General features: G+C 73.1%; 44 protein-coding genes and 1 pseudogene (2 of these 45 running past the window's edge). 32 read left to right on the top strand and 13 right to left on the bottom strand.

Translation table 11 applies throughout. The features are described 5' to 3' along the window. The 12 genes from ACMXN5_RS02885 to ACMXN5_RS02830 all read left to right on the top strand — a co-directional run. A protein-coding gene (locus ACMXN5_RS02885; protein WP_439673852.1) for a CPBP family intramembrane glutamic endopeptidase crosses the window boundary here: on the top strand, positions 1–678 show its 3' portion. Its footprint begins 126 nt before the window's first position; only the last 678 of its 804 coding nucleotides appear in the window; its start codon lies beyond the left edge, outside the window; the stop codon is at positions 676–678. A gap of 185 nt (positions 679–863) precedes the next feature. After that, positions 864–1,442, top strand: coding sequence for a hypothetical protein (locus tag ACMXN5_RS02880; protein ID WP_395786813.1), 579 nt, complete (start codon positions 864–866; stop codon positions 1,440–1,442). Positions 1,443–1,541: 99 nt separating this feature from the next. Next, the gene (locus ACMXN5_RS02875; protein ID WP_439673851.1) at positions 1,542–2,762 is read left to right on the top strand and encodes a hypothetical protein; all 1,221 of its coding nucleotides are present in this window, start codon (positions 1,542–1,544) and stop codon (positions 2,760–2,762) included. Then, entirely contained in the window at positions 2,759–4,771 is a 2,013-nt protein-coding gene (locus tag ACMXN5_RS02870) for a hypothetical protein (protein ID WP_439673850.1), read from the top strand. The genes ACMXN5_RS02875 and ACMXN5_RS02870 overlap by 4 nt, the downstream gene beginning before the upstream one ends. Next, positions 4,768–5,868, top strand: coding sequence for an AAA family ATPase (locus tag ACMXN5_RS02865; protein WP_439673849.1), 1,101 nt, complete (start codon positions 4,768–4,770; stop codon positions 5,866–5,868). The genes ACMXN5_RS02870 and ACMXN5_RS02865 overlap by 4 nt, the downstream gene beginning before the upstream one ends. A gap of 3 nt (positions 5,869–5,871) precedes the next feature. After that, the gene (locus tag ACMXN5_RS02860; RefSeq protein ID WP_439673848.1) at positions 5,872–8,565 is read left to right on the top strand and encodes an SAV_2336 N-terminal domain-related protein; all 2,694 of its coding nucleotides are present in this window, start codon (positions 5,872–5,874) and stop codon (positions 8,563–8,565) included. 245 nt (positions 8,566–8,810) lie between these two features. Next, positions 8,811–10,769: a hypothetical protein gene (locus ACMXN5_RS02855; RefSeq protein ID WP_439673847.1), complete on the top strand. Its 1,959-nt coding sequence runs from the start codon at positions 8,811–8,813 to the stop codon at positions 10,767–10,769. After that, a complete protein-coding gene (locus ACMXN5_RS02850; RefSeq protein WP_439673846.1) occupies positions 10,766–11,737 on the top strand; it encodes a hypothetical protein in 972 nt (323 codons plus the stop codon). The genes ACMXN5_RS02855 and ACMXN5_RS02850 overlap by 4 nt, the downstream gene beginning before the upstream one ends. A 3-nt stretch (positions 11,738–11,740) precedes the next feature. After that, the gene (locus tag ACMXN5_RS02845; RefSeq protein ID WP_439673845.1) at positions 11,741–13,567 is read left to right on the top strand and encodes a vWA domain-containing protein; all 1,827 of its coding nucleotides are present in this window, start codon (positions 11,741–11,743) and stop codon (positions 13,565–13,567) included. Between the two features lie 59 nt (positions 13,568–13,626). After that, a complete protein-coding gene (locus tag ACMXN5_RS02840) occupies positions 13,627–17,454 on the top strand; it encodes a VWA domain-containing protein (protein WP_439673844.1) in 3,828 nt (1,275 codons plus the stop codon). A 5-nt stretch (positions 17,455–17,459) separates the two neighbouring features. Further along, positions 17,460–18,257 (top strand): PhzF family phenazine biosynthesis protein, encoded by a 798-nt coding sequence (locus tag ACMXN5_RS02835; protein WP_439673843.1) that lies wholly within the window; start codon positions 17,460–17,462, stop codon positions 18,255–18,257. A 120-nt stretch (positions 18,258–18,377) separates the two neighbouring features. Next, positions 18,378–18,830, top strand: a complete 453-nt coding sequence (locus ACMXN5_RS02830) for a VOC family protein (RefSeq protein WP_439673842.1) — start codon at positions 18,378–18,380, stop codon at positions 18,828–18,830. Positions 18,831–18,855: 25 nt separating this feature from the next. Here the strand turns inward: ACMXN5_RS02830 and ACMXN5_RS02825 are convergent, their stop codons facing one another. Next, positions 18,856–19,767: a LysR family transcriptional regulator gene (locus tag ACMXN5_RS02825; RefSeq protein ID WP_439673841.1), complete on the bottom strand. Its 912-nt coding sequence runs from the start codon at positions 19,765–19,767 to the stop codon at positions 18,856–18,858. Between the two features lie 128 nt (positions 19,768–19,895). On the opposite strand from ACMXN5_RS02825, the gene ACMXN5_RS02820 reads away from it, so the two are divergent. Beyond that, entirely contained in the window at positions 19,896–21,398 is a 1,503-nt protein-coding gene (locus tag ACMXN5_RS02820; protein ID WP_439673840.1) for an MFS transporter, read from the top strand. Beyond that, on the top strand, positions 21,395–22,165 hold the full coding sequence (locus ACMXN5_RS02815; RefSeq protein WP_439673839.1) for a siderophore-interacting protein: 771 nt from the start codon (positions 21,395–21,397) through the stop codon (positions 22,163–22,165). Before ACMXN5_RS02820 ends, ACMXN5_RS02815 begins: the two co-directional genes overlap by 4 nt. Before the next feature lie 76 nt (positions 22,166–22,241). Here ACMXN5_RS02815 and ACMXN5_RS02810 read toward each other — a convergent pair whose 3' ends face one another. Continuing rightward, positions 22,242–22,649 carry an RNHCP domain-containing protein gene (locus ACMXN5_RS02810; protein WP_395786821.1) on the bottom strand — a complete coding sequence of 136 codons (408 nt, stop codon included), beginning with the start codon at positions 22,647–22,649 and terminating at the stop codon, positions 22,242–22,244. A 2-nt stretch (positions 22,650–22,651) separates the two neighbouring features. Then, a complete protein-coding gene (locus tag ACMXN5_RS02805; protein ID WP_439673838.1) occupies positions 22,652–23,035 on the bottom strand; it encodes an RNHCP domain-containing protein in 384 nt (127 codons plus the stop codon). 385 nt (positions 23,036–23,420) lie between these two features. Here ACMXN5_RS02805 and ACMXN5_RS02800 point away from each other — a divergent pair, with 385 nt between their 5' ends. Beyond that, positions 23,421–23,912 carry a GNAT family N-acetyltransferase gene (locus tag ACMXN5_RS02800; protein ID WP_439673837.1) on the top strand — a complete coding sequence of 164 codons (492 nt, stop codon included), beginning with the start codon at positions 23,421–23,423 and terminating at the stop codon, positions 23,910–23,912. Positions 23,913–23,953: 41 nt separating this feature from the next. On the opposite strand, the gene gdhA is transcribed toward ACMXN5_RS02800, so the two are convergent. Then, a complete protein-coding gene (gdhA, locus tag ACMXN5_RS02795; protein ID WP_439673836.1) occupies positions 23,954–25,315 on the bottom strand; it encodes an NADP-specific glutamate dehydrogenase in 1,362 nt (453 codons plus the stop codon). A gap of 192 nt (positions 25,316–25,507) precedes the next feature. On the opposite strand from gdhA, the gene ACMXN5_RS02790 reads away from it, so the two are divergent. Together ACMXN5_RS02790 and ACMXN5_RS02785 are read left to right on the top strand one after the other, a co-directional pair. Further along, a complete protein-coding gene (locus tag ACMXN5_RS02790; protein ID WP_439673835.1) occupies positions 25,508–26,458 on the top strand; it encodes a glutamate ABC transporter substrate-binding protein in 951 nt (316 codons plus the stop codon). Positions 26,459–26,560: 102 nt separating this feature from the next. Continuing rightward, positions 26,561–27,478, top strand: a complete 918-nt coding sequence (locus ACMXN5_RS02785) for an LLM class F420-dependent oxidoreductase (protein ID WP_439673834.1) — start codon at positions 26,561–26,563, stop codon at positions 27,476–27,478. Positions 27,479–27,601: 123 nt separating this feature from the next. Here ACMXN5_RS02785 and ACMXN5_RS02780 read toward each other — a convergent pair whose 3' ends face one another. After that, complete coding sequence (locus tag ACMXN5_RS02780) at positions 27,602–28,816, bottom strand: pyridoxal phosphate-dependent aminotransferase (protein ID WP_380000878.1); 1,215 nt, start codon at positions 28,814–28,816, stop codon at positions 27,602–27,604. Between the two features lie 341 nt (positions 28,817–29,157). Between ACMXN5_RS02780 and ACMXN5_RS02775 the strand changes: the two genes are divergently transcribed. From ACMXN5_RS02775 to ACMXN5_RS02765, 3 genes are all read left to right on the top strand, one after another. Beyond that, positions 29,158–29,682, top strand: coding sequence for a GNAT family N-acetyltransferase (locus ACMXN5_RS02775; RefSeq protein WP_380000876.1), 525 nt, complete (start codon positions 29,158–29,160; stop codon positions 29,680–29,682). A 103-nt stretch (positions 29,683–29,785) separates the two neighbouring features. Further along, positions 29,786–30,787 (top strand): ketopantoate reductase family protein, encoded by a 1,002-nt coding sequence (locus tag ACMXN5_RS02770; protein WP_439673833.1) that lies wholly within the window; start codon positions 29,786–29,788, stop codon positions 30,785–30,787. Positions 30,788–31,065: 278 nt separating this feature from the next. After that, entirely contained in the window at positions 31,066–32,415 is a 1,350-nt protein-coding gene (locus ACMXN5_RS02765) for an SDR family NAD(P)-dependent oxidoreductase (RefSeq protein WP_439673832.1), read from the top strand. 171 nt (positions 32,416–32,586) lie between these two features. On the opposite strand, the gene ACMXN5_RS02760 is transcribed toward ACMXN5_RS02765, so the two are convergent. Continuing rightward, positions 32,587–33,015, bottom strand: a complete 429-nt coding sequence (locus tag ACMXN5_RS02760) for a PadR family transcriptional regulator (RefSeq protein ID WP_439673831.1) — start codon at positions 33,013–33,015, stop codon at positions 32,587–32,589. Between the two features lie 335 nt (positions 33,016–33,350). On the opposite strand from ACMXN5_RS02760, the gene ACMXN5_RS02755 reads away from it, so the two are divergent. The 4 genes from ACMXN5_RS02755 to ACMXN5_RS02740 all read left to right on the top strand — a co-directional run bounded on the left by ACMXN5_RS02755 (position 33,351) and on the right by ACMXN5_RS02740 (position 36,040). Next, positions 33,351–34,019, top strand: a complete 669-nt coding sequence (locus ACMXN5_RS02755; RefSeq protein ID WP_439673830.1) for a class I SAM-dependent methyltransferase — start codon at positions 33,351–33,353, stop codon at positions 34,017–34,019. A 262-nt stretch (positions 34,020–34,281) separates the two neighbouring features. Further along, complete coding sequence (locus ACMXN5_RS02750) at positions 34,282–34,623, top strand: hypothetical protein (protein WP_439673829.1); 342 nt, start codon at positions 34,282–34,284, stop codon at positions 34,621–34,623. Positions 34,624–34,666: 43 nt separating this feature from the next. After that, the gene (locus tag ACMXN5_RS02745; RefSeq protein ID WP_439673828.1) at positions 34,667–35,098 is read left to right on the top strand and encodes a proteasome activator; all 432 of its coding nucleotides are present in this window, start codon (positions 34,667–34,669) and stop codon (positions 35,096–35,098) included. Between the two features lie 81 nt (positions 35,099–35,179). Beyond that, a complete protein-coding gene (locus tag ACMXN5_RS02740; RefSeq protein ID WP_439673827.1) occupies positions 35,180–36,040 on the top strand; it encodes a thioesterase family protein in 861 nt (286 codons plus the stop codon). 22 nt (positions 36,041–36,062) lie between these two features. Here the strand turns inward: ACMXN5_RS02740 and ACMXN5_RS02735 are convergent, their stop codons facing one another. Beyond that, positions 36,063–36,941 carry an AIM24 family protein gene (locus ACMXN5_RS02735; protein WP_439673826.1) on the bottom strand — a complete coding sequence of 293 codons (879 nt, stop codon included), beginning with the start codon at positions 36,939–36,941 and terminating at the stop codon, positions 36,063–36,065. Positions 36,942–37,267: 326 nt separating this feature from the next. Between ACMXN5_RS02735 and ACMXN5_RS02730 the strand changes: the two genes are divergently transcribed. Then, a complete protein-coding gene (locus ACMXN5_RS02730; RefSeq protein WP_439673825.1) occupies positions 37,268–38,200 on the top strand; it encodes a TIGR03620 family F420-dependent LLM class oxidoreductase in 933 nt (310 codons plus the stop codon). Positions 38,201–38,251: 51 nt separating this feature from the next. On the opposite strand, the gene ACMXN5_RS02725 is transcribed toward ACMXN5_RS02730, so the two are convergent. Beyond that, on the bottom strand, positions 38,252–39,307 hold the full coding sequence (locus tag ACMXN5_RS02725) for an aminotransferase class V-fold PLP-dependent enzyme (protein WP_439673824.1): 1,056 nt from the start codon (positions 39,305–39,307) through the stop codon (positions 38,252–38,254). A 168-nt stretch (positions 39,308–39,475) separates the two neighbouring features. Continuing rightward, positions 39,476–39,970, bottom strand: coding sequence for a hypothetical protein (locus tag ACMXN5_RS02720; protein WP_439673823.1), 495 nt, complete (start codon positions 39,968–39,970; stop codon positions 39,476–39,478). Positions 39,971–40,227: 257 nt separating this feature from the next. Between ACMXN5_RS02720 and ACMXN5_RS02715 the strand changes: the two genes are divergently transcribed. The 3 genes from ACMXN5_RS02715 to ACMXN5_RS02705 all read left to right on the top strand — a co-directional run bounded on the left by ACMXN5_RS02715 (position 40,228) and on the right by ACMXN5_RS02705 (position 45,300). Beyond that, positions 40,228–41,709, top strand: coding sequence for an MFS transporter (locus ACMXN5_RS02715; protein ID WP_439673822.1), 1,482 nt, complete (start codon positions 40,228–40,230; stop codon positions 41,707–41,709). Positions 41,710–41,863: 154 nt separating this feature from the next. Beyond that, entirely contained in the window at positions 41,864–42,751 is an 888-nt protein-coding gene (locus ACMXN5_RS02710; RefSeq protein ID WP_439673821.1) for an ABC transporter ATP-binding protein, read from the top strand. A 2-nt stretch (positions 42,752–42,753) separates the two neighbouring features. Then, entirely contained in the window at positions 42,754–45,300 is a 2,547-nt protein-coding gene (locus ACMXN5_RS02705) for an ABC transporter permease (protein ID WP_439673820.1), read from the top strand. A 561-nt stretch (positions 45,301–45,861) separates the two neighbouring features. Here the strand turns inward: ACMXN5_RS02705 and ACMXN5_RS02700 are convergent. Beyond that, complete coding sequence (locus ACMXN5_RS02700) at positions 45,862–46,536, bottom strand: response regulator (RefSeq protein ID WP_439673819.1); 675 nt, start codon at positions 46,534–46,536, stop codon at positions 45,862–45,864. Beyond that, positions 46,533–47,918, bottom strand: coding sequence for a sensor histidine kinase (locus ACMXN5_RS02695; protein ID WP_439673818.1), 1,386 nt, complete (start codon positions 47,916–47,918; stop codon positions 46,533–46,535). The genes ACMXN5_RS02700 and ACMXN5_RS02695 overlap by 4 nt, the downstream gene beginning before the upstream one ends. A 316-nt stretch (positions 47,919–48,234) precedes the next feature. On the opposite strand from ACMXN5_RS02695, the gene ACMXN5_RS02690 reads away from it, so the two are divergent. From ACMXN5_RS02690 to ACMXN5_RS02680, 3 genes are read left to right on the top strand one after another with little or no spacing between them, the layout of a single operon-like run. Further along, a complete protein-coding gene (locus ACMXN5_RS02690; protein WP_439673817.1) occupies positions 48,235–48,861 on the top strand; it encodes a hypothetical protein in 627 nt (208 codons plus the stop codon). A gap of 59 nt (positions 48,862–48,920) precedes the next feature. After that, positions 48,921–49,700 carry an ABC transporter ATP-binding protein gene (locus ACMXN5_RS02685; protein WP_439673816.1) on the top strand — a complete coding sequence of 260 codons (780 nt, stop codon included), beginning with the start codon at positions 48,921–48,923 and terminating at the stop codon, positions 49,698–49,700. Positions 49,701–49,706: 6 nt separating this feature from the next. Further along, entirely contained in the window at positions 49,707–52,247 is a 2,541-nt protein-coding gene (locus ACMXN5_RS02680; protein WP_439673815.1) for an FtsX-like permease family protein, read from the top strand. 351 nt (positions 52,248–52,598) lie between these two features. Here the strand turns inward: ACMXN5_RS02680 and ACMXN5_RS02675 are convergent, their stop codons facing one another. Together ACMXN5_RS02675 and ACMXN5_RS02670 are read right to left on the bottom strand one after the other, a co-directional pair. Then, positions 52,599–53,015, bottom strand: coding sequence for a winged helix-turn-helix domain-containing protein (locus ACMXN5_RS02675; protein WP_439673814.1), 417 nt, complete (start codon positions 53,013–53,015; stop codon positions 52,599–52,601). Further along, a complete protein-coding gene (locus ACMXN5_RS02670; protein ID WP_439673813.1) occupies positions 52,976–56,776 on the bottom strand; it encodes an ABC transporter ATP-binding protein in 3,801 nt (1,266 codons plus the stop codon). Before ACMXN5_RS02670 ends, ACMXN5_RS02675 begins: the two co-directional genes overlap by 40 nt. An 83-nt stretch (positions 56,777–56,859) precedes the next feature. On the opposite strand from ACMXN5_RS02670, the pseudogene ACMXN5_RS02665 reads away from it, so the two are divergent. Beyond that, positions 56,860–57,671, top strand: a pseudogene (locus ACMXN5_RS02665) (family 1 glycosylhydrolase); it runs 169 nt beyond the window's last position.

Raw genomic sequence — 57,671 nt, 5'->3', positions numbered from 1 at the left:
CTGATCTCCTTCCTGGGTTCGCTGACCGCGCCGGGCGGGCTCGGTCACAAGGCCGCGGTGCTCAACGGTTCGCGCGCGGTGGATCGGCCCTGGTTGGACCTGGCCTGGCAGCTGTTCGGGATCGCCACCGCCCTGGTGCCGGTCTTCCTGGTCGCGCACCTGCTGATGCGCGAGGGCTCCTCGATGCGCGTCCTGGGCGTGGACCGGACCCGTCCGTGGTGGGACCTGGGGCGCGGGACGGCGGTCGCGGCGGCGATCGGCGGGTCCGGCCTGGCGCTGTACCTGGGCGCGCACGCGGCCGGGGCGAACCTGACCGTGGTGCCCACCACGCTGCCCGACGTGTGGTGGCGGATCCCGGTCCTGGTCCTGTCCGCGATCCAGAACGCGGCCCTGGAGGAGGTGATCGTCCTCGGCTATCTGCTGCGCCGGCTCGACCAGTTGCGGGTGCCGTGGGTCAAGGCGGTGGCGATCAGCTCGGTCGTGCGCGGCTCCTACCACCTGTACCAGGGCATCGGCGGGTTCTTCGGCAATGTGGTGATGGGCGTGCTGTTCTGCCTGCTCTACCGGCGCTGGGGACGGGTGATGCCGCTGCTCGTGGCGCACGCGCTGATCGACATCGTGGCGTTCGTGGGATATGTGCTGCTGGCCGGCCGGGTGGACTGGCTGCCGACGGCGTAGCGGCGGGCCCGACTTCGGGGCCGCGCGGCGTTGTCGTGGTCGGTCGCGGCGATCGATTTGTGGACTCGTGGGTACGTCTTGTGGGCGTCGTTGGTGTCTGATGGGCATTGTGGGCAGACCTCCATCGAGCGGGGTTCGCCGGCGGACAGGCGCATATCGGGCGACGCGGGGACGCAGGGGGTCGTATGGACAACCGGAGGCGGGCGGAGTTCTTCTCCACACCGAACCCCATCGGCGGGCCGCCGCGCGGGCGGTTCGGGTTGAACGCGCTGAGTCGACACCCGGTGCGGATCCTGATGGTGGCCGGCGGATTGATCCTGCTGGTGATCGTCTTCTTCGTGGCGCTGCTCACGGTGGACGGCGGCGGGTCCGGCGACAAGAAGAAGTCGGCGGACGCGACCGGCGGCAAGAGTTCGTCGGCCTCGCCGAGCGCGAGCAAGTCCGGTACGGGCAAGGCCACCACCGGGCCCGGGCAGAGCGCGGCGGGGCCCAAGCCGGGCTCGGTCGCGGCCACCGTGCACACCGGCGGCCAGTTGGTGCTGTACAAGGGCACGTCGTACCAGTCGGACAAGGTCGTGCAGATCAAGACCGGCACCGAGGTGCGCGCGAACTGCCACACGGAGGGCTCGATCGCCTACTACGCGGGCTCCTCCAGCAAGACCTGGGCGCAGATCGACGTGGAGGGCCGGACCGGCTTCGTGCCCGCGATATTCCTGGACACCGGCGGCGACCTGAGCAAACAGATCCCCGCCTGCACACATTGAGCGATCGCGGGGGCGCCTCGGAACACACTCCATCGGGTCGGTTGGATCACTAGCGTACGGCGGGCGGGGCGGACCGAGATCGACTCCGGGGGAGAGCCCATGACCACGCTCGTCTTCGTGCACGGAACCGGGGTGCGCGATGTGACCGACTCGGCCGCGGTCCGCACCATCACCGCCAGGGTCGCCGCACGGCTGCCGGAGGTGCGGGTGGAACCGGTGGACTGGGGCGCGGCGTTCGGCGTCGAGGTCTCGCCGGCACTGCGCGCGCTGATCGGGATCGCCGACCCCGCCGAGGGCGGATCGGCCGCCGAGGTCGACCCCGAGGAGGCCGAACTGCGGTTGTGGGCGGTGTTGGAACGACACCCCCGCCACGAACTGCGCGAGGTGGCCGCGGGCGCGGCGCCCGGCGGGCGGCGGACCGAGGCGGCGGAGGACCTGCGCTGGGCGGTGGAGCACGACGTGGTCGGGATCGACCTCGCCGCGGTGTTGCCCGGCGCGCCGCCCGAGTGGCCGGACGTCTTCGCCGCGGCGGCGCGGGACGTCGCCGACTCGGCCGAATTCACCGGCGCGGTCGAGGTGTTGGCCGCGAGCGCCGACTACGACGTGATCGGCCGGGCCGTGGTGGCCGGCTTCGAGCAGGCGCTCGCCGCCCGGTCCGAGGCGCCGACCGCGTGGTCGCCGGAGTGGCGCGACATCCTCGTCGCCGCCGTGCGCGACGCGTGCGGCGGCACCACCGCCGGCGGCACCTGGGTCGGCCGGACCTTCAAGAGCGGCCTGATGTACGCGAGTTGGCCGCTGCAGAACACGCTGCGCGGCGGCACCCTGGGCGGCAGCGTGCCCGCGATCGGCGACATCCTCCACTACCAGGCGCACGGCGCGACGCTGCGTGCCTACCTCGCGGCGCGGATCGCCCGGATCGAGGGGCCGGTGGTGCTGCTCGCGCACTCCCTGGGCGGGATCGCCTCGTTCGAGACGCTGGCCGAGGCGGCCGGGCCGGACACGCCCGAGCGGCGGCGCCATCCGCTCCCGGGTGTGCGGGCGCTGATCACCGTCGGGTCGCAGATCGGCTACCTCGGCGCGGTCGGCGCGCTCGCGACCCACCCGGCGCAGGCGGACCCGCCGAACCGGTTGGACATTCCGTGGACCAACGTGTGGAACGCCCGCGACTGGCTGTCGTTCCGCGCCGCGCCGGTCTTCGGGACGGCGGTGCGCGACGTCGAGGTCCGGGTGCGCCGACCCTTCCCCCGGTCCCACGGCGCCTACTGGCGCTGCCCGCGGCTCTACGACGAGATCGTGCGCGCGGTGGAGGGCGCCCGGTGACGGTGCACGCCTTGTTCGTCTGCGTCGAGCACTATCCGGCGCACGAGGGCGGGCCGGGCGATCTGCCGGGAGCGCTCGCGCAGACCCTGGAGCTGGTCGAGTGGCTGCACACGAGCGGTGCCGCCGGTGCCGAGTGGATCACCGTGCTCGCGTCCGTGCGGGCCGCGTCGAGGCCGACCGCCGAGCGGCTGCGCGAGTTGATCGCGGCGGATTCGATCCTGGTCGGACCCGGCGCCGGGCCCGGTGAGCTGCAACACGTCGACTTCGAGCGGGTGATCGGCGGGCTCGGGGAGAACTGGCGCGACGGCGACCGGTTCCTGTTGCACTGGACCGGCCACGGCCGGCTGGACGCGCACGGGCGGTGGCTGGAGCTGCCCGCGTTTCACCTGGCGGGTGACTCCCGGCTCTCGGTGCGGGCGATCGGCGTCGACGAACTCCTGGCCCGATGCGGCGAGGTGCCGCGCCGAGTCGACCAGTTCCTGGTCTTCGAGACCTGCGCCGACCGCCGCGGCGAACCCGGGGCCATCCCGCTGAACCTGACCGCGGCCGGCCCGAGCGACAAGTCGGCCAAGGCCCGCATCTCCGCCGTCTTCGCCGCCGAAGACGGCCAGTTCGCCTACCGCCCGGCGGACCGGCCCGCGTTCACCACGGCCCTGATCGAACACCTGACCCTGCGGGGACCGGACGCGCTGACCGTGCCGGCCTTTCGTGAGATGTTCGACGAGATCGACACCCGGCTCGCCGCGAGCGGCCCCGGCGGCCGACCACTGCGCCAGTCGCCGATGTACCGCGGGCCGGGCGCCGCCGACTGGCGCGAGGGCGAGCGCGACCCCGAGAACCAGTTCGGCCTGTACCGACACCGCCTGCTCGCGCTCCTCGCCGACCTGGACATCGGTGCCGGCGAACCCGGCGTGCTGCGCACCTACCTGCGCGAACGAGGCGTCCCCGAATGGGTCTTCGCCGGCGCCGACCTCCCCGCGTGGGGAGCGGCGCTGATGTCGCTGCCCGGGCCGCCGGGCCGGCATCCGATCCGCCACCTCCTGGAGTGGCTGTACGCCGGGTGTCACCAGACGCATGTCGCCGACTGGGCCGAGCAGTTGCGCGAAGACGGACACATCGACGCGTTCCACCCGGCCGAGGTACGCGAGCGGCAACCATTGACGCTCGTGGTGTTCATCCGGGAGAACGCATACTCGCCCGACCGGCCGGACCGGGTGCGCTACGACGCCGAACCACGCTTCTACGTCGGCTTCGAACGTTTCGAGACGCCACCGGGCCTGCCCTCGGGCACCGGCCTGCCCCGGGAGCGACTCGACGACCACCTCGCCGACTTCTACCTGACGATCCGCACCGGCTGGACCTCCCTGGCCAAGGCCCGAGTGCAACTGGTGCTGCCGACCGAGCTGTTCAACGAACCCTTCGAGGCGGTCCGGATCGGCGGCGCCGACGACCACATCGTGCTCGGCGAACACCACGAGGTGGTGCTGCGGCCGATCGTGCGGCACGGCGTGGCCCGGCCGATGCACTACGACACCTGGGCCGAATCCGCCGGCCTGCGCGCCAATCCGGCGGTGCGGCACCTGAATCGGCACCTGTGCGGCGGCGGCAGCCACGACTGCGACGACGAGCCCGTCGGCTTCCTCCAGGACTACCGCTGGGAGCACCGACCGGACCGACCCGGCACGGTCGAGACCGCGGTCGGCCGCGGCGACTGGGCCCTGCTGTGGACGCACGGGACCACCTGTACCGACGCGTGCGCCGGTACGAACGGCGCACACGGCGGCTGCTCCGGTGCCGCGGTGGGGCGGGACCTGTACCGGATGCTGGAGCAAAAGAACCGAAACCTGACCCAATTGCCTTCCGCCGTGACCCTCCTGCGGCGCACCCTGGGGCGCAGGGCCACACCGCCGGAGCGGGTCGTGCTGGTGTTCGACGATCCCGGTTGGCGTCCGTGGCAGGGTGCGGGACTGCTGCGCGGCGCCCCGGCGGGCAGGGGGGACGAGCGATGAGCCAGGTCACCACGAGCACCGTCGGCGACCACGATCCGGGGGAGCCCGCCGCGCCGTGGTGGATCTACCGCGGCGACACCGGCGGCGCGACCCGGGCCCCGGCCGGGACCGGCCCGGTCGAACTCCCGCCTCCGCCGCCGTGGCGGCTGTTCGGCACCGACGACGTCGGGGACCACGTGCCGGAGCCCGCCGCGCTGCCCGGCGAACGCGCCGGCGAACCGTACTCGGGCGAATTCCACGGCGACCGCCGCGTCTACGACCTCGTCAACGCCGCGATCCACCTGCGCCGGCCGCTCCTGGTCACCGGCCGCCCCGGCACCGGCAAGACCACCCTGGCCCGCAGCATCGCGACCCGGCTGCGCCTGGGCCCGGTGCTGCGCTGGGGGATCACCAGCCGCTCCACCCTCCGTGAGGGGCTGTACGGATACGACGTGCTCGCCCGCCTGCACGACATGAACCTGCGCGCCAAGGGCGCGGCGGCCCCGGCCGGCGCCGACGTCGACGACATCGGCGCCTACATCACCCTCGGCCCGCTCGGCGACGCCCTGCTGCGCCGCCCGCACCCGAGGGTGCTGCTGATCGACGAGATCGACAAGAGCGACGTCGACCTCCCCAACGACCTGCTGCACGTGTTCGAGACCGGCGGCTTCGAGATCCCCGAACTGCGCCGGGCCCGGCTGCGCAGCGCGAAGGTGACACCGTACGACGGCGACTTCGGCGCCCGGGTCGAGGTGCGCGACGGCACCGTGCGCTGCGCCGCGTTCCCGATCGTCGTCCTGACCAGCAACGGCGAACGCGCCTTCCCGGCCGCGTTTCGGCGGCGCTGCGTGCCGCTGGAACTGCGCGCGCCGGACCGCGACGTGCTCAAGCGCATCGTGCGCGGCCGCCTGCCCGAGGGAGTACCCCTCGACGAGTCGTTGCTCGACCACTACCTGGAGTTGGCGAACGGCGTCGACGGGCCGCTGCTCTCCCCGGACCAGTTGCTCAACGCGATGCAGTTCCGCGACGGGATCCGCGAGCGCGCCGGACATGCCGACCACCTGCCCACCAACGACACGCTGGCCACCCTCCTGTTCCACGACCTGAACGGGGGATGAGCGATGGCGGAGGAGGACCCCGCCGGGGTCACCGTCGACGCGGTCCTGGACTGGGCGTGGTTGACCGCCGTGATCGACACGAGCGGCGGCCCGCCCGCCGCGGCGGCCGAGATCGCGGCGCCGGCCGGCCCGGCGCCCGCGCCCCCCGGGCCCGCGCCGCCGATCGCGCCCGGACCGGAGCCCCCGCCCGCGCCGATCGCCCGCCGATCGCCACCGGCGGTGCGCGGCCCCCGCCCGGAGACCTCCCTCGCCTTCACCGCCGTGCCCGACTCCGTCGAGTCGATCGAGCAGATCGGCACCGGCCCGGTGGGCAGGGCCGCACCGCGCCTGCCCGCATGGCTCGACGAGGCCCGGCCACCGGCCGCCTCGATCCTGCCCGACCGGCTCGAACTCGCCCGCCTGCTGCGCCGGTTGCGCCACCACGGCGCCGCGCCCGACGCGGTGGTCCTGGACGAGGAGGCCACCGCGGAACACGCGGCGCTGACCGACCTGATCGTGCCCGTGCTCGAACCGGCCCGGGAACGCTGGTTCGAACTCGCCCTCGTCGTGGACACCGCGCCCTCGATCGCCCCGTGGCGGCGCCTGCTCGCCGAGTTCACCCGACTCGTGAGCGGGAACGGCACGTTCCGCGCGGTGCGTTCCTGGTCCCTCGACACCGACGTGCCAGGTCGCGCGGTACTGCGCACGCCGTTCGGCACGCCGGCCCAACCCGCCGCGCCGGTCGGCCCCACCGGACGGCGGATCATCATGGTGATCACCGACGGGGTCGGCCGCGCCTGGTCCCACCCGCAGACCTCGGCCATGCTCGCCTCGTGGGCGAAGCAGTGCCACGTGGTGCTGCTGAACCTGCTGCCCAAACGCTGGTGGGAGCGCGCGCGGATCCCGTCCACCCCGGTCGTCTTCCGCGGCCGAGGCGCGGGCGCCGGCCGCCGATCGGCCTTTCGGCTCCGGCACGACCCGCACTGGACGGGCCCGCCCGAACGGGTCGCCGTACCGCTGATCGGCCTGCACCCCGAGGGCCTGTGGGCGGACGACCCGGCGGATCGCCGAGCCGGCCGATGGAGCGAACTCTCCCGCTGGGCCCGGATGATCACCGACGAGCGCGGTCGCGAGTTCGCGGGCCCCGCGTGGGTGCTCGATCCGCGCGGGGCGGCGGCCGGGCCCGCGCCCGCCCCGGTGCCGGCCGAGGACCGGCGCACACCGGCGGTACGGCTCGCCGAGTTCCGCGCCGGCGCCTCCCCGGACGCCGTCGAACTGCTCGGGAAACTCGCCGCCGCGCCGATCAGCCCGGCCACGATGCGCGTCGTGCAATCGGCGGTGCTCGCGCGGGAGGACCCCGCGTTCGCCGCCGAGGTGATGCTGAGCGGCCTGCTGGTCGAGTCGCCGGATCGGGACGAGGCGGCGCGACCGGACGACGTGGTGTACGACCTGGACGAGCAAGTCCGTGAGACGTTGCTGACCGCGATGAGCCGACGGTCGGCCCTGGAGGTGTACTTCCGGGTCGCCGAGTTCCTGCACGATCGCAACGGCCACGCCGAGTTCGACTTCCAGGACCTGCTCACCGCGCGCGAGCCCGCCCCGGTCGGCCTGCTCGGCCCGCACAGCCGCCCGCTCGCCCGGGTCGGCGCGACGCTGCTGGATCGCCTCGGACCCGACTACCGGCCCCGGGCCCGACGCCTGGAGGCTCGGGCGAACGGCCCGATGTTGCGCCGGCGCGAGCTGACCCGGGCCTGGACCACGCGGATGAGCCACTGGATCCGGGCGCGGCCGGTGGTCATGGACGGGCTGATCGTGGTGCAGGACGTGGCGGGGACGCTGGTGGTCCTCGATCCGCTGACGGGGCTGGCTCGGTGGACGGTTCACCTGAGCGTGCCGTCGCGGTGTGCGCCGGTGGTGGCGTCGGGGCGGGTGTGGGCGGGGCATGACGGCGGTGGGCTGTATCGGTACGACCCGACGAGGAGGTCCGCGCCGGACGCGGTGGTGCGGGTCGGCGACGCCGCAGTGGTGGCGCTGGTGCCGGGGCCGGTCGGTACGGATGGGCTGTTCGTCGCCACTGTGGACGGTCGCGTCGCGTGGCTCGACGGCGCGAACGACACGACGGAACTCGGGGGGACACGCTCGGGCGCACCGGCAGGACTGTGTGTCTCGGGGGATCGGGCCGCGGTGGTGGATCGGGCGGGCGGGGCCAGGGCGTGGCATGCGCGCTCGGAATCCGCCTCGTGGTCGCAGGACCTGTCCGAGGCCGTGCACGCCGCCCCGGTGGCCGACGAAGAGCACGTGTACGTCCCGCTCGCCACCGCCGGGATCGCGGCGCTGCGCTGGACCGACGGGGAGGTCGTCTGGCGGGCGCGGTTGCCGGGTGGGGTGTTGAGCACACCGGGGGTCGGCGCCGGGTTGGTGGTGGTGGTGACCGCCGACGGTTTCCTGTACGCGTTCGACGCCGAGTCGGGACGTCGGGTCTGGCGCACCGCCGACGTGCCGCAACCCGGGCTGCGGGTGACCCTGGCGGACGGGCTGGTCCATGTGGCCGGGGAGGCCGGGGGTATCCGTACCCACGACCTGGCCACCGGTCGTCGACTGGCCGAAATCCGTTCCGACGTGGGCGTGTCCGTGGCGGTCGCGGCCCGGGGGCGGTTGATCCTCGCCGGGCTCGACGGCACGGTGACGTCGCTGGAAGGGCCGGTGGTGGTCGACTGACCGATGCTCGGATCACCGGCCGGCGGACGACTGATCACAACCCATGGGAAACGCTTCGAGTCGGCCATGCGCGGGACTACGATCGGCCACTGCGGGTAAGTGGTCGTCACCGCGTGCAGGGTCGTTCGCCGACTCGCGAGGTCGACACACCCGGGGCTCCACGACCGGTGAGGCGTCGGCGGGGTGCTCCGGAGGGGACGAACGGGGGGATTCGTGCCGGGAGTTCAGCGACGGGTGGGTGACCGGTGAGCACCGCGTCGACGGGTCCGCGCGCGCCGGGCGATCGGGACACGGTCCCGGAGGCGGTGTGCCCCGTCTGCTGGGGGCCGGCTCCGGTCGTGGGCCCCTGCCGGGCCTGCGCGTGGCCGCCGGCCGATCCCGGGCCCACCGCCTACCAGGATGCGGCGCGGGCCTTCGACTACGCGGCCGTGCTCCGGATCGCGCATGCGCGCGGATTGACCGAGGTGCCCCGGGCGCCGGCCGATCTGGTCAGGTTCGGCCCGGTGGTCCCGGAGGCTCCGTTGGTCGCCGCCGCATCGGTCCCGGGGACCGGGCGGGCCGCGGTGCTCACCCTGCTCAGTGCGCTGACCGCCGGCGAACTGGACCTGGTGTTGTTCGTGGACATCGGGACCCGGTACCTGGCCGCGCAGTGGGTGACGCTCGACGAACGCGGCTTCGTCGGCGCGCCCTCGGCGAACCGGACGCGCCACGACTGGCGCGAGGTGGTGCCCTGGCTGCCCGAGGACGACGCGGCCCGCGACCTGACCCTGGCCGGCGGGGTGGGTCGGCGACCGGCCGTGGGCACGGCCGAGGCTCCCGAGGCGCTGGCTTCCCGGGCCCGGACGACGCTGCGGGACAACTGGGCCGATCCGAGTGGTTGGCGCGCGCTGCCGGGCGGGCCCTGGGAGCGGGCCTGGGCCCTGGTGCTGGTGGAACGCCGCCCGGAGTGGACCTGGTGCGCGCTCGCGGCCGAGGTGGTGCGGGAGCAGGTGCGGCCGGCCGCCGTGCTCGGCGGCGGTCCGCTCGACGACGAGAGCATCGAACTTCCCCAACTGATCGAACTGTTGGCCCTCGACGTGCCCGTCCGCCATGCGCTGCACCTGGTCGGCGTCGACCCGGGAGCGGAGGACTCGGATCGAACCCTGCTCCTGGACCGAGGGGCGGCGCCGGGCGCGGCCGACGGCCCCCCGCTCGCCGAGATCACCCTCGGCCTGCGCGGCGACGGCCCGGACGGGCACGACGTCGCGGTGGCGGTCGCCGACGTGGCCGATCCCGGCGCGTGGTCCGAGCTGGAACGGGTCACCGTGTTCGCGCCGCCCGGCGAAGTCCGGCTCACCGTGCGGATGATCGGGCCGGGACGGGTGGACGTCACCGTCTCCGGCGGGGCCGCCTGGGTGCTGGGCGCGGGCCGCACCGACCTTCGGCCGGCGGGGCCGCCGGCCGGCGGCCCCGCGCTGCCCCGTCCCTTCTGGCGGCCGGACCCGCCGACCGCCTACGACCTCCTGTGCGTGGTCGAGTTGGGCGGAGCCCCCGAACAGACCGCCGCCCGGCTCGACTTCGTCCGCGCGCTGCTCGCGAGGGCGGCCCGCGGGGATCGGTCGGTGTACTGGGAGCGGGCCGCCGTGCTCGGCTACGACGACCACCCCCGACCCCGGCGCAGCCGCCACGACCCGCTGCGCCGGGTCGACTTCACCCCGCCCGATACGACCCGGGCGGCGATTGCCGACTGGGTCGGGACACCCGCGGTGGACCCGTACGCCGCACCCCTGGAGCGGGTGTGCGCACTGCTGCGCACGAGCACGCTCGGCCGGCGAGTGCATCGGCCCACTCTCGTGGTGACCGTCGGCCTGCGCGGCCCGCACCCCTACGTGCAGGGCCTCGATCCGGCGCAGGCGTACGGCGGGGGCCGATGGGACGCGGACCTGGCGGCCCGACGGGCGGCCCGGCCGGGCGATCGGTACCTGCTGGTGACCGACGACCCCGGATATGCGGGCGCGGCGGACCCCCGGGTCCACGATCGCACCCTGAAGGCGTGGCGACTGCTGGGCGCGGACGGGTGTTTCACGCTCGGCCGCGCCACACCCGCCGACCTGCTGCGATTCGGTCGCGCCGCGCTCACCGGCACGACCGGCGCGCCGCTGCTGCTCGACGTGGTCACCAGGCCCTCGGCCGGCGAGTCGGGTGGGAAGGGGGTGCGCCGATGACGCGGTCGTACGGTACCCGGGACGGGGAGCCGACCGGTGGCGCGGTCCTGGAGAAGCGCATAGCCCTGTGGGGCGCGCCGGAATCGGGCCGCACCACGTTCGTCGCGATGGTCCCCGAGGCCGCCGAGGAGCGCTCGCGCGCACTCGGGCACGGCGGCGGCCGAAACCACGTGCGCCGGTGGAAGGTGTTCGGAACGGATGACGCCACCCAGCGCTTCCTGCGGCACACCGACCACGCGCTGCTGCACGAACACCGGTTCCCGGGCGAGCCCGACGGGAGCGTCGACACCGCCGAGCCGTCGCGATACCGCTTCCTCTTCCGGCGCGATCCGCGCGTCGTGCCGCTGCACCGGCTCACCGACCGCTCTCGATTCGTGGCCACGATCACCGAGTTGCCGGATCCGAGCACCCGGCGCGACGCGGTCAAGCAGACCCTGGCCGACTGCACCGGCCTGATCGTGCTGTTCGACCCCACCGACGCGAGCGGCGCGGGCGAGGACGCGATACGCGCGCTGGACCGCACGCTCACCGAAGCCGCCGCCGACCTCCAGCCGCGCACCGACCCCCGCGGCCTGTTGCCGTTCGAACCGGCCGTGTGCGTCACCAAGATCGACGACATGACGCTGTATCGGGAGGCCCGCCTGGGCGCCTGGGCCGAGTTGGGTCGCGACGGCCGGGTCCGGGTACGCGACCCCGAGGCGTACTTCCGCCGGTTGTGCGAGCGCGACGGGCCGTGCCCGAACCCGGCCGCCGCCGAACTGCCCGGCATCCTCGAGCGGCACTTCGGCCGAATCCGCTACTACGCCACCTCGGCGGCGGGCTTTCGCCGCTCCGCGGGCCGGATCGACCCGGAGAGCTGCCGCAACGTCGACCCGCACGGCAACGGCCTCGACGGACCGCCCCACCCCCAGGGCGTGCTGGAACCCATTCTCGGCATGCGCGCGGTGCGCATCGCGAAGAGGGGATGACCGATGTCCCGAATCGCCCCGAACCCCCGCCGGCCCCGGGCCCGTACCCGGCTCGTGGTCTCCGTGCTGTCGCTGATCCTCGCGCTGTGCGCGGCCGCGTCCCCGGCGCACGCCGTCGCCCGGGCCGACGGCGAGCCGCCCGCCGATTCGACCGCACGACTGCTGGACGAGTTGGGCACCGACGCCCAACCGGCCGACTTCTACTTGGTGCTCGACGTGTCGTCGTCGATGCGGGAGAACGGCGGCTACGACGAGGCGAAGAAGGCGCTGCGCAACCTGTTGACCGCGATGCAGCCCCGGGACCGGATCTCGGTGATCCGATTCGGCGCGACCACCACCGTCTTTCGGCCACTGGACGTGGCGCCCCGGGGCGAGGCCGTCTCCGCGTTCCTCGAGGGGTTGCCCAAGCCGAACGACGTGGAGAGCGACTTCGGCGCGGCGATGGTGTCGGTGTCCGGGATCGTCGCCGCGGCCCAGCCGTCGGCGGGCGGATATCGGCCGCCGACCGCGATCGTGGTGCTCACCGACGCCGATCTGTACGCGCCGAACAATCCGCGCTTCGCCGACGAATCGGCGCCGGGGTGGGAGGCGTTGCGGCAGGAGTACGCCAAGGCGGTCGCCGAACGCGGCCCGATCGCCGCGTACGCGATGCCGCTCGGCGACAACGGGCGCGGGGTCAACCTGATCGCGAAGGTGCTGCCCAGGGCCGAGACGCTCAGCGGCTCGGTCGCCGAGCAGGCGGCCCGGGTGCGCGCCCTCGAACAGGACGCGCGCGTGCGCAAGGGGGCCGCGGTGGTGCAGGCGGACCGGGACGCGACGGTCCGGGCCCGGTTCGCCCCGGCGCCCGCACACCCGCGCGGCGCCCGCCCCACCGACGCCGACTGCGCCGGCGCCGAGCCGCCGGTCGACCCGATCGACCTGTCCGGCCGCGGCACGCTCTGCCTGACCCTGGTCTCCACGGCGCACCGCATCCGGTTGACCGTCGCCGACCTGCACACCGGCGATCCGGCGATCGATCGGGCGCTGCCTCGCGACCCGATCACCCTGGAACCCGGGGTGCCGCGACACTTCCCGATCGAGGTGCGGGCGCACGAGCGCACCCGCACCGATCTGTTCGCCCGATCGCGGACCTACGCCGCGTCGACGACCGTGCAGGGCACCGTGACGGCCGCCCGGGCCGCCGAGTTCGCCGACCTGCTGCGGGTGCCGGGCCCGTACGCCGCCACCGGCCTGCGCGACGGCCGACTGGCCTACACGGGCCGGGTACGCGGATCGGTCATGTGGTCGGTGTGGGCGCTCCTGGTGGCGGCGATGGCACTGGTCGCGGCGGGGGGAACGGCGGCGTGGCGCTGGTTCCCGGCCGGTGTGTACATCGAACTGAGCATGGAGGAGGAACGATCGGAGTTCCCCGAGAGCACGGCACACCCGGTCCTGGGAATGCGCCACCGCTGGACCCATGAGCACGATCCGGCGGCCGGCGCGATCACGTCCTTCCTGGCCCGGGGCCGCCGACCGCGCTCCGGACGCGGGGTGACGTTGACCGCGCGCCACGAGCGCGACGGGCGTGTGCACACGTCCCGACGGCGGCTGGGCGTCGACGACGCCACCATGCTGTACGGCGTCCGCGCCCGGGTGTTGCGCCGACCGCCCACACCGCGGCCCGGCGGCGCCGACCCGGTGTCGAGCGCCGCGGAACCGGCCCCGATGGACACCCCCGCGCAGAACGGCCGGTACTCGGGGATCACCCGGCCCGATCCCGGGGAACAACACACACCGGTAGCACCGGCAGGATTGATCCCCCCGACCCCGACCCCCCGGCCGCCCCGCTGACATCGTGTGTTCGGGCACCGGGCCCGACCTCGACCGGCATCCCGCACGGAAAGGTTCACGTGGACGCGACCGACCGACACGACCGCCCCCGCGAGACCGCGGGCACGTTGCGGGCGCATTGGGCCTGGTACCACGACGGCGCGGTGCCGGCGTGCAGCGCGGGACCCGAACGGCGGGAGCATTTCGAGCGGTTGGTGCGACCCACGCTGGACGAGTACGCGCCGCCCGGCTGGGTCGGGGTGACCGGTGCCGGGCGCGAGGACTCGTTCGTCGCGATGACGCTGCGCGATCCGGAGGGGGTGCGCTACTTCACCGCGCCCTACACCGAGATCGCCGCCGCCGGCGCCACGTACACCGCGCTGTGGCTGGCCTTTCGCGGCATCGACCTGCCCACCGACCGGGAACGGCCGCTCCGGGTACGGCTGCCCGGGCCGCCGCCGGCCGTCGGTCTGCACCCGGCCGACTTCGAATGGCTCGCGGGGGTCGCGGCGGCGGTCCTGGCCGGCCCCGTGGTGATCACCGGCGCCGACCGCCTGGACAGCCGGGCCCGGCTCGAACTCCTGGACCGGATCACCGCGTTGCTCCCGTACGGCTGCCGCGCCGGACTGCGCTTCGCCACCTCGCTCGGCCCCACCGGCCGACTGCGCCCCCGACTCGCCTTCGGCCGGGTGCCCACGCCGGGGACGGTCCGGGTCGCCCTGGACGGCGTGCCGGCCGTGCCCGACCTCCCCGCCGCCCGCGCCTACCTGGGCGAACTGACCATGCTGCGCCGCCGCATCGGGCTCGACCCGCTGGTGGCCGCGCTCGCGACGCTGCGCGAGGCGGGCACGCCGGTGGCCGGGGACCGCCTGCTCGGGCTGCTCGCCGAGGTGGGCGCTCGGTTCGGACCGGACGCGGCAGCGGGGGGCGCCGGCGAATCGGGCGTGCGGGTCGGGCCGGCCCCGGGGGCGGAACCGGGCCGTGAGGCCGCCCGGTTCGCCGCCGGTGACCCGGCCGGGCCGAGTTCGCGTGCGCCGGGCGTCGAGACGCGGCCGACATCGGCACGGCCGTCGCCGTCGCCGGCCCGCCCGACGCCCCCGCCACCGGCGCCACCGGCGCCCCTTTCGCCGCTGGAGCGGCTGCTCGGCGGCGACGTCGCGCTGGCCGCGCCGATCGCCGAGCGCTGGCGGGCGGAGGACGGCGACGAGGTGACCCGGGACATGGCCGCCGCGCTGCGCGCCCGCCCGGCGAGCCTGGCGCTGGGGTGGAATACGGCGGTGGCGGCCGGGCGCGGGGATCGGCTCGTGCACGTCCTGCTCGGCCCGGTGCCGCCGCTCCTGGCCGGCTCCACCCCGCCCGCCGGCCTCGACGCGCGGGCCCTGCGCGTGCCCGAACCCTCGGTCAACGGCGCGGGGAAGGCCGACGCGGACGTGGTCTCGCCGGAGGCCCTGGTCGCCGACCTGTGCCGACTCCTTGGGCCCACCCCGACCACCGAGGTGCCCGCGCTCTACGACGCGCTGTGGAACCACCCCGTGGTGCTGCGCCGCCTCCTGGACACCGCGGGCGCCGACCTGGGCGCGTGGTTGGAGGTGATCCGGCCCTGGGACGACCGGGCGCCGGAGTGGTTGGCGCCGTACGCACTGCTCGCGGGCGAGCGGTTGCGGCCGGCCGAGATCCCGCCCGCCGAGGCGGTGTTCACCCTGCGCGTGGCCGGACACACCGACACCGCCACGATCGCCGCGGTGCTGCACGACCTGTGGCCGATCCTGGTCCCGCTCACCGAGCAGCGCGCCGACCCCGCCGCGCGCGGACTGGCCGCGCTCCTGGAGAAGCCGCTGGGCCCCGGGGCACCGGTCGCCGCGCGCGTGCGGGCCGACGTTCTGCGGCTGGCGCTCGGCGGTGCGCCGACGGACGGGCCCTACGCGGCGGCCGATCTGCTGGCGCTGCGCCACGAGCCGGTCGCCGAGGGGCGGTTCGCCGGGTGGATCGCGACGCTGCTGCGTGCGGTGGCGGTCACCCCCGAACTGCTCGGCGAACTGGTCCGTGCCGGCGATCCGGCGGTCACCGCCGCGGTCGCTGACGCGGTGCTCGCCGATGCGCGGCTCGCCGAACTGCCCGGCCTGGACGACGCGTGGTGGGCGGCGATCGCCCGGGCCCGCCCGGAGTTGGCCGGGCGCGCCGCGAGTGGCTGGTTCCGCAACGCGTTGCGCGGGGTGGACGCGGTGGCGGCGGCCGGGGTGTGGGCGGGCGAGATCGTGGACGGCGCGGCCCGCGTGCGGCGCGACCTGTACGTGCACGAGGTCGGCCGCTGGTGGCACGCCGCGCCCGACCGCGAACGCGACCTGCTGCTGCCGAGCCTGGAACGGGAGTTGATCGTGCGCGGCGGCGCCCCGGCGCAGGCCCGGGAGGAACTGCGCGCGATCCGGGTGTCGATCGCCGCGCACGCTTGGGGGCCGGAGGCCGCGGCGTCGATCGTCGAACGTGAGCAGGAGGAGTTCGAGACGTTCCGCCGCCACCTCAAGCAGTTGCGGACCGCGCTCAAGCACGGCGACGCGCTGCGGGTGCTGGCGATACCGGCGATCCTCGCGCTGATCGCGCTCCTGGCCGCGGTGCCGCCGGGTGATGCCGCGGCCGTCGCGCGCGCCACGACCGCGAGGACCGAACCGCCCGACCCCTATGGCGCCGAGCGGCTGATCACCACCCTGGGCGCGGACCGGGAGCGGGTGAACTACGTGATCCTCGTGGACACCTCGGCCTCGATGCAGCGCACCGGGCGCTATGCCACGGCCAGGTCCGCGCTGACCGCGTTCCTGGCCCGGCTGTCCGCGCGCGACCGGGTCGCGCTGGTCACCTTCGACGGTGTGGCGACCGAGCATGGCAACGGCCTGGAGCCGGTCACCGACCCGGCCGCGATGGCCGCGCGCCTGCCCCCGCCGCGCCCGAGCGGGCCGGCCGACGGGAACCCGGCGGGCGGTGCGCCGCCGATCGGGGCCGAGCCGCCGAGCGATGTGCACGCGGCCCTGGAGCGGGCGTTGGTCGTGTTGCGCACCTCCGCGCCGGACTCGGTCGACGGGGTCGTGCTGATCTCGGACGCGGCCCGCGACGCGGTGGGCCCGGACCTGCGCAAGGACTTCGACCGGCTCGGCGAGGAGGGCCGTGCGGTGTCCGGGTTCGCCGTGCCGCTGGCCAGCGACAGCAGCGCGGGGCCGGCCCTGCAGCGGGTGTTGCCGAACACGCGGGTGCTGCGCGACGATCCGGCCGACCCGGGCGTCGCGCTGACCCAGGCGCGGACCGGTCTGTACCTGCGGCACGCGGCCCGGCTCGTCGACGCGGACCGGGACAAGGGTGTGCAGGCGACCTGGCTGGTGCCGCCGCCGGAGCAGCCGGACGCGGTGGACTGCCGTGCCTTCCGGCCGGTTCCGCCGGACCGGCGACTCGATCTGTCCTCGGGGCGCGAGATGTGCCTGCGCCTGGTGGCCGGCACCACCCGGGTGCCGCTCCAGGTGACCCGGTTGCGGGTGGACGGCGTGGGTGTGGTCGGCCTCAAGGACGGCGCGCCGCTGCTGGCTCCCGGGCAGCCGGTGTACTTCTCGGTCAATCTGGCCGCGCGTACGCACCGCACGGACGGCATGTGGGCGGACGCCGGTCACTACGACGCGCGGGCGCGCGTGGTGGGGGAGGTGCACAGCCCGCTGGCCGAGACGATCAGGGAGCAACTCCCGGACGCGCGGCTCGCGCCGCGCACCGACGTCGCCGGCGACGACCTGCTCTACCGGGGCGACGAGCGGGTGGACCTGAGCTGGTGGCCGTGGCTGCTCGCGGGCCTGGGCACGCTCGCCGTCGCCGGGGTGGCGTGGTTCGGATGGTTCTGGGTACGCCCGCGTGTTCGACGTCGTTGGGTACGGTGAAGGGCATGCGCATTTACGTCGTGGACGCGTTCACCGACCGGCCGTTCCGGGGCAATCCGGCGGGGGTGTGCCTGCCCGACGCGGCACATGCCGACGACGTCGCCTGGATGCAGTCGGTGGCGGCCGAACTGGGCTACTCGGAGACCGCGTTCGCGGTACCGACCACGGGCGACGCGGCGGACTTCGGACTGCGCTGGTTCACTCCGCAGACCGAGGTGGACCTGTGCGGGCACGCGACGCTGGCCACCGCGCACGTGTTGTTCGGGCAGGGGTCGGCGCCGGCGTCGCGGATCCGCTTCGCCACCCGCAGCGGGGTGCTCACCGCGTCGCTCGACAGCGCCGGCGTGGTCCTGGACTTCCCGGCGCTGCCGCCGCGCGAGGTGCCGATCCCGACCGAACTGGGCCTGGCCCTCGGGGTGGAGCCGATCCTGGTCGCCGCCGGCGGTGACGACCTGCTGGTGGAGGTGGCGTCGGCGGCGGCGGTGCGCACGGTGGCGCCGGACCTGGCGATGCTGGCCACGCTGCCGTATCGGGCGGTGATCGTCACCGCCGCGGGGGAGGGGCGGGTCGACTTCGTCTCGCGGGTGTTCGCGCCCTCGGTCGGCGTCGCCGAGGACCCGGTCACCGGCTCGGCGCACTGCGTGCTCGGCCCCTACTGGGCCCCGCGCCTGGACCGCCGCCGGATGACCGGCGGGCAACTGTCCGCGCGCGGCGGCACGGTCGGGGTGGAACTGGTCGGCGACCGGGTACGGCTGTACGGCGCGGCGGTCACCGTACTCGAAGGCGACCTGATCACCGACTGAGCCCGGGGGCGACCGGCGGGCTTCTGCGCCCGACACGGTGGTGGATCATTGCGCCCGTCGTTGCTAGCGTGCGGGCACCACTGGATCTGACGAACCGTCAGCTACCCCGGGAGCCGCGCCGTGTCCGACGCCGTCAGCTACACCCCGTCCCACCTCGGCGTGTGCGTCACCGACCTGGATCGGGCGCTGCGCTTCTACCGCGACGGCCTGGGCTTCGCCCCCGTGGCCCGCTACGACGTGGGCAACGAGGTCGCACACACCCTGGAGGTCGAGGGGGACGTGCGCCTGGTCTCCCAGCTGATCGCCAAGGAGGGCATGGTCGTCGAACTGCTGTACTACGCCTCGCCCGCCCCGCAGGGCGAACCCTCGCGGCGGCGCAATCAGCTCGGCCTGACCCACCTGTCCTTCCTGGTCGAGGACGTGGACGCGGCCGCCGCCCGGCTGGTCGAACACGGCGGCACGCTGCTGACCGGGACCCGGGCGAGCCTGCCGAGCGAGACCGGATCGACCGAACTGGTGTTCCTGGCCGACCCGGACGGCACCCGGATCGAACTCATGCGCCTCGACGGCTGACCCGCGCGCAGCGCTCCGCGCGCCGTCACGTCCTGCCCGCCGTCAACACGTCGCGCACACACCCGCGCAACCACGCGTGCCCCGGATCGGCGTCGTGGCGCGGATGCCAGGCCAGTCCCATCGGCAGCGGCGGCAACGACAGCGGAACCTCGAAGGTGCGCAACCCCCGAGCCTCGGTCAAGCCGATCAACTGCGCCGCGACCAGGCCGACCAGGTCGCCTTCCAACAGGATGAACAGCGAGGACGGGTAGGTCGGCACGGCGCCCACCACCCGGCGGGTGAGTCCGAGTTCGGCCAGCGCGGTGTCGACCGGGCCGTGCAGCTTGCCGCGTCGGGACACGATCAGATGCTCGGCGGCGGCGAATCGCTCCGGCGTACACCGACCGCGCAGGAGCGGGTGCCCGGCCCGGACGCAGCCGACCATACGGTCGTCGAACAGATGCTCGGTCAGTATCTCCGGCGCGGTGGCGTCGATCACGCCCACCTCCAGGTCGGCGATCCCGTCGCGGAGCGCCTGGGTGTCGGTGTGACTCTCCGCCAGGAACTTCAGCCGTACCCCCGGGGCCTCCCGCGCCGCGCGCGTGAACAGCTCCGCGGCGCAGGCCGCGGTGAACGCGTCGTGGGACAGCACGGTGAAGGTGCGGGACATCGTCCGCAGGTCCACCTCGCCGGCCGCGGTGAACAACGTCCGGGCGCGCTCCAGTACCACCCGCACCTCGGATCGGATGGCCAGCGCGTGCGGCGTGGGTACCATCGTCCGCCCGGCCCGGACCAGGACCGGGTCGCCCAGCGCCTTGCGGATCCGGCCCAGTGTGCGGCTCATGGCCGGCTCGGACAGGTGCATTCGCTGCGCCGCGCCGGAGACGCTGCACTCCTCCAGGAGCGCGTCGAGCGCGGTGAGCAGGTTGAGGTCCATCCCGGATTGCGTCACGCGCATCCTTTCCATGCGATACATGCATTGGAGTAAACCGGCGCCTCAGCCTACGGTGAAGGAGTCCGGACACGCAGTTCCCCGCACCACCCGTGCTTCCCTTCCTTCGCAGACAGTCAGTTCCTGGGGGACCCATGTCCACGCCCGTCCTGGGCACGTCGGCGCGGCGCGCCGACGGCGCCGAAACCGAACGCGCCGGCTCCTCGCGCGCCGTGCTGATCGCGATGTGCGCCTGTGTGCTGGTCGCGCAGAGCATGGTCGCCGCGATCAACCTGGCCATTCCGCAACTGGCCGCGTCCCGGCTGCATCCGTCCGCCGACAGCATCCTGTGGATCGTCGACGCGTACGTGATCGTCTTCGCCGGCCTGCTGATCCCCGCCGGCGCGCTCGGCGACCGCTACGGCCGCAAGGGCGCGCTGCTCGCCGGGCTCGGCGTGTTCGCCGCCGGGGCCGCGGTCAGTGCGCTCGCCACGAACTCCGCCACGCTGATCGCCGGTCGCGGCATCTCCGGCGCGGGCGCCGCGCTGATCATGCCCGCGACCATGTCCATCCTGATGCACGTCTTCCCGGCCGAACGCCGCCCGCAGGCGATGGCGTCCTGGACGCTCGCGGTCGGCCTGGGCGGCCTGCTCGGCAACGTCGGCGGCGGTCTGGTCCAGGAATACCTGCCCTGGCAGGGCCTGTTCTGGATCATGGTCCCGCTCGCCCTGGTGCTCGCCGCGGTCGTCCAGTGGGTCACCCCCCGCACCGAGACGCATCCGGCCGCGCTCGACCCGATCGGCGCCGCGCTGCTGATCGCCGGCCTGGTCGCGGTGTTGTACGGGATCATCGAGGGCCCGGAGTTCGGCTGGGGCTCCACGCACGTGATCGGCGGCTTCGCGCTGGGCGGCGGGCTTTTGCTCGGCTTCGTGCTGTACGCACTGCGGGCGAGGAATCCGCTGCTCGACCCGCGCGTGTTCAAGTCCGCCAAGTTGCGGGCCGGCGTGCTCGGGATCGGTGCGAGCTTCTTCGGACTGTTCGCGCTGTTCTTCATCAACGCCCAGTACCTGCAATACGTCAAGGGCTTCTCGGCCATGCGCACGGGCTTTGCGATCGTCCCGCTCACGGTCGGCATGGCGCTCGCGCCCAAGGTCGCGGTCAAGGCGCAACAACGCTTCGGCGCCCGGCCGTTGGTGGTGTTGGGCCTGGGCCTGATCGGGGTCGGGTTGTTGTGCATGGCGACGGTGGACGCCCGCACCCCGTACGCGGTCTACGCCGCCTACCTGCTGATCCTGTCCGCGGGCATGGGACTGTGCGCGCCCGCGCTGTCCTTCGGCGTGGTCTCCGAACTGCCCAGGCACCAGGCGGGGTTGGGATCCGGTCTGAACACCGCCGCCCGTGAGATCGGCGCCGCGCTCGGGGTCGCGGTGTTCGGCACCATCCTGGCCGTGCGGTTCGACGGTCAGCCGGCGGTGGAACTGTCCAGGGCCCGCGGCGCGGAACACGCCCGCGTGGTGGACTCGTTCACCGACGCGATGTCGATGGGCCTGCTGGTGGTCGGCGTCCTGGTCCTGGTGGCCACCGCCGCGGTCGCGGTGGGCTATCGCGACCGGGCCGGCACCTCGGCCGTCCGCGTGTCCTCCGGGAGCGCCGCATGAGCTCCGAGACGGGTCGGCGCCGGGGGCCGATGAACCGACTGCTCGACCGGGTGTTCCTGTCCGGCACGATCGTCGAGACCGAGCCGATCGCGGCCCGGATGCGCCGGATCCGGATCGAGGACGCGGGGTTGTGCGGGGTGGCCTGCCGGCCCGGCCAACAGGTCCGGGTGCATGTGAACGACGTGCTCTCGATGGCGGGTTGGCGCAAGGGGATGGGCAACCTGCTGCGCACCTACTCGGTCTGGGCCCACGACCCGACGGCCGGGACGCTGGATCTGTGCGTACTGGACCACGACGGCGGCACGGGCCCGGGAGCCGCGTGGGGCCGGGCGGCGCGGTGCGGTGACCGGGTCCGGTTCGGCCGGCCCGAGGGCGGTTTCGTGCTGCGTTTCGACGCGCCGTACCACGTGTTCGTCGGCGAGGAGACCGCGTCGGTGGCACTGGGCGCGATGCTGGCGGCGGTGGGCTCCGGGGCGGATGTGTACGGGGTGATCGAGACCGCGGGCGCGGCCGATCGGCTGCCGATGCCGCACGCCGAACGGCTCACCTGGCTCGAACGCGGCGACGCGTCGGCGGCGTCCTCGGCGCCCCTGGCCGAGGCGGTGGGCCGACTGGCGCTGCCCGCGACGCCCGGGGTGGCCTATGTGGCGGGCGAGGCCAGGACGGTCAAGCTGGTCCGGGATCGCCTGGTCGCCGACCACGGCTGGGACCGCAGATCGGTGCTCACCAAGCCCTTCTGGTCGCCGGGACGCACCGGCATGGAGTAGCGGGCAGGGCGCGAACGGGCGCCGGTCGGGCCGTGATCGGCTCGACCGGCGCCCACCCGCCTCTCCGGGCGTCGCCCTACAGCGTGAGCAACGCGCGGATCGGTCGGGTCGAGTCGGTCAGCGGGCGCAGCGCGAGCCGCAGGAGGGCGAGCGGATTGTCGTCGCCCGCGATCCGGTTCGCGCCCAGCTCACCGCAGGACCGGCACTGATGGATCAGCTGCCACTCCCCGTCCGCCCGAACGGACATGCTCAGCACGGTCATCCGTCCCCGGCACTCGGCCGCGCGGTCGCCCGGGACGCGGCGGTCGAGGTGCAGGCTGGTCAGACAATGCGGACAGTGGTTGCGATGGGCCGTGCCGGGCGCCGCCAGCGGTACGTCGAGCCGGCACGCCACGCACCGGAACGCGTCGCCGCGCCCGGTCCGGCCGTGCGTGACGTCCTTGTACCGCTGGGGGCGCCGGCCGCTCGACCTGTGTCGGCCCATGCTCACAGCTCCCCGAACACTTCGAGCGGGAACGGTGGTTGGGCCAGTGGTCGCACGGCCATCCGGATCAGGATCAGCTGGTTGTCGTCCGGCGCGATGGCACTGGAGGTCAGCTCGTCGCAGCGGATGCACCGATGCACGAGCATCCAGTCGCCGTTGCGCAGCACCGCGATCGAGATCGGCGACATGCGCGCGCCGCACTCGGACGGGCCGCCCTCGACGTGGTCCACCACGTGCCGCGAGTGCAGGCAGCTCGGGCAGTGGTTGCGCCGGTCGCCGGCGGGGTCGACGGTGGTCACGGTGAGGCCGCAGCGCACGCACCCGAAGGTGTTGACGCGCGGTGAAGTGGGGTGATTCCGGTCGGAATCGGTGGTGCCGGTGGACACTCGGAAATCTCCTTGCCGGGAGGTGGAAGCACTGACAGCAAGGAAGCGCCGAGCGGTCTCGGAAGGGTCGTCGCCGCGGTCCGTCACGCGCCGCGCGGTGCGCTGCGTGTGGACCGGCGAGCCCACCGGGGGATCAGTGCGGTCCGGGAGGTTTCCCGGTGTCGGATCCGACCGCGGTCGTACGAGGCGCGCTCGGCGCGGGCACGGGCATCAACACCTGATTTCGGTGGAAGGGGGCCGCGCGGGTCGGCGCGGGGTATGACGCGGCGAAGGTAACAGCGGGCGCGGAGCCGGGGCCAACGATTTTCCGCACGGCGGTGCGGACGGGCCGCGGGCCGGGCGACGGGGCCGCCGGGCGGGCGGTCGTTCCTGGCAGACTCGGCGGATGATCGTCAGACTCGCGCAGCAGGCCGATCGGCCCGGATTCCTGACCCTGGCCGCCGAGGTGGAGCACTGGTTCGGGCCGATGGTCGCGGAACCCGCCTTCCACGCGGCCCTGGACGAGCACGTGCGCGACGATCGGGCGCTGGTGGTGCCCGACGACGGGGATCCCGCCGGCGGGCTCCTGGGCGGCCTGCTGTTCGGCACCGAGGCGCCGGTGTACCGGGTGCACTGGCTGGTGGTGTCGGAACGCGCCCGGGGGCGCGGGGTGGGTCGTGCGCTGATGGCCGAGGCGATGCGCCGTTTCGGTGCCGGCACCGTCGAACTGGTCACCTTCGGGGCCGACCACCCGGGCGCGGTCGAGGGCGGCTCCCGCGCCTTCTACACGTCCCTGGGCTTCACCCCCGCCGAACCCGCCGCACCCGGCCCCGAGGGCGGCTCCCGGCAGGTGTTCCGCCGCACCGTCGGGCCGGACGTGTCCGTACGCCCCGAGTGACTCGGGCCCGCCGCCCGTGTGTGGGCGGCGGGCCCGGTGGGTCACACCACGCCGAAGGCCGTCATCGCCTCGGCGACCCGCAGGAAGCCGGCCACGTTGGCGCCCAGGACGTAGTCGCCCTCGCGGTCGTGCTCGGCGGCGGTCGCCAGGCACGTGGCGTGGATGTCGCGCATGATCGCGCCGAGCCGGGCGTCGGTGTCGGCGAAGCTCCACGATGTGCGGGCCGCGTTCTGCGCCATCTCCAGCGCGGAGGTGGCCACCCCGCCGGCGTTCGCCGCCTTGCCCGGGGCGAACGGCACGCCCGCCGCCTTGAACACGTGCACCGCCTCCGGTGTGCACGGCATGTTGGCACCCTCCGCGACCGCCATCAGACCGTGCTTGACCAGGTGCGCCGCGGCGGCCCCGTCCAGTTCGTTCTGCGTCGCGCAGGGCAGCGCGACGTCACACGGGACCTCCCAGACGGAGCCGCCGTCGACGTAGCGCGCGTGGGCCACCCGGTCGGCGTACTCGGCGATCCGCCCGCGCCGGGTCAGCTTGATCTCCTTGAGCAGGTCCAGGTCGATGCCCTTGTCGTCGACGATGTAGCCCGCCGAGTCGGAGGCGGCGACCACCCGCGCGCCGAGTTCGCGGGCCTTCTCGATAGCGAAGACGGACACGTTGCCCGACCCGGAGACCACCGCCCGCCGGTCCATCAGGTCATCGCCGCGCACCCGCAACATCTCGGCCAGGAAGTAGACGCAGCCATAGCCGGTGGCCTCGGTACGCACCTGCGACCCGCCCCAGCCGAGCCCCTTGCCGGTGAGCACCCCGGCCTCGTAGCGGTTGGTGATCCGCCGGTACTGGCCGAACAGGTAGCCGATCTCCCGACCGCCGACCCCGATGTCGCCGGCCGGCACGTCGGTGTGCTCGCCCAGGTGCCGGTACAGCTCGGTCATGAACGACTGGCAAAAGCGCATCACCTCGGCGTCGGAACGACCCTTCGGGTCGAAGTCCGAGCCGCCCTTGCCGCCGCCGATGCCCAGGCCGGTGAGCGCGTTCTTGAAGATCTGCTCGAAGCCGAGGAACTTCACCACGCTCAGGTTCACCGACGGGTGGAAGCGCAACCCGCCCTTGTACGGGCCGAGCGCGCCGTTGAACTCGACGCGGTAACCCCGGTTGACCCGCACCCGACCGGAGTCGTCGGTCCACGGCACCCGGAACATCAGCTGCCGCTCCGGCTCCACCAATCGCTCCAGCAGCGCCGCGTCGGCCAGCTCGGGACGCCTGGCCAGCACCGCGCCGAGGCTCTCCAGCACCTCGTGCGCGGCCTGGTGGAACTCGGGCTCGCCGGGGTTGCGGCGCAGCACTTCGTCGAAGGTCGCCGCGGCCGGTCCGGTCAGCTCGGCGAATGCCTGGGGGCTCATGGGTGGTTGTCCTTTCGTCGAACGGGCCCGTCGCGCGCGATCGGGTGCGGTTACGCTATCCGCCGCGCGGCCCGTTCCGATCCGCGCCGGACCGCGGCGCCGGTCAGAGGGAACGCCCTCAGTGATCGCGAACCGCGACCTGGGATGCTGCATTCCGTGTGGCCCAAAAGACTTGATGCAGCGTCACTTCCCGTGGCGGCCCTGGCGACGGTGCTCCTCGCGTCCGGATGCGGATCCGGCGGCGGGGGCGACTCCGGCGCGCCGTCCACGCCGTCCGCCCGATATGCACCGATCGAGGTGGGAGTGCCGGATCCCAAGCTCGCGGCCCCGGTTCCGGCGCCGCCGTGCGACCCGAGTCGGAGCCTGACCCCCGCCGGTCCGCCCCGGGCGGGTGCGATGCCGGCCGGCTCGACGATGCGCGCGATCCAGGATCGGGGTCGGCTGGTGGTCGGCGTCGACCAGAACACCCGGATGTTCGCCGCGCCCAACGAGGACACCGGAACACTGGAGGGCTTCGACATCGATCTGGCCCGGAAGGTGGCCGAGGCGATCTTCGGCGACGCCGACCGCATCCAGTTCGAGACCATCCCGCCGGGTCGACGGATCGACGTCCTGCTCAAGAACGAAGTGGACATGGTGGTGGACGCGATGACCATCACGTGCGAGCGCCGGCAGCAGGTGGACTTCTCCGCGGTCTACCTGGAGGACGCGCTGCGTTTCCTGGTGCCGAAGCACTCGAAGGTGCAGAGCCTGGACGACCTGGCCGGGAAGTACGTGTGCGTGTCCTCGAACACCACGCCGGAGCGCCGGGTGGCCGAGTCCAAGGCCAAGGTCTACGCGGTGTCCGACCGGACCGACTGCCTGGTCGCGCTCCAGGAGGGCCGGGTCGCCGCGGCCTACACCAACGCCTCGCTCCTGGAGAGTCTGCGTGAGCAGGATCCGAAGCTGGAGGTGACGGGACCGAAAACCGTGGAGGAGGTCAAAGGCATCGCGATACCCAGGGGCCAGGACGATTTTGTGCGTTTTCTCAACGCGGTGATGGAACGCATGAAGACCGATGGCACCTGGCAGCGGCTCTACGACACGTGGCTCGCTCCGTCGCTGGGCGCGGCCAAACCGCCGGCGACCACCTATCGCGACTGACCGGGGCGGGGCAGGCGCCGAACGTGGTGTCGTGATCGGGGTGGACGGCCGCTGTGGCAGCGGTTACTGACGATGCGTCAGGTCGCTGCTACGTTGCCGCCCATGTTCCTTTCCCTCGGACTGCCCACACACCTGGTCGAGGCCGGCGCCGATCTGATCGGCGCCGAGGCCGTGATGGAGATGTCCCGCGCGGCCGAGTCCGCCGGGTTCGACGCGGTCTTCACCACCGACCACCCGTTCCCCGGCGACCGCTGGCTCGCCCACGGCGGCCATCACACGCTGGACCCGATGGTCACGCTGTCCTTCGCGGCGGCGGCCACAACCCGGCTGCGCCTGCACACCAACCTGTTCGTACCGGCGTACCGCAATCCGTACCTGTCCGCGAAGATGATCTCCTCGCTGGACGCGCTCTCCGGGGGTCGGCTGATCCTGGGCGTGGGTGCGGGCTACCTGGAGCCGGAGTTCGCCGCGCTCGGCGCCGACTACGCGAATCGCAACGACGTGCTGGACGACGCGCTGCGGGCGATGCGCGCGGCCTGGACGGGGGAGAGCGTCGGCGGGAACACGATGCGGCCGCGGCCCGCGCAGGACCGCATCCCGGTGTGGGTGGGTGGCAACAGCAAGCGGGCGATCCGCCGGGTGGTGGACCTGGGCGACGGCTGGCTGCCGATGCCCGCGCCGGCCGGCGCGTCCCGGCACCTGAAGACCCCCGGCCTGGAGACGCTGGCCGACCTGGCCGCCCGGCTCGACTACGCCCGCGAATACGCCGCCTCGGTCGGCCGCACCGACCCGATCGACATCACCTTCATGCCGCGCGGGATGAGCATGTTCGACGGCGACGGGTTCGATCCCGAGGCGATCGTGGCCGACCTGACCGAGCAGGCCGAGGCCGGGGTCACCGGGGTGACACTGACGCTGCCGGCCACGACACGGGCGCAATACCTGGAGCAGACCGCGGCGCTCGGCGAGTCGGTGGTGCCGAGGGTGAAGGCGCTGACGGTGCGCCCGCTGCTCGGCTGATCGCGGGCGCCGGGCGCCCCGGCCGGGTCGGGGCTGGGCGCGGCCGGGCACCCCACGACACGCGGGCCGGGCGTCGCGACGACGCCGGCCCGCGGGTTCGGCCGGCCGGCGGCCGGCGCCGGATCACTGCCGGTAGGACCCGATGAACTCGCCGATCCGGGTGATCGCGTCCGTCAGGTCGTCGACCTGGGGGAGGGTCACCACGCGGAAGTGGTCCGGCTGGTGCCAGTTGAATCCGGTGCCCTGCACGACCAGGATCCGCTGGCTCTGCAGCAGGTCGAAGACGAACTTCTCGTCGTCGACGATCTTGCACACGTCCGGATCGATCCGGGGGAACGCGTACAGCGCGCCCTTGGGCTTGACGCAGGTCACGCCGGGGATCGAGGTCAGCGCCTCGTACGCGGCGTCGCGCTGGGCGTGCAGCCGGCCGCCCGGCAGGATCAGGTCGTTGATGCTCTGGTAGCCGCCGAGCGCGGTGGCGATCGCGTGCTGCGAGGGCACGTTCGCGCACAGGCGCATGTTGGCCAGGATGTTCAGGCCCTCGATGTAGCTGGTCGCGTGCCGCTTGGGGCCGGACAGCATCAGCCAGCCGGACCGGAAGCCGGCCACCCGGTACGCCTTGGACAGGCCGTTGAAGGTCAGGCACAGCAGATCGGGCGCGAGCGAGGCGATCGGGACGTGCACGGCGTCGTCGTAGAGGATCTTGTCGTAGATCTCGTCGGCGAGGAGGAGGAGTCCGTGCCGTCGGGCCAGGTCGACGATGCCCTCGAGGATCGGCTTCGGGTAGACCGAGCCGGTGGGGTTGTTCGGATTGATCACCACGATCGCCCGGGTGCGGTCGGTGATCTTGGCCGCGATGTCGTCGAGGTCGGGATACCAGTCGGCGCCCTCGTCGCACAGGTAGTGCACCGGGGTGCCGCCGGACAGGCTCACCGCCGCCGTCCACAGCGGGTAGTCCGGCATCGGCACCAGTACCTCGTCGCCGTTGTTCAACAGCGCCTGGAGTGCCATCACGATCAGCTCGGAGACGCCGTTGCCCAAGTAGACGTCGTCGACGTCGACACCCTCGATGCCGCGCGTCTGGTAGTGCTGGACCACGGCCCGGCGGGCGGAGAGCACACCCTTGGAGTCCGAGTAGCCCTGCGCGGCCGGCAGGCTGCGGATCATGTCGTGCAGGATCTCGTCGGGTGCCTCGAAACCGAACGGCGCGGGGTTGCCGATGTTCAGCTTGAGAATCCGGTGCCCCTCGTCCTCGAGGCGTTTCGCCTCGTCGAGCACCGGGCCCCGGATGTCGTAACAGACGTCCGCGAGCTTGCCCGACTGGCGCAGCTCGGGCATCGGACGATTCTGCGGCTGCGACAACTCTTCGACGCTCACCTGGATATCTCCTCCTCGCAGGGCGGTCGCCCGCGCGACCTCGAACACACGGCGAGCGGGCGATCCTGCGAGTCTTCCACGCCGGCGGTGCGGAACGCAGTGGGATATCTGCCACGCGGGCGGCTCGGAGCCCGCTCGTGACCGGTCCGGCACCCCCTCGTGATCGGTCCGGCGCCCCTTCGCGACCGGTCCGGTGCCCCCTCGTGACGCCGTCGATCGGCCGCCAAGTGTTCATCCGAGCGTTGCCCGCGTGGCAGATCCAAATCACTCCGCGGCGCCCTCGTGGTGTCACCCTGCCGCACATGGACGTGTCGTACTTCTACGGAACAGCGGGCGAAATCGACGCCGCGAGTCTGTACCGGCTGCTGACGCTGCGCAGCCGGGTCTTCGTGGTCGCACGCCGGCAGCCCTGGCTCGATCCCGACGGCCGCGACATCGAGCCCGGGACCGCGCACCTGTGGGCGGAAGCGGACGGCGTGGTGGTGTCCACGCTGCGACTGACCGAGGAGGGGGACGGCCTGTTGCGGATGGGCCGCGTCTGTACGCTCCTGTCCCACCGGCGCCAGGGGCACGCGACGGTATTGGTTCGACACGCCCTGGTCCTGGCCGGTCCGCGACCGGTGATCGCCGACGTGTACGCGCGCAGCGCCGACTGGTTCACCCGGCGCGGGTTCGAGCCGCGCGGCGGGCGCACGGTGGTGGAGGGCGAGGCGCACACCTCGATCCAGCACGTGCCGGCGGCCCGGCGCGCGGCGGCGGTACAGGCCGGCGGGAGCGGGGCCGGGCAGCGCGGCGGCGGGTACGTGCCGGCCTGGGCGTCGACCTGAGCCGAGGCCGGCCCCGGGAGACCGGAAAACCGGCGGCCCCGGCGGCCCCACGGCGCGGCCTCGACGTGTTTGGATGGGTCCTCGCGTCGGGGAGGGATCGGCCATGCGATTTGTGGTTCTGGGGGCCGGAGCGATCGGCAGCGTCCTCGGCGCCCGCCTCGCCCGGGCGGGGCACGACGTGCACCTGGTCGGTCGGCGGGCGCACGTCGACACGATTCGCGCCCACGGCCTGCGGGTCCGCACGCCCGACGGCGAGGACGTGGTCCGCCTCGACGCGGTGACCACGATCGCGGCCCTCGCGGCGCGGCCGATCTGGTCCGAGGTGGACGCGGTCGTGTTGTGCGTCAAGTCGCAGGACACCGCCGGCACGCTGCGCGAGTTGGCCCGACACGCCGAACCGGAGCTGCCGATCCTGTGCGCCCAGAACGGGGTGGCCAACGAGGACACCGCGCTGCGCATGTTCGCCAACGTGTACGGCGTGCTGGTCGCCTGCCCGACCGCCTATCTGGAACCGGGCGTGGTGCACGCCTACTCCGCGCCGGTGACCGGGGTGCTGGACATCGGCCGGTATCCGCACGGTCGGGACGCCTTCGCGGCCCAGGTGTCACGTGTCCTGTCCGGCGCCGGATACGGCTCCGAGGTGTACGCGGACATCACCGCGTACAAGTACGGCAAGCTCGTCACCAACCTGGGCAACGCGGTCGAGGCGCTGTGCGGCCCGAACGCGCGCGGCGGGAATCTGGACCGGCTGGCCATGGACGAGGCCCGCACGGTGCTCTTCTCGGCCGAGATCCACGCCGAGTTCGCCCCGGTCAGCCCGCTCGTCCAGGTCCGCCCGGTGGGCGGCGAGCGGCGGCCCGGCGGCTCGTCCTGGCAGAGCCTGTACCGCCGCACCGGCGGCATCGAGACCGACTATCTCAACGGCGAGATCGTGCGCCTCGGCCGACTGCACGGGGTGCCGACGCCGGTCAACGCCGAACTCCAGCGGGCGGCCAATCGCCTGGTCGTGTCGGGGGGCGAGCCCGGCTCGGTGTCCGAACTGGAACTGCTGCGAGCGGTGGTGGACGGGCGGGGGCCGGGCCCGGGGCATCGAGAGACGGACTGAGCGACCGCGCCGGTGTGCCGCGTGGGGCCGACCCGGGCGTGTCCATCAGGGAAAAGCCGGTGACCCCCGGCGCGTGGGATCGCTAGCCTGACGGTCCGTCGGCGGTGTGCCGACGTGCCGACCGGTGACTCGGGCGGCGCCGTGCCCACGACGCGTGCGCGAAGGAGTGAGCCCATGGGAGAGCAGCCGACACATTCGCGCGCCGTCCCCCTGGCGGCCGGCTCCGAGCCATAGGGCCGGTCGCCGGAGCCGCCGCAATGCCCTCGGGGGACCCCACGATGACCGACGCGGACACACTGCCCACCACCCCGTCCCTCGAGGATTGCCTCGCCGTGCTCGGCGCGCTGTCCGACCTCGCGCCGGATGCCCCGGAGCGGCGCGCGATCGAGCGGGCCCTGGCGTCCTTCAACCGTTCGGGCCGCCATCGTCGCCGCGCCGAGCAGCGCGAACTGCGCACCCGGGAGCGGACCGAGGTGACCGAGCGGACCGTGCTCGGCGCCGCCGACCGGGTCGAGGACGTCGCCCTGGACGACACCGGGCTGCCCACCTGCGTCGGCGTGGTCGAGATGGGTCTGCGCTGCTACGTCTGCAAGCAGCCCTATCGACGCGTCGACGGCTTCTACCACCGGCTGTGCCCGTCGTGCGCGGCGGAGAACCGGGAGCGCCGACACGCGCGCACCGACCTGAGCGGCCGGCTGGCGCTGGTCACCGGCGGGCGGGTGAAGGTCGGCCACGAACTGGTGCTCAAACTGCTGCGCGACGGCGCGGAGGTGATCGTCACCTCCCGGTTCCCGCACGACACGCGCCGACGATTCGCCGCCGCGCCCGACCACGACCGCTGGGCGCACCGGCTGCGGGTGCACGCGATCGACCTGCGCGATCTGGGCGGGCTCGTCGCGTGGTGCGATCGCCTGGTGGCCGAGGGGCGCCCCCTGGACATCCTGGTCAACAACGCCGCGCAGACGATCCGTCGACCCGCGTCGGCGTACGGGCCGCTGCTCGCGGCGGAGCGGGCGGCGTTGGGCGCGGGCGCGTTCGTTCCCCGGTTCGAGCTCGGCGCGGCGCCGGGGGCGCTCGTGCCCGGGTACGAGCCGGGGTCGGATCCCGTTCCGGTGGACCCGGCCGGGCTGATCCCGGACCGCGCCCCGGCCAACTCCTGGTCCAAGCAGGTGGACGAGGTGGATCCGGTGGAACTCCTTGAGGTGCAACTCGTCAATGTGACCGCCCCGTTCGTGCTGGTGAGCCGCCTGCTGCCGCTGCTGCGCTCGGCTCCGGCCGAGCGGCGCTACATCGTCAACGTGTCGGCGGTGGAGGGCCAGTTCGGGCGCGCGTACAAGTCGCCCGGGCACCCGCACACCAACATGGCCAAGGCCGCGCTGAACATGCTCACCCGCACCAGCGCCGAGGAACTGGCCGCGCAGGGCGTGTACATGACGAGCGTCGACACGGGGTGGATCACCGACGAGAAGCCGGCCCCGGACAAGGAGCGGGTCGCCGCGGCCGGGTTCCGCACGCCCCTGGACATCGTGGACGGCGCGGCCCGGGTGTACGACCCGATCGTGCGCGGGGAGCGGGGGGAGGCGCCGTTCGGCTGCTTCCTCAAGGATTATCGGGTCGCGCCCTGGTGAGTCGGGTCGCCCGGGTGAGTCGGGTCGCTCCGGTGATCGTTCACCGAGCAAGCCCGCAGCGCGCCGCGGCGGTCGGTCGTGACCGCTGCGGCGCGCTGCGGGGGATCGCCGGGATCGGCGATCGGGGGCCGGGCGCCGGGGGGCGGCGCCCGGTGGTTCGGGCGGCCGACATCAGTCGGCTTCGGCCAGGATCAGGTAGAGCCGCTTGCGGGTGTCGGTGACCACTTCGAGCGCCTTGGCCCGCTGGGCCTCGGTGCCGTTGGACATCACCTGGCGCAGTGCGTCGCCGATGCCGTGCATGGCCGAGCGCATGTCGTGGACGGCCTCGAAGTCGACGCCCTGGCTGGCCTCGTCCCACGGCTTGGAGTCCTCGGGCAGGGCGGCGGCCTCCTCGCGGCCGGCGTCGGTCAGCGTGAACAGCTTGCGGCCGCTGCCCTCGACGCCCTCGATCACGCCCTCGTCCTCGAGGAGCTGCAGGGTCGGGTAGACCGAGCCGGGGCTGGGCTTCCACACGCCGCCGGTGCGTTCGCCGATCTCCTGGATCATTTCGTAGCCGTGCATCGGCCGTTCGGTGAGCAGGGCCAGGATCGAGGCCCGCACGTCGCCGCGGCGGGCACGACCGCCGCGCCCACGGCCTCGCCCGCGCCCCTCCGGTCCGCCACGCCCACCGTGACCGTGCCCGCGCCCCCACGGGCCCTGGGACGGCGGGCCCCACGATCCGAAGGCCGGGCGGTTGTGCTCTTCGTCGCCCCAACGGGAGCGTCCTTTGTTGCGGTGCATGAGTTTTCTCCTTGATTCGACGCGGATGATCCGATGGTCCTCCGCGATCTTGTGAACGTATCGCGATCTTTCGCGATGGCTCAACGATATATCGGTACCGCTCGTTGCGCAAGCATGAACCATGGGCGGTCGCCCGGTCTCGTAAAGTCGCCGGCGTGACCGAGCCCCCCTACCTCGCCGCCGTCCGGGAGTCGTACGACACCGTCGCCGCCGACTACGCGGAACGCGTCAAGACCCCGGCGGAGCTGGATCCGCTGTCCCGCGCGATGCTCACCGCGTTCGCCGAGATCGTGCGCGCGGCCGACCGCGGGCCGGTCGCGGACCTGGGCTGCGGGCCCGGCAAGGTCACGGCGCATCTGGCGGACCTGGGGGTGCCCGTATTCGGCATCGACCTGTCCCCGAAGATGATCGACCTGGCCCGGCGGGCCCACCCGGGCCTGCGCTTCGGCGTGGGCTCGATGACCGCGCTCGCGATCCGGGACGACGCACTCGGCGGCATCCTGGCCTACTACTCCACGCACCACACGCCGCCGGAGCTGTTGCCCGTCGTGTTCGCCGAATTCCATCGCACACTCGCGCCCGGCGGCTCCGTGATGGTGGCCGGCTACGTGGGAGACGGTGTGCGTCTGCGACCGACGCGGGCATACGGCGGCCATCCGGTGTCCTACGAGTCCCACCTGCAACCGCCGGATCGCATCGTCGCGCTCCTGGAGCAGGCCGGACTCGTCGTCACCTCTCGACTGCTGCAAGAGCCGGACGAAGGAACGACCAAGACGATCGCCACCCTTCTGGCCCACAAGCCCGAACCGTCCTCGTCGCCATAGGGATTGGATTGGGACGGGGGATTCGGGGCAGTGCGCTGCGGCGGGCGGGGAATCGGGTCCGCTGTGGTGAGGGGAACTTCGCTCGGGCGTCGGGCGTCCTTCGGGGGCATGGGTTCGTCGTGGTCGATCCGCGCGGCGGGCCTTCGCAGGTTCTCCACGGAATCCGCACGAGGCGGGCGCACGAGACGCGTTGGGCGACCCTCGCTTACGGGTAGATTTCGGTTGATCGCTCTTGGTGAGCGGCTGACGTGGGGAGAGGGCTGTGTGGACCTGGTTGGCGGTGGGGTCGGCCGCATACCTCGCGTTCCTCGCGTGCGTGATCGTGGTACTGCGCGCCGCCAAGACCCGCGCGCGGGCGGAACGGGCGGTGGACGCCCGGGAGTTCGGATCACCCTCGCCGTCGCCGCCCGCGGTGGAACGGGCGGGGCCGGATCCGGGTTCGGCCGCGGGGCCGGCGGTGGATGGTCGGCCGGCGGAGGCTTCCGTCGAGGACGAGGCGGCGCGGGCGCACCCGGAGCCGGGCGAGTCCGGCGAGCCGGTGCGGGGATGTGTGCCCGGGCCGGTGGCACCGCCGCATCCGCCCACGTCGCGGCTGCGGGGCTGAGGCCGAGCCGTTTCCCCCGACCCGCTCGGGGTAGGGGCGGCGCATGGCCGACCCGATGCCCGCCGCCGCGCCCGATGACGAGGACCGACGTCCGCTGGGCGAACTGGTGCCCGCACCCGATCGGGTGATGCGCATCGCCGAGATGGTTCGCCGACTCATGGAGGAACTGCGCGACGCGCCGCTGGACGAACCCGGGCGCGGCCGGGTCCGGGCGGTCTACGAGCGCTCGTTGCCCGAACTGCGCCGTTCGCTCGCGCCCGACCTGTACGCGGAACTGGAACGCCTCGCCGCGCCGTTCGCCGGCCCGGACGCCCCGAGCATGGCCGAACTGCGGATCGTGCACGCGCAGTTGGTCGGCTGGCTGGAGGGGTTGTGGGGCGGCATCCGGCTGACCCTGACGATGGGGCCCGGAGGCGGCGAGATCGGCCCGCTGCGGCCGGCTTCGGAGGACGGTGACGACGGCTCGTATCTGTGACGGTTGCCTGACTGTGTCAAGCTGATGGTGGGTCAGCCGAGCGCTGACGATCCGTCAGCCGAGCACCGTGGAGTGGCCACCATGACCGAGCAGGCAGCCGCCGAGACCGCGCCGACCCCGGACGGGACGCGCTACGAACTCGACCGGGATACCACGTGTGTGGCCCGCCCGGACGCCCCGGGCGTCCTCGACACCACGCTCTCCGCGGACTGGGCGTTCGGCATGGGCGTCAACGGCGGCTACCTGCTCGCGCTCGCCGCCCGCGCGCTCGGCACGAGCCTGCCGCAACCGGATCCGTTCACGATCACCGCCCACTACCTGACCGCCTCGCGCCCCGGACCGGCACAGGTGCACACCGAGGTGCTGCGCGCGGGACGCACGCTGGCCACCGGCACCGCGCGGATCGTCCAGGACGGCGAGACCCGGGTGCACGTGACCGGCACCTACGGCGACCTGGGCGCGCTGGATCCCGAGGTGCGCACCAGCGCCCGGCCGCCGGAGTTTCCCTCATTGGCGGAGAGCGCGGCGGGCGGCGCCCTCCCGGCCGCGTTCCGGCGCAACGCCTTCATGCACCGCAGCGAGCAGTTGCTCGATCCCGCGACGGTGCGCTGGGCGGCCGGCGAGCCCTCCGGGCGCGGCGAGATCCGGGCCTGGTGGCGCCTGGCCGACGGGCGCGACCCGGATCCGCTCGCGCTGCTGCTCGCGGTCGACTCGCTCGCGCCGACCGCGTTCGACCTGGGCCTGCGGGGCTGGGTGCCCACGGTGGAGTTGACCGTGCATGTGCGGGCCAGGCCGGTGCCGGGGTGGTTGCGGGTGTCGTTGCGCACGCGCAACCTGGCGGGCGGCTTCCTGGAGGAGGACGGCGAGGTGTGGGACGCGGCGGGGCGACTGGTCGCCCAGTCCAGGCAGTTGGCCCGGGCGCCGCGGCAGCGGGAGGCGTAGCCCTGTCCGGATGCCCCCTCGGTCAGCGCGGCGGGCCGTACGGTCCCGGTGGGCCGTAGGGACCCTGCGGGCCGGGCGGACCGTACTGGCCGGGCGGGGGGCCGTACGGGCCCGGCTGTTGCGGCGGCGGGGGCGCGGTGCCGTGCGGGCCGCCGGGGCCGGCCCAGTTGTTGTTCTGGAAGCCGTCCCGTCCCATGCCGAAGTAGCGGTTGCCGTCCGTCGCGGTCAGGTTCGCGGGCAGGATCTCGCTGGGCTGCACCACCACGTAGCCCTCGCCCATGAAGGCCATCGTCCAGCCCTCGCCGGTCTGCCGACGGCGCCGCCAGATGCGCTGGGACGTGGTCTGCGCCTGAAGGCTGGTCCGGAGGCCGGCGGTCCACGCGATCACCGCGTCGGCGTCCGCGAACACCTCGCGATCGTGCGAGGCGCGCAGCACGAGCGGTGCGCCGGAGGTGGTGATCACGATCTTGCCGGTGCCGCCGATCTGCATCGAATACGCGCCCATGCCCCCGACGTTGTAGGCGGCGTCGATCTGGATCACGCTCCAGTTGAGCGTGCCGTCCAGGGCCAGCACGTTCTCGTCCTCGACGATCAACGCCTCGTTGTTCAGGTTCAGGATGTGGATGCTCTGTGCCTGGTTGGCGAGGTAGACCGTGCCGTGTCCGTGGCAGCGCATCAGGTCGAGCATGTCGCCGGTGAGCGCGCCGGTGCGCAGTTCGGCGGCGGTCTGGAAGGCGCCCTCGAACTGCACGTTGCCCTGGTAGGCCACCATCGCGCCCTTGCGGGCCAGCACCTCCGTGCCGACCTCCGGGGCCAGCAAGACCCGGAGCATGTGCGCACTCTGCAGGCTGTAGCGCTCTGCGGACTGGCTCACCGTGTGGTTGAACAGCGGACTCTGCACGAGGTCTCCGACGGATCCGGCAACGGCGTTGGCGTGGTGGATGTGGCGGGCGTGGTGGGTCGACGGCGCGGGCGGGCGGCCGAACCGGTGAACGCCCGGTCACAGCACAGGACTCATGATTCCCCGTCGACGGTTCCGGCGGAAACCAAGGGCTGTCCATGTCGGGTGACGGGGGTGGGACAGGGTCTCTGTTACAGCGTTACAGTGCGCCGGTACAGTGCGGTGGCGCGACGTCGTGTCGTGTCACGGCGCCGCGTCGGGGCCTCGCGGCGCAGGCCGCGTCGTGCTGGTGCCGCCTTTCGTTCCACGACCTCTCGGGGGTTCCCATGACCACGCCATCGCCCGGCGCAGCGGCCGCGCATCGACCCGTTCCGGAGCTGGGGCGGATCGGCCTGTGGACCGCCGCGCTCGACCACATGCCGGTGTCGCGACTGCGCGAGACGGTGGCCGAACTCGACGAACTCGGCTACGGCACGCTGTGGTGGGGCGAGGCGGTGGGCCGCGAGGCGTTCACGCAGGCGCTGCTCGTGCTCGGCGCCGCGCCCCGGATCGCCGCCGCGACGGGGATCGCGAACGTCTGGGCGCGGGACGCGATGGCGGCCAACGCGGCGGCGCGGACCGTCGACGACGCGTACCCGGGGCGGTTCCTGACCGGGCTCGGGATCAGCCACGACGGCCTGGTCGAGGGCCTGCGGCCGGGCGGGCGCCGGTACGAGAAGCCGCTGGCACACCTGCGCGAGTACCTGGACGCGATGGACTCCGCCCTGTATCTGGCCGCCGGCGCCGACACCCCGCGTCCGGCGCGGGTGCTGGCCGCGCTCGGACCGCGCATGCTCGACCTCGCGCGCGAGCGGGCCGAGGGCGCGCATACGTACCTGGTCACCCCCGAGCACACCGCCGAGGCGCGCGCCGCGCTGGGCCCGGACCGCCTGCTCGCGGTGGAACAGGCGGTGGTGCTCTCCGACGATCGGGAAACCGTGCTGCGCCGCGCCCGCACCCACCTGGGCATGTACCTGGCCCTGCCGAACTACCGTCGCAACCTGCTGCGCCTGGGCCTGACCGAGGCCGACTTCGAGGCCGGCGGCAGCGCGCGGCTGATCGACCGCCTGATCCTGTCCGGGGCGGAATCCGCCGTCGAGGAAGGTGTCCTGGCCCACGTCGCGGCCGGCGCCGACCACGTGTGCCTTCAGGTGCTCGGCGACACCCTGGGGGAGGCCCCGACCGCGGACTGGCGGCGGTTGGCGGCGGCGCTGATCTGAGGGCGGGCGGATGGGCCGGGGCACCGCCTGCGGTCCCGGCCCACCCGCCGGTCACGTGGTGAGCGCGCGAATCGCGTCGTCCACCTCGGCCTCGGTGTTGTACACATGGAACGCCAGCCGGGTGCGGCCCGCGCGGGCGGAGAACCGGATGCCGGCGGCGGTCAGCCGGGCCTGGGCGTCGGACTGCTCGACGGCGACGATCGCACTGTCCCCGGCGGGCAGGCCCAGACCGGTCAGGAACCGGTTGGCCAGGGCGACGTCGTGGGCCCGGATGTGCTCGACGCCGATCCGCTCGACCACCTCGAGTGCGGGCGCGGCGCCCACCTGGCAGAACCAGGCAGGCGAGGTGTCGAAGCGGCGGGCGCCGGTGGCCAGGCGCAGCGGCGGGCCGTAGTAGGAGTCCCCGTCGGGCGCGCCCGCGTACCAGTTGGCGGCGTGCGCGAGGGTGCGCTCGGTCAGGCCCGGGTCCACGTAGCCGTACGCCGCGCCGCGCGGGGTCATCAGCCACTTGTACGCGCTGACCACGAACAGGTCGTAGCGGGTCGCGTCCATTGGGAGCCAGCCGCACGCCTGGGTGCCGTCCACGTAGACGCGCGCGCCGTACGCGCGGGCCGCCGCGACGATGTCCGCCTCGGGGGCGATCGCTCCGTCGGCGGACTGGACCAGGCTGAACGCGACCGCCGTGGTGCGCTCGTCGATCGACTCGACCAGCTTGGACACCGGCACGGTGACCACCTCGACGCCCCGCGCCTCCTGGACCAGCCAGGGGAAGAGGTTGGAGGTGAACTCCACCTCGGGCACCACCAGTCGCCCGCCGACTGGCAGCCCGGCGGCGAACGGGGCGAGCAGGGCCGAGGTGGTGCCGCTCGCCATGATCGTCTCGGCCGGCGCGCCCACGAGGCGTCCGAAGGTCGCCCGGGCGCGCTCGCCGGCCGCGTGGAACTCGTCCATGTCGGTGCGGCCCAGGCGCCATGACTCCTGGGCCAGGGTCATCGCTTCGTATGCGACGTCCGGCGGTAGACCGTGACTCGCGGTGTTGAGCCAACCGGGCTCCGCACTCCACCGTGCGTGCCCGCGGATCGGATTCTGGTCCGGGTTCGAGTCCATGTGTTCGAGGCTAGGCGGCGAGCGGATCGCTGGGACAGGGCCAATGAGAGCCGAGTGGCCTGACTTTTGCCCGGCTCGCGTGACCCGACGGTGTGTGGGCGGGCCACCCGGCGAGGTGGCCCGCCGTGTGGCCTCTCGGGGGCGGTCCGGGTGGGCCGGGTGGTCCGCCTACGTCGCCGCGCGCTCCGTCGCCGGGTTGCCGTCCGTCCGGGCGGCGAGCCAGTCGGGCCACGGGACCGGGGGATTGGGCAGGGGAGTGATGTCGCGTTCGGCGCACAGGCGTTCGAAGCCCTCGCGGTCGGCGGGGACCGCCCTCGGGTCGCCGCACATGATCTCGTACAACGTCGCGCCCTCCGGGCCGGCGATCAACGGGCCGAACGCGGCTCCCTGTTCGAGGGTGATGTGGGTGCCCGTGGGGCAGGGGCGGTCGCCGATCAGGACCTCGCCCGCCAGGACGAAGACGTAGTGCTCGGACATGTGGCCGTGGCGTTCGACCACGACACCGGCGTCGTAGCGGGCGTAGATGACCAGGCGCTCGGGGGACCACTCCAGGAATTTCTCCCAGACCGACGTGCGCCGTCCGCCGTGCGACTGGGCCTTGACCTCGTGCCACGGGGTCTCGGAGATGTGGGTGATGCGCAGTTCCGGTTCTCGATCCGTCACGGGGTTGCCCTCCCAGAAGGTGACGATGCGTCAGATCGATCTTGGCATACGATGCGGCGCCGAGTTTTGCCCACTATTTGGCCGATTTCGGCGCTTAGGGCGGCAAATACTTACGGGGAATTTACCCCCGGGTCTCTTTTCCCGGTGCCCTCATGTCGGATCGGGCGCATAAAGTCGGTTGATACACCCAACCAAAAACCCCCGCCGCGGGCCGCCGTGTGATCCAGCCGGTGCCCCGTACATGTAAGGAACCAGCCTTGAAGAGCGCGCAGCAGGCGCCGGCCGCCACTGTCCCGCCCGCCGTCCCCAAAACCCCGACCGCCACCGATGCCCCCGGCACCGACCGAGGGGGGATGAGCCGGACCGGATTCGTCCTGCTCGTCCTGATCATGGGCGCGCTCACCTACTCGCTGCTCCAGTCGATGCTGGCGCCGGCCCTTCCGCAGATCCAGACCGAGATCGGGGCGAGCGCGGACGCGACCTCGTGGCTGATGACCGGCTATCTGCTGTGCGCCTCGGTGACCACGCCCATCCTCGGGCGGCTCGGCGACATGTACGGCAAGAAGCGCCTGTTCGTGTTCACCATCGGGATGCTCGCGGTCGGCTCGCTGGTCTGCGCGCTCGCCGACTCCGTCGGGCTGATGATCATCGGTCGGGTGATCCAGGGCTTCGGCGGCGCGGTCTTCCCGCTGTCCTTCGGCATCGTGCGCGACGAGTTCCCGCCGGAGCGCCGGGCCGGTGCGATCGGGCTGATGTCGGCGATCATGGGCATCGGCGGCGGCATAGGCATCGTGGTGACCGGGCCGATCATGGACCACCTGTCCTACCACTGGCTGTTCTGGATCCCGATGGTCACCTGCCTGGTCACCGCGGTCGCGTCGTGGTTCCTGATTCCCGAATCGCCGATCCGGGTCAAGGCGAGAATCCACTGGCTCGGCGGCGCGCTGATGTCGCTCGGTCTGGTCGGCGTGATGCTCGCGCTGAGCAAGGGCGAGTCGTGGGGCTGGGGTTCGGTGAACACGATCGGGCTGTTCGTGGCCGGATTCGTCTTCCTCGGGCTGTGGGTGTTCGCCGAGTCGCGCGCCGCGGAACCGCTCGTGGACATGCGGGTGATGCGGCTGCGCGGGGTGTGGGCGACCAACCTCGGCGGACTGCTCGTCGGCTTCTCGATGATGGCGGGGATGCTCCTCGTACCGCGCTTCCTGCAGATGCCGGAGAGCACCGGATACGGCTTCGGCACGACCGTGACCGTGTCCGGGCTGTACGTGCTGCCGCAGGCGTTCGCGATGTTGCTGATCGGGCCGATGGCGGGCGTGATCGACAAGCGCTTCGGGTCCAAGCTCGCGATGGTGGCCGGATGTGTGCTGATGGCCGCCGGGTTCGTCTTCCTGGCGACGCTGCACACCAGCGGATGGCACATCCTGGTGGCGATGTTCGTGTTCGGCATCGGCATCGGGCTCGCCATGTCGGCGATGGCCAACCTGATCGTCGGCGCCGTGCCGGTCGAGCAGACCGGCATCGCCACCGGCATCAACACCATCGCCCGCACCGTCGGCATGTCCTGCGCCAGCGCGATCTCCACCACGCTGCTCACCGCCAACCCCGGTCCGGGCGGGCTGCCCGCCGAACGCGGCTTCGTGCTGACCTTCGTCTGCGCGGCCGGCGCCGCGATCGTCGCGCTCGGCGTCACCTTCGTGGTGCCCAGCCGGGCCAAGCCGGGCGCCCGTCCCGTCGCCTGACCGACGCGTCCTCGTGCCGAACCTCGGGGGTGGTGCTGACACCACCCCCGATTCGCGTGGTCGCCCCATCGTGCCCGACCCCTCGCGATCCGTAGCTTCGAACCGTTGGTTTCGACAGCGGTACCGGGCAGCGGTACAGGACACGGGAGGCAGCATGTTCGGGCGAGGCGGTCGTGGGACTCGGCAGGCGAAGCGGGATGCCGAGTACCCCCCGCAGCACGGGTCGCCCGTGTCGATGGGGTCGCCCTTGCCGGTGGGGTCGCCGGTGTCGGAGGGGTCGCCCGGGCCGGCGGACAGCGCGGTGCGGCTGGAGGCGGTGGCCAAGGCCTATGGGCGCGGCAGTTCGGCCGTGCACGCGCTGCGTGGCATCGATCTGGTCATTCCCCGAGGCACCTTCACCGCGGTCATGGGCCCCTCCGGCTCCGGGAAGAGCACGTTCCTGCACTGCGCCGCCGGCCTGGACCGGCCGGACACCGGACGGGTCCTGCTCGGCACCGACGACCTGACCGCGATGAAGGAGAACCAGCTCACCCGGCTGCGCCGGACCCGGCTCGGCTTCGTGTTCCAGGCGTTCAACCTGCTGCCGTCGCTGACCGTGGAGAAGAACGTACTGCTCCCGCTGCGCCTCGCGGGACAGCGGCCGGAACGCGGCCGGGCCGCCGAGGTGTTGGCGATGGTCGGCCTGGACCGGCACACCCGGCGGCGGCCCGCGCAGCTGTCCGGCGGCCAGCAGCAGCGGGTGGCGATCGCCCGGGCGCTGGTCACCCGGCCCGACGTGCTGTTCGCCGACGAGCCGACCGGCGCGCTCGACACCACCACCGCCGCCGAGGTGTTGGCGCTGCTGCGCCGGGCCGTGGACGACACCGGTGCCACCGTCGTGATGGTCACCCACGACCCGGTCGCCGCCTCCTACGCGGACCGGGTCGTCTTCCTGGCCGAGGGCAACCTCGCCGGGGAGCTGTACCGGCCGACCCCCGAGGCGATCGCGGCCCGGATGGTCGACCTGTCCCAGGGCAACACGCGGCAGCGACAGGCGGCCTGATCATGTCGCTGCTACGACCCAACGGTCTCGCGCGCACCTCCGTGCGCTTTCGGCCCGCGTCCTTCGCGGGCTCCTTCGTGGCGCTGGTGTTCGCCGCGATGCTGGTCAGCATGTGCGGCGTGCTCCTGGAGAGCGGGATCCGCGCGCACTCCACGCCCGAGCGCTACGCCGACACGCCGGTCCTGGTCACCGGGCCCGCCAAGGTGAGCAAACAACTGGGCAAGGGTGAGGGCAAGTACACCGAGTCCGCGCCGCTGCCCGAGCGCACCCGGATCGACGCCGGGCTCGCCGGTCGGATCGCCGCCGTGCCGGGGGTGCGCGGGGTGATTCCCGACGTGACCTTCCCGGCACAGACGGGGCGCGCCGTGGTGGACGGGCACGGCTGGTCCTCGGCGACGCTGGCGGGTACCCGCGAGGGCACCGCGCCGGGCGCCGGGGAGGTCGTGCTGACGAGCGCGGCGGCCGGTGCGTCCGGTGGTGCCGCCAAGGTCGGCGACACCGTGTCGCTGACCACGCCCGGCGGTGAGGTCGCGCTGCGGGTGAGCGCGGTGGTGCCGGGTCGGGGCGCGCACCTGTACGTGTCCGACGCGGACGCGCAGCGGCTGGCCGGGCATCCCGGCTCGGTCACCGCGATCGGCGTACTGACGGCCGCCGGCGCGGACCCGGGCGCGGTGGCCCGCGACGTCCGCGCCGCGGTGGCCGGCACCGACGCCAAGGTGTCCACGGGGGACGGCCGCGGCGCGGCCGAGTACATCGAGTTCGGCGACACCCAGGAGATGCTGACCTCGATCGGCGGCACCCTCGGCGGCATCGTGCTCCTGGTGGCGGTCTTCGTGGTCGCCGGGGCCACCGCGCTGTCCGTGGGGCAGCGCCGGCGCGATATCGCGCTGCTGCGCGCGGTCGGGGCCACGCCGTGGCAGATCCGGCGGATGATCGCCACCGAGACGGGCCTGGTGGCCCTCGCGGCGGGCGTGGTGGGGGTGCTGCCCGGCGCGCTCCTGGCCCGCTGGTGGTTCGGCGCGATGGACAGCCGGGGCCTGATCGCGCACGGCGTCACCGTGTCGGTGAGCTGGATCCCGATGGTGGTGGCGATCGGGGCGGGCGCCCTGACCGCGCTCGGCGCGGGACTGCTCGCGGCCCGACGCAGCGCGAAGATCAAGCCGACCGAGGCGCTGGGCGACGCGGCCTCCGAGCGGGTGTTCGTCGGCTGGTTCCGGCTGCTGCTCGGACTCGGCACGCTCGCCGGCGCGATCGCGGTGACCCGGATCGCGCTGCGCGCGACCGGTGAGGACGCGGTCGCCGCGTCCGGTGGCGTGATCATGCTGTTCATGGTCGCGATCGGGCTGCTCGGGCCGATCCTGGCGCACGTACTGGTCTCGGTGATCGGCTGGTTCGGGAGCCGGTTCGGCGCCATGGGGCAACTCGCGTTCGACAATGCCCGGGCCAACTCGCGGCGCCTGGCGTCGGCGATCACCCCGATCGCCCTGGCCGTCGCCTTCGCGGCCACGCTGACCTTCATGTTCGCGGCCGAGGACCACCACGCGAGCGCGCAGTCCCGGGACGCGGTCACCGCCGATCGGGTCGTGGCCGGGCCGGGCTTCGTGCCGCAGACCACCCAGCGGGTGGCCGCCGCGCCCGGCGTCGCGTCGGTGACGTCGGTGCTGAACACCTCCGTGGTGGTCGTGCGCGACGGCGGCCTCCAGAAGGAGAGCGCCCAGGCCGTCGGCGGCACCACGCGGGATCTGGCGACCACCCTGGACCTCGGGGTGCGCGAGGGCAGCACCGACGCGCTGCGGGCCGGTGCGCCGCAACCCGAGGGCGGGGCCATCGCGTTGGACCGGCAGTTGGCGTCGGCGCTGCACGGCAAGGTGGGCAAGCCGGTGTCGTTGTGGCTGGGCGACGGTACGCCGATCACGCCGGTCGTGGTGGCGATCTACGACCGGGGCCTGGGCACCGCGGCGGCGACCCTGCCGCGTGCGGCGGTGGAGCGGCACGTGGAGACGCCGTGGGACGCGCGGCTCCTGGTGCGGTTCGCCCCCGGCGCCGACGTACGGGCCGCGGACGCCGCGCTGACCGGGCTGACCCGGGAACACCCGGGGACGTCGGTCGACGACCGGGCGGGCTACGCGGCCCGGGTGGACAAGGACCGCGAGGTGAACAAGTGGCTGAACTACATCATGCTGGTCATCCTCGCGGGGTTCGCGACGATCGCGGCGATCAACACGATGGTGGTCACCACGGCGGCCCGCAGCCGGGAACTGGGCCTGATGCGGATGATCGGCAGCACCCACGGCCAGGTCCGTGCGGTGATCCGGCGTGAGGCGATCCTGGTCGGGGTGATCGGCCTGGGCCTGGGCCTGTCGGTGGCGATGGCCAGCCTGGTGCCGTTCAACAAGGGCGCGTTCGACACCACGACCCCCTACATCCCGCTCCCCCTGTGCCTGGCCATCAGCGCGGCAGCCCTACTCCTGGCCCCCCTGACCGTAGCCCCGGTGACCCGCAGACTCCTACGAGCCACCCCCATCGACGCGGTGGGCGCAAAGGAATAACCCACCAAGGCCCGAAGGGCGAGGCGGCGGCCGACAGCCCCACCTCGTCCTTTCGGGCGTACCCACCGAACACAGGCCAACAGAGCCACTTCGCCCACCACCGAACACCCCACCCACCCGCTGACGTGCGACCCACGCCCCACCCGTCCGCAAGCCACCCACCGGCCCACTCATCGACCCATCGGCTCGCGCGACCACCCACCGCCGGCGCGCTTACTCGCCTGCTCGCCCATTGGCCGGCCCGTCCACCTGCCGACTCGCCCGCCTGCGTGACAGCCCGATCGCTCGGCCGCCTACCTGCCCATCGGCTCGCCCGCCTGCCGGCTTGCCTGCGCGCTCGTCTGCCCGCCCACCCGTTCGCCGGCCCGCCCGCCTGCTCGTGGGCCTGCCTGCCCACCGGCTCACCCGCTCGCCGGCTTGCCTGTTCCAGGGCGTCGCCCGCTCATTCGGCCGTCCGCCCACCGGCTCGCCCCACCCGCCTGCACCGGGTTGCGGGCCTGCGGCCGTCCGCTTGGCTTGGCTGTTGGTCCGGTTGCCGGGCGTGGGAGAGCTGGGCGGGGTTCAGGGGGTGGTGTGGCCTGGGGTTACCAGGGCGGTTTCGTAGGCGAAGACTACGAGTTGGGCTCTGTCGCGGACGGACAGTTTGGTCATTGCGCGGCTTACGTGGGTTTTGGCGGTGAGGGGGCTGAGGACCAGGTGTTCGGCGATCTCGTCGTTGGACAGGCCGCGGCCGACCAGGGCGACGATCTCCCGCTCGCGATCGGTCAGCAGGGCGAGTTCGGCCACCGGCGCGGCGGTCGGACGCAGCGCGCCGGCCGCGTATTCCTCGATCAGTCGGCGGGTCACGTTCGGCGACAGCAGCGCGTCGCCCGCCGAGACCACCCGGACCCCGCGCAGGAGTTCGGCCGGTTCGGTGTCCTTGACCAGGAAGCCGCTCGCGCCGTTGCGCAGCGCCTCGAAGACGTACTCGTCGAGGTCGAACGTGGTCAGGATGACCACCCGCACGGCGGTGAGCGCCGGATCCGCCGCGATCAGCCGGGCCGCCTCCAAGCCGTCCATGCCCGGCATGCGGATGTCCATCAGCACCACGTCGGGGCGCAGTTCGCGGGTGAGCCGCAGCGCCTCGCCGCCCTCACCCGCCTCGCCGACGACCTCCATGTCGGGCTGTGCCGACAGCAGGGCCCGAAAACCCGCGCGCACCAGCGCCTGGTCGTCGGCCAGCACCAGCCTGATCATGCGTCCCCCTTGTTGGGCTGCGCCGGACCGCCGGCGGTCGCCGCCGACTCGACCGGCGGGTCTGCGTCGCCATCATGCCCGTCGGCGCGCTCACCGTAGGGGAGGTGTGCCTGCACGTGGAAGCCGCGCCCCGGCACCGGCCCGGCCACGCAGCGCCCGCCGAGCGCGGCGGCCCGCTGGCGCATGCCGTGCAGACCGTTGCCGCCGGAGGTCAGCGCGTCGTCGTCGGCCGGCCGCGGTGCCCCGGCGGCGCCTCGGCCGTTGTCCCGGATGGTCAGATCCAGACCGGACTTCCCATAGCCGACCCGCACCACCGCCTCGCTCGCCGCGGCGTGCCGCAACGTGTTGGTCAGCGCCTCCTGGACGATCCGGTACGCGGCGAGATCCACCGCCGCGATCAACGGCCGGGTGGTGCCGGTGCGCTCGACCCGCACGGTCAGGCCGCCCGCCGAGGTGCGCGCGACCAGCTCGTCGAGCAGGTCCAGCCCCGCGGTGGGCGCGCGCGGGGCGCCGTCGGGGCCGGACCGGTCCACCGCGTCGCCCTTGAGGATCTCCAACACCGAGCGCAGTTCGCCCAGCGCCTCGCGGCTGGCGTACTTGACCGCGGTCAGCGCCTCGCGTGCCTGCTCCGGGGACGAGTCCATCAACTCCAGGCCCACCGACGCCTGCACGTTCATCAGCGAGATGTGGTGGGCCAGCACGTCGTGCAACTCACGGGCGATCCGCAGCCGTTCGTCACCCGCCCGGCGGCGCTCGGCCTCGGCCAACCCGAGCGACTGCACCCGGGCCCGCTGTTCCTCGGCGGCGAGGTAGGCGCGGCGCAGTCGTACCACCTCGCCGATGCCCGCGAGCACCAGCATCCACGCGGCGATACCCAGCGCGACGCCCGCGGCGGGTATCGACTCGGCGGTCACCAGCGGGGAGATCCACACGAAGCTCGTGTAGCCCACCGCGAGCACCACATACGCCAACAGGCGCAGCCCGGCGGCGAAGGCGCTCCACAGCGCGATGATCATCGCGAGGAAGAGCGGGCCGCGCGGATAGTCGAGCATCGTGTAGAGCAGCCCCGCGCCGACCGCCACCAGGAGTACCGCAGCCGGATACCGCCGGCGCACGATCAGCGCCAGCGGACCGAGCGCGACCAACAGCACGCCCCACACGTCCAGGCCCCGGGGAGCGTCCGACTGGTGTCGGGCCGCGAACACCATCGCGACCACCTGGACCGCACAAACCAGCAGCGCGAGCGCGACGTCGCGCACCGCGTGGGGGATCGGGCGCAGGGCGTGTGCGAGCCAGCGCGCTCCGGGACCGGAGGCGCGCAGCCACGGCGGCCCGGGGCGGGAGCCCGGGTGCCGGGGCGAGAGGTTCGAGGGGCTCGTCATGTGATCAACGGTAGGGGGAGCCGGGGCCGTCGCGCGTCGGCTGGGCGTGGGCTTGTCGGATGCTCCCGAGGGAGCAGATCGCGCCCCGTCGACTGCTTCCCAGGGAGCAGGAAAGCACCGGTCGACCCGCCCTTCGACCTGCCGGCGCAGCAGGCCCGGTGCATCCCCCGGCCGGACGCCGGCCGACCCGCGAAACGGCAGAGTCGAACCCGTCGACGAGGCCGCGAATCCCACCGGATCCCACCCTCGCCGACACTGCCCGGGCCTACCCGCCCGACTGCGCGTCCCCAACCGTCAGCATGCCAGGAGGCACACCGTGAACGCGTCCCCGACCACCGGGACCAGGCGCTACTCGAAGTCCGTCCGTCGAGGCGTCAACTCCGCGCACGTCGTCTTCGCCGTCGGGCTCCTGGGCATCGAGTGGGTGATGCTGGCGATCGCGGTCGTGGGCCGTACGACCGACGACCGCGCCCTGCAACACAGCGCCTATCGGCTCATGCGCGTCTTCGTCTTCACCGGCGGCATACCGTTCGCCGTGCTCGCGCTGGTCACCGGCGTGCTGTTGTGCCTGAACACGCCGTGGGGCCTGTGGCGATACCTGTGGATCAAGGTCAAGATCGTGCTGCTCATCGCGGTGATCGTGGCCGGAGCGGGCGTGATCAGCCAGTTCGCGCACCGGATGATCGCGCACAGCGCCCCCGACGGAAACTCGGACGCGCTGCCGCCGCTGCAGACCTGGCACATCGTCCTGGTGGTCTTCCAGGTGGTCGCGCTGATCGTCGCCACGGCGTTGTCCGTCTTCAAGCCGTCCGGCGATCGATCCCGCGGCCGGTCCGCCCCGCGTCGACGCCCCGGCGATGCCGAGGACGCGACCGCCGCCGCGGACCGATCCGGCCCGGCCTCCGCCTCCGTCCCCACCCGCCGGCGCGTGGGCGCCGGTTGATCCGCGCCGTGCGCCACCCGTTCCTTCCCGTCCACCCGCAACTCCTCGCGAGGATCGTCATGACCACGAACATCGACCCCACCGTCCCCGACGCGGCCCGCGCCGTGCGCGTGTCCCGCGTACACGGCGAGGGGGACACCACCGTGCGTGCCCTGGACGACGTCACCATCGGCTTCCCCCGCGGCAGATTCACCGCCGTGATGGGTCCCTCGGGATCCGGGAAGTCCACGCTGCTGCACTGCCTGGCCGGCCTCGACGCCGTCACCGACGGCGCGGTCTACCTGGGCGACACCGAACTCGGCTCGTTGAGCGACCGACAGCTCACCCGGCTGCGCCGGGACCGGATCGGCTTCGTCTTCCAGGCGTTCAACCTGCTGCCGACCATGACCGCGCTGGAGAACATCGTGCTCCCCGCGTCGCTCGCCGGGCGCGGGTCCGACCCGGCCTGGCTGGATCGGGTGGTGGCCGCGGTCGGATTGGAGCAGCGGTTGCAGCACCGGCCCGGCGAGCTGTCGGGTGGCCAGCAGCAGCGCGTCGCGGTGGCCCGGGCGCTGGTCGGCCGGCCGGAGATCGTGATGGCGGACGAGCCGACCGGCAACCTCGACTCGCGGGCCGGCGCCGAGGTGCTGGCGCTGCTGCGCAACGCCGTGGACGAACTCGGGCAGACCGTGCTGATGGTCACCCACGATCCGGTCGCGGCGGGTTATGCGGACGCCGTGGTGTTCCTGGCCGACGGTCGCATAGCGGACCACATGGAGGCGCCGACGCCGGACCGGGTGCTGGACCGGATGAAGGCGTTCGATCGAGTCGCCGCCGGTGTCGGCATCCGAGGGGAGTGACGTCCGATGCTGATCCGTCTCTCGCTCGCCAACCTGTGGGCCCGCAAACGCCGGCTCGTGGGACTGTCCCTCGCGGTACTGCTCGGCACCGCGTTCCTCTCCGGCGCGCTCGTGCTCGCCGACACCATGAGCTCGTCCATCGGCGGACTGATCCGCGACAGCGGCGCCGGTACCGACGTGGTGGTGCGCAACGCGACCGCGGTCACCGATCGGCCCGGCAGCCAGCGCGCCGGCATCGACGCGGCGCTGGTGGACCGGGTCCGGGCGGTGCCGGGCGTTGCCGCCGCCGAGCCGGTCATCCAGGGCTACGGCCAGGTGGTCGGCAAGGACGGCAAGGCGCTCACCGGCAATGGTCCCCGGACGGCGGGCAATTGGGTGCCGGACCCGGCCCTGACGCCCTATCGGCTGGCCACCGGTCGCGCCCCCGCCAAGCCCGACGAGGTGGTGATCGACCGGGCCACGGCCAAGCAGGGACACCTCGCTCCCGGCGACCGGGTCACCGTGCTGACCCCGGGGCCGATCCCGGTCACGATCGTCGGGATCGCCACGTTCGGCGACGAGGACGCCTTCGGCGGCGGCTCGTACACCGCCTTCGACCTCGAGGGCGCGCGGCAGCACGTGCAGCGCGATCCGGGCAAGGTCGGCACGATCGCCGTGCGGGCCGTAGCCGGCACCGACCAGAAGGAGTTGGCCGCGCGGATCCAGCGGGCGCTGCCCGCCGACACCCAGGCACTGCCCGGCAAGGCGGCCACGGGGGAGGCGGTCGACGCCGTCGAGGACGGCTTCCTGAAGGTCTTCCGCACCTTCCTGACCGTGTTCGCGGCGATCGCGCTGGTGGTCGCGGCCTTCTCGATCAACCACACCTTCTCCGTGGTGGCCGCGCAGCGCACCCGCGAGGTCGCGCTGATGCGGGCGTTGGGCGCGAGTCGTGGGCAGGTGTTGCGGCAGGCGCTGATCGAGGCGTTGCTGATCGGTGTGGCGGCGTCCGCCGCCGGGCTGGCCGCCGGGCTCGGACTGGCCGCCGGGCTGAAGGAGTTGTTCGCCTCGATCGGCTTCACGCTGCCCGCTCGGGGGCTGGTGTTCAAGGCGGCCACGGCGCTGACCGTATTGCCGGTGGGCATCCTGGTGACGGCGTTCGCGGCGCTGGTGCCGGCCGTGCGCGGGTCGCGGGTGGCGCCGGTGACGGCGCTGCGCGGTGCGGGAGCCGAGCAGGCGAGGTTGCCGCGGCGTCGGCTCGTCGCGGGACTGGCGCTGCTCGCGGCCGGGCTCGGGATGGGCATTGTCGGCGGTGGCATGGCGGGCCTGGCCGTCGCGGCGCCGGCGGTGCTCGCGGGGGTCCTGCTGGTCGCCCCGGCGGGCATCCGGGCCGCGGGTGGACCGTTGACCGCTCTGCTGCCGCGACTGCGCGGTGCGCCCGGTGCGTTGGCGCGGGGCAACCTGCTGCGCAGTCCGCGTCGGACCGCCGGTGCGGCGACGGCGATGTTGCTCGGGATCGCGATCGTGACGGTGTTCGCGGTGTTCGCGGCCTCGCTCAAGGAGGGCTCCGGGGCGGAGACCCGCAAGGTGGTCGCCGGGCAATTGGTGATCGGCGGCTCCTCGCCCGCCGGCTGGGCCGGTGGCGGACACAGCCCCGAACTCACGCGCCGGACGGCGCAGATACCGGGCGTCGAGGTGGTGAGCGGACTGCGCAACGCGACCTCGCTCGTGGACGGGCACAGCCGACAGATGCTCGCCGTCGACTCGGCCCGGCTGGACCGGCTGTTCAACCTCGACGTGACCGGCGGGCGGGTGACGGCACTGGGGCCAGCCGGGATGGCCGTGTCGAAGAGCGCCGCGAAGGATCGCGGCTGGGTGCTCGGTTCGACGACCGAGGTCACCTTCCCCGACGGCGCCCGGCAGCGCTTCACGGTGACGGGCCTGTACGACCGCACGGCGATCGTCGGCGACTATCTGATCGATCGCACCGCGTGGGAGTCGCACGCGGACGCGGCCCTGGACGCGGCGACGGTGCTGCGGCTGGCGCCGGGTGTGGCCACGGGGACGGTCAAGGCCGAGGTCCAGCGGATCGCCAAGGACTACGGCGCGCCCCCGGTGCGGGATCGGGAGGGGTTCGTGGCGGCGCGGGCGGAGATGTTGCAGACGCTGGTCGCGGTGGTCTACGTGCTCCTGGCGCTGGCGCTGCTGATCGCGCTGGGCGGGATCGCCAACACACTGTCCCTGGCGGCCCACGAACGCACCCGTGAACTGGGCCTGTTGCGGGCGATCGGGGCGGCCCGGGCCCAGGTGCGGTCGGCGCTGCGCTGGGAGTCGACGCTCGTGGCGGTGATCGGAGCCGCGGCCGGGCTCGTGGTCGGGCTGTTCCTGGGGTGGGTGGCGATTCGCGCGATCGGCGGCGCGAACACGGGGGCGGCGCTGCCGTTCGCGGTGCCGTCGGTGCAGTTGGCCGTGCTGGTCGTGGTGGGCGCGGTCGGCGGGTTGGCGGCCGGGGCGCGCCCCGCCGCGCGCGCTGCGCGGCTGCCGGTGCTTCGCTCGATCTCCGCCGAGTAGACCTTGGCCGCAACCGCCGGCCGGGCTGACACGCCTCGGCCGGCGGTTGGCTTTTTGCTCGCCTTTGGCCTCAAGCGCCGGCCGGGCTGATATGCCTCGGCCGGTGGGTGGCCCTCGGTCTCATGCGCGCTCGGGGCTGGGATGCCTTGGTCGGCGGGTGGGCCTTGTTCAGGCTCGGTTTCATGGGCGCGCGGGGCTGGGATGTGTTGGCCGGCGGTTGGGTTGTTGTTTGGCTTTGGCCTCAAGCGCCGGCCGGGCTGATATGCCTCGGCCGGTGGGTGGCCCTCGGTCTCATGCGCGCGCGGGGCTGGTATGCCTTGGTCGGCGGGTGGGCCTTGTTCAGGCTCGGTTTCATGGGCGCGCGGGGCTGGGATGTGTTGGCTGGCGGTTGGGTTGTTGGTTGGCTTTGGCCTCGGGCGGTGGTCGGGCTGGGATGCTTCCGCCGGCGGGTGGGTTTTGTTCGACTGCATGACGTGCGGGCCGTTGCGGGGACCACTCGTGCGCCTTCAGTAGCTGCCACACGCTCGACGGCGAGGCATACGAGGTGCGCAAGTGTCCAGGTTTGTTCAGTGAAAGCCGCGGTCGCCGGACCGGCCGTCCACCCGCACGCGATGCCGCAGCGGCACCGACGCGGCGACACACCCGACCTGCGTGCCACCTCCGCGAGCCGGCCGGTCGCCCGCAACCGTTGAGGTGGGGTTCTTGGTTGGTGCTTGGGTGGGGGCCGGTCAGGCCGCGCGTTCGGGGGTGGCGGTGAAGGCTCTCCATAGGGAGGCGTAGGGGCCGGACCTGGTGAGGAGTTCGGTGTGGGTGCCGAGTTCGACCAGGCGGCCGCGGTCGATTACCGCGATGCGGTCGGCTCGGGCGGCGGTGGTGAGGCGGTGGGCCACGACCAGCGTGGTGCGGCGGCCGGTGAGGGCTTCCGTGGCTCGGGTGACCGCGGCCTCCGTGGCCAGGTCGAGGGCGGCGGTGGCCTCGTCGAGCAGGAGGATGTCCGGGTCGACCAGGTAGGCCCGGGCGAGCGCGATCAACTGGCGTTGCCCGGCCGACAGGTTGCGCCCGCGTTCGCCGACGTCGTGGAGGTAACCCCCGGGCAGGTCGGCGATCGCCGCGTGTGCGCCGACCGCGCGGGCCGCCGCCTCGACCTCGGCGTCGCCGGCGTCCGGGCGGCCGTACGCGATGGCGTCCCGGACGCTGCCCGGGGCCAGATACGCCTCCTGCGGAACGATGCCGAGCCGGTGCCGGTAGGCCGCGAGGTCGTAGTCGCGAACGTCGACCCCGTCCACCGTCACCGCGCCCGAGGTCACGTCGTAGAACCGGGCCACCAGCTTGACCAGCGTCGACTTGCCCGCCCCCGTCTGCCCGACCAGCGCGAGCGTCTCACCCGGTTCGATCCGCAGCGTCACCCCCGACAACACCTCGGGCGACCCCGCCGCCACCACCCCCGCCTCCGCGAACGCGGGCGCGTTGTACGCGAAGTGCACGTTCTCGAAGGCGATCGCGCCCTTGAGCCCGCCGACCGGCACCGGCACCGCGGTGGCCGGCGGCGGCGTCGTGGTGGGCGTACGCAGCAGATCGCGGATCCGGCGCAGCCCCACCGCCGCCTGCTGATACCCGTCGAACACCTGCGAGAGCTGCTGGATCGGCGAGAAGAACATGTCGATGTAGAGCAGGTACGCGATCAACGCACCGGCCGACAACGTCCCGCCGCCCACCCGATGCGCCCCGACGATCAGCGCGAGCGCCGCCGCGAGGCTGGACAGGAACTGCCCGAACGGGAAGTACAGCGCGATGTAGCGCTGCGCCCGAAGCCGGGACGCGCGGTAGTCGTCGCTGCGCTCGGCGAACCGCTCCGAGTTGCGCCCCTCGCGCCGAAACGCCTGCGACACGCGCAACCCCGCGACGTTCTCCTGGAGATCGGCGTTGACCACGCTGACCTTCTCGCGCGCCTCCGTGTACGCCTTCGACGACCGCGACCGGAACACCACCGTCGCCGCGATCAACACCGGCAACACGCTCATCACGATCAGCCCGAGCTCCCAGTCGAGCACGAGCAGCGCGACCATGATCCCGAAGAAGGTCAGCACACTGACCACCGCGCTGATCAGCCCGGTCTGCAAGAACGTGGACAGCGCGTCCACGTCGGTGGTCATCCGGGTCATGATCCGTCCGGACAACTCGCGTTCGTAGTAGTCCAGGCCGAGCCGTTGCAGATGCGCGAACGTCTTCACCCGCAGCGTGTACAACAGCCGCTCACCGGTGCGCCCCGCGACCATCGCCTGGCCGACGTTGACGAACCAGTCCGCCATCACGATCACGACGGCGATCAGCGACACCTTCATGATCGCACCGGTGGCCCCGTCGTCGATGCCCCGGTCGATCCCGTCCCGGATCAGCGCGGGCAATGCGAGCTGGGCTCCGGTGTCCAGGATCACCAAAACGAACCCGAGCAGCAGCGCCCAGCGGAACGGCCGCAGCAGCGACCGCAGATCGAACGCCGTGTCCGAGCGCCGCGCCGCCACGTCGTCCACGTCGGGCGTATCCGTCGCCGGGGGCAACTTCTCCACCTGCGCCAGCAGTTCGGGCGTGGCCTGGAGCATCGCCGCCCAACTCCCCGGACCACCACCGGTCTGGGTACGGGCCGTCGCGCTCGCACTCCGCGCCGGCTGATCGGACGACGCCGTCGCGCGATCCCACAACCCGGGTGTCACCCCGTTCGTGCCGCCCGAGGCCGCCCCCGCCTCGGCGAGCGCCGACGGAAGACGCGCGTCCACCCCCTCGGCGTCGTCGCCCGGACCGGACAGCAACAGGCCATACAGCGGACACCGCGCGGTCAGTTCGTCGTGCGTGCCCACGTCCACCAGCCGGCCCCGGTCCAACACCGCGATCCGGTCGGCCAGTTCCAGCGTCGAGCGGCGGTGCGCGACCAGGATCGTGGTCCGTCCCGCCATCACCCGGTGCAGCGTGGCGTGGATCTCCGCCTCGACCTTGGGGTCCACCGCCGAGGTGGCGTCGTCGAGCAGCAGGATGCGCGGATCGGTGAGCAACGCCCGGGCCAGCGCCACCCGTTGCCGCTGCCCGCCGGACAGGGTCAGGCCCTGCTCGCCGACCACCGTGTCGTAGCCGTCGGGCAGTTCGCGGATGAACTCGTCCGCCTCGGCCGCCCGCGCCGCCGCGAGCACCTGCTCGTCGGTCGCGTCCGGCCGGCCGTAGGCGATGTTGGCGCGCACCGAGTCGGAGAACAGGAAGCTGTCCTCCATCACCAGCCCGATCGCCGCGCGCAGCGAGTCGAAGGTCAGGTCCCGCACGTCGCGCCCGTCCACCCGGATCGCGCCCGACTGCACGTCGTAGAACCGGGGGAGCAGCATCGACACGGTGGACTTGCCCGATCCGGACGTGCCCACAAGCGCCAAGGTCTCACCCGGCTCCACTCGCAACGACAGCCCGTCCAGCACCGGCCGCGAGGCGACGTAGCCGAACCGCACATCCGCCAACTCGACCGAGGCGGCGACCGCCGGCAGCACCTCGGCGTCCGGCTTCTCGGTCACGATCGGCTGCGAGTCGATCACCTCGAAGATGCGCTCCACGCTGGCCCGCGCCTGCTGGCCGAAGGTCAGCAGACCGGACAACATCCGCACCGGGCCGACCAACTGGCCCAGGTAGGCGGAGAAGGCGAGGAACGTACCGAGGGTGATCTCGCCGCGTACCGCCAACCACCCGCCGAGCGCGAGCACGCCGACCTGACCGAGTGCGGGGATCGCGGACAACGTCGGGGTGTACCGGCTGTTCAACCGCACCGAGCGCAACCGGGACGCGAACAGCGTGCGCCCGGCCGTCTCCAGCCGGGCCAACTCCTGCTCCTCCTGCCCGAACCCCTTGACCACCCGCACCCCGGTGACCGCGCTCTCCACCACCCCGGCCAGCGCGGCGGCGTCCTGCTGGGCCTGCCACGTCGCCGGGAACAGTCGCCTCCTGGACAGGTAGGCCACCGCGAACAACCCCGGACCCACCGCGAGCGAGACCACCGTGAGCAGCGGGGACAGCCAGAACATCACGCCGAGCGAGATGACGAACAGCAGTACGTTGCCGGTCATCATCGGGACCATCGCCATGAAGCCCTGGACCATGGTCACGTCGGAGATGCCCCGACTGACGATCTGCCCGGTCTGCAACTCGTCCTGCCGGGCGCCGTCCAGGCGGGAGAGCGCGCCGAAGATCCGGGTGCGCAGGTCGTACTGCACGTCGAGGGACAACTTGCCGCCGACATAGCGCCGGGCGTAGGCGCACCCGAAGGTCACCAGGGCCGCGCCCACGAGCAGGATCGACAGCGGCACCAGGTTGCCCAACTCGCCGGCGACCGCGTCGTCGACCACCCGGCGCTGGACGAGCGGTACGAGCGCGGTCACGGCCATCCCCACCAGGGAGGCGCCGAACGCGATCAGCACGCTGCTCCGATACCGCCACGAGGCCGCCATGAGTCGGCGGAGCCAGCCGTGTTCGGGTCGGCCTGGCGCGGGTCCGGTTGTCATAGCCAACCATTCTAATTGTTAACCCAGAAAACGATGTTCGGACAAGCACGCCGAGCCCTGGACCCCATACCCACCGGGCCATCATGGGCCGCGCCCCGGCGCGCCGGGGCGGACCTTCGCCCACCGCCGCCTACCGGATCGAGGGCGCGGTCGACGAGGACGGCCGAGGCCCCTCGGTCTGGGACACCTTCTGCGCCGAAAACCCGGCCGGATACGCGACGGCCACACCGGCGCGGTGGCCTGCGACCACTACGACCGCTGGGCCGAGGACGTCGACCTGATGGCCGGCCTCGGCGTGGACGCCTACCGCTTCTCCATCGCCTGGCCCCGTGTACAACCCGACGGCCGGGGGCCGGCCCAACCCGGCGGGCCTGGACTTCTACGACCGCCTCGTCGACGCGCTGATCGCCTGCGGCATCACACCTACCCCCACACTGTTCCACTGGGACCTGCCGCAGGCCTGGAGGACGACGGCGGCCGGCTCGCCCGGGACACCGCCGCCCGATTCGCCGACTACGCCGGGCACGTGGCGGACCGCCTCGGCGACCGGGTGCGCACCTGGATCACCCTCAACGAGCCCTTCATCCACATGGCCTGGGGCTACGCGCTGGGCGTGCACGCACCCGGTCACGCGCTGCTCCTGGACGCGCTGCCCGCCGCGCACCACCACCGCCGCGGCCGCCTACGACACCCTGCACAGCCGGCTGTTCACCGATCCGCTGCTGCTCGGCCGCTACCCGGACCTGGCCGCCTACGGTCACGACCGCGACGCGCTGCCGCCGATCTGGATCACCGAGAACGGGTGCTCGACCGCGGAGGGCCGGGACGATCCGGAACGCATCGCGTTCCTCGACGGCCATATCGCCGCGGTCGCCGCGGCGGCCAAAGCGGGAAT

The organism is Embleya australiensis (genome assembly GCF_051903075.1).
In the GTDB taxonomy this organism is placed as follows: domain Bacteria; phylum Actinomycetota; class Actinomycetes; order Streptomycetales; family Streptomycetaceae; genus Embleya.
Note: the sequence above shows the minus strand (reverse complement) of the source record. Positions and strands in the feature narration are given on the sequence as shown.

Bases quoted from the DNA above. Each gene is read 5' to 3' on its own strand.
- ACMXN5_RS02820 (WP_439673840.1), top strand. From the start codon at position 19,896: ATGTCCACGCCCGTCCTGGGCACGTCGGCGCGGCGCGCCGACGGCGCC.
- ACMXN5_RS02845 (WP_439673845.1), top strand. From the start codon at position 11,741: ATGTCCCGAATCGCCCCGAACCCCCGCCGGCCCCGGGCCCGTACCCGG.
- ACMXN5_RS02780 (WP_380000878.1), bottom strand. From the start codon at position 28,816: ATGCCCGAGCTGCGCCAGTCGGGCAAGCTCGCGGACGTCTGTTACGAC.
- ACMXN5_RS02865 (WP_439673849.1), top strand. From the start codon at position 4,768: ATGAGCCAGGTCACCACGAGCACCGTCGGCGACCACGATCCGGGGGAG.
- ACMXN5_RS02745 (WP_439673828.1), top strand. From the start codon at position 34,667: ATGGCCGACCCGATGCCCGCCGCCGCGCCCGATGACGAGGACCGACGT.
- ACMXN5_RS02710 (WP_439673821.1), top strand. From the start codon at position 41,864: ATGTTCGGGCGAGGCGGTCGTGGGACTCGGCAGGCGAAGCGGGATGCC.
- ACMXN5_RS02850 (WP_439673846.1), top strand. From the start codon at position 10,766: ATGACGCGGTCGTACGGTACCCGGGACGGGGAGCCGACCGGTGGCGCG.
- ACMXN5_RS02700 (WP_439673819.1), bottom strand. From the start codon at position 46,536: ATGATCAGGCTGGTGCTGGCCGACGACCAGGCGCTGGTGCGCGCGGGT.
- ACMXN5_RS02860 (WP_439673848.1), top strand. From the start codon at position 5,872: ATGGCGGAGGAGGACCCCGCCGGGGTCACCGTCGACGCGGTCCTGGAC.
- ACMXN5_RS02785 (WP_439673834.1), top strand. From the start codon at position 26,561: ATGTTCCTTTCCCTCGGACTGCCCACACACCTGGTCGAGGCCGGCGCC.
- ACMXN5_RS02825 (WP_439673841.1), bottom strand. From the start codon at position 19,767: ATGCGCGTGACGCAATCCGGGATGGACCTCAACCTGCTCACCGCGCTC.
- ACMXN5_RS02810 (WP_395786821.1), bottom strand. From the start codon at position 22,649: ATGGGCCGACACAGGTCGAGCGGCCGGCGCCCCCAGCGGTACAAGGAC.
- ACMXN5_RS02685 (WP_439673816.1), top strand. From the start codon at position 48,921: ATGACCACGAACATCGACCCCACCGTCCCCGACGCGGCCCGCGCCGTG.
- ACMXN5_RS02695 (WP_439673818.1), bottom strand. From the start codon at position 47,918: ATGACGAGCCCCTCGAACCTCTCGCCCCGGCACCCGGGCTCCCGCCCC.
- ACMXN5_RS02680 (WP_439673815.1), top strand. From the start codon at position 49,707: ATGCTGATCCGTCTCTCGCTCGCCAACCTGTGGGCCCGCAAACGCCGG.
- ACMXN5_RS02775 (WP_380000876.1), top strand. From the start codon at position 29,158: ATGGACGTGTCGTACTTCTACGGAACAGCGGGCGAAATCGACGCCGCG.
- ACMXN5_RS02880 (WP_395786813.1), top strand. From the start codon at position 864: ATGGACAACCGGAGGCGGGCGGAGTTCTTCTCCACACCGAACCCCATC.
- ACMXN5_RS02725 (WP_439673824.1), bottom strand. From the start codon at position 39,307: ATGGACTCGAACCCGGACCAGAATCCGATCCGCGGGCACGCACGGTGG.
- ACMXN5_RS02730 (WP_439673825.1), top strand. From the start codon at position 37,268: ATGACCACGCCATCGCCCGGCGCAGCGGCCGCGCATCGACCCGTTCCG.
- ACMXN5_RS02670 (WP_439673813.1), bottom strand. From the start codon at position 56,776: ATGACAACCGGACCCGCGCCAGGCCGACCCGAACACGGCTGGCTCCGC.
- ACMXN5_RS02740 (WP_439673827.1), top strand. From the start codon at position 35,180: ATGACCGAGCAGGCAGCCGCCGAGACCGCGCCGACCCCGGACGGGACG.
- ACMXN5_RS02770 (WP_439673833.1), top strand. From the start codon at position 29,786: ATGCGATTTGTGGTTCTGGGGGCCGGAGCGATCGGCAGCGTCCTCGGC.
- gdhA (WP_439673836.1), bottom strand. From the start codon at position 25,315: ATGAGCCCCCAGGCATTCGCCGAGCTGACCGGACCGGCCGCGGCGACC.
- ACMXN5_RS02675 (WP_439673814.1), bottom strand. From the start codon at position 53,015: ATGGAGAGCCTTCACCGCCACCCCCGAACGCGCGGCCTGACCGGCCCC.
- ACMXN5_RS02815 (WP_439673839.1), top strand. From the start codon at position 21,395: ATGAGCTCCGAGACGGGTCGGCGCCGGGGGCCGATGAACCGACTGCTC.
- ACMXN5_RS02800 (WP_439673837.1), top strand. From the start codon at position 23,421: ATGATCGTCAGACTCGCGCAGCAGGCCGATCGGCCCGGATTCCTGACC.
- ACMXN5_RS02705 (WP_439673820.1), top strand. From the start codon at position 42,754: ATGTCGCTGCTACGACCCAACGGTCTCGCGCGCACCTCCGTGCGCTTT.
- ACMXN5_RS02835 (WP_439673843.1), top strand. From the start codon at position 17,460: ATGCGCATTTACGTCGTGGACGCGTTCACCGACCGGCCGTTCCGGGGC.
- ACMXN5_RS02765 (WP_439673832.1), top strand. From the start codon at position 31,066: ATGACCGACGCGGACACACTGCCCACCACCCCGTCCCTCGAGGATTGC.
- ACMXN5_RS02875 (WP_439673851.1), top strand. From the start codon at position 1,542: ATGACCACGCTCGTCTTCGTGCACGGAACCGGGGTGCGCGATGTGACC.